The organism is Pontibacter chinhatensis, from assembly GCF_900113285.1.
Classification (GTDB): Bacteria; Bacteroidota; Bacteroidia; order Cytophagales; family Hymenobacteraceae; genus Pontibacter; species Pontibacter chinhatensis.
Genome location: NZ_FOOT01000006.1, coordinates 173,015 through 230,285, shown reverse-complemented (window position 1 = coordinate 230,285; position 57,271 = coordinate 173,015). Strand labels below are relative to the sequence as shown.

At 53.3% G+C, this 57,271-nt stretch carries 51 protein-coding genes (2 of these 51 cut by a window edge); 18 read left to right on the top strand and 33 right to left on the bottom strand.

Annotation, left to right across the window (positions count from 1 at the left end):
• On the top strand, positions 1–1,163 hold the 3' portion of the coding sequence (locus tag BM040_RS17425; RefSeq protein WP_092104205.1) for an MFS transporter. Its footprint begins 169 nt before the window's first position; 1,163 of the gene's 1,332 nt are visible here — the last part of the coding sequence; the start codon falls outside the window, past its left edge; it ends in the stop codon at positions 1,161–1,163.
• Between the two features lie 419 nt (positions 1,164–1,582).
• Here BM040_RS17425 and BM040_RS17420 read toward each other — a convergent pair whose 3' ends face one another.
• Positions 1,583–3,244: an amidohydrolase gene (locus tag BM040_RS17420; protein WP_092104203.1), complete on the bottom strand. Its 1,662-nt coding sequence runs from the start codon at positions 3,242–3,244 to the stop codon at positions 1,583–1,585.
• A 9-nt stretch (positions 3,245–3,253) separates the two neighbouring features.
• Complete coding sequence (locus tag BM040_RS17415) at positions 3,254–4,027, bottom strand: AMP nucleosidase (RefSeq protein WP_092104201.1); 774 nt, start codon at positions 4,025–4,027, stop codon at positions 3,254–3,256.
• 90 nt (positions 4,028–4,117) lie between these two features.
• On the opposite strand from BM040_RS17415, the gene BM040_RS17410 reads away from it, so the two are divergent.
• Positions 4,118–4,567: a type I restriction enzyme HsdR N-terminal domain-containing protein gene (locus BM040_RS17410; RefSeq protein WP_092104199.1), complete on the top strand. Its 450-nt coding sequence runs from the start codon at positions 4,118–4,120 to the stop codon at positions 4,565–4,567.
• Between the two features lie 358 nt (positions 4,568–4,925).
• On the opposite strand, the gene BM040_RS17405 is transcribed toward BM040_RS17410, so the two are convergent.
• The 3 genes from BM040_RS17405 to BM040_RS17395 all read right to left on the bottom strand — a co-directional run bounded on the left by BM040_RS17405 (position 4,926) and on the right by BM040_RS17395 (position 9,092).
• Positions 4,926–6,800 (bottom strand): LTA synthase family protein, encoded by a 1,875-nt coding sequence (locus BM040_RS17405; RefSeq protein ID WP_092104197.1) that lies wholly within the window; start codon positions 6,798–6,800, stop codon positions 4,926–4,928.
• 147 nt (positions 6,801–6,947) lie between these two features.
• Complete coding sequence (ald, locus tag BM040_RS17400) at positions 6,948–8,060, bottom strand: alanine dehydrogenase (RefSeq protein WP_092104195.1); 1,113 nt, start codon at positions 8,058–8,060, stop codon at positions 6,948–6,950.
• Positions 8,061–8,315: 255 nt separating this feature from the next.
• Positions 8,316–9,092 (bottom strand): DUF1573 domain-containing protein, encoded by a 777-nt coding sequence (locus tag BM040_RS17395; protein WP_092104193.1) that lies wholly within the window; start codon positions 9,090–9,092, stop codon positions 8,316–8,318.
• A 191-nt stretch (positions 9,093–9,283) separates the two neighbouring features.
• Here BM040_RS17395 and BM040_RS17390 point away from each other — a divergent pair, with 191 nt between their 5' ends.
• Complete coding sequence (locus BM040_RS17390) at positions 9,284–11,692, top strand: thiamine pyrophosphate-dependent enzyme (protein ID WP_092104191.1); 2,409 nt, start codon at positions 9,284–9,286, stop codon at positions 11,690–11,692.
• Positions 11,693–11,785: 93 nt separating this feature from the next.
• On the opposite strand, the gene BM040_RS17385 is transcribed toward BM040_RS17390, so the two are convergent.
• Positions 11,786–12,541, bottom strand: a complete 756-nt coding sequence (locus tag BM040_RS17385; protein WP_262502469.1) for an SDR family NAD(P)-dependent oxidoreductase — start codon at positions 12,539–12,541, stop codon at positions 11,786–11,788.
• Positions 12,542–12,829: 288 nt separating this feature from the next.
• Here BM040_RS17385 and mug point away from each other — a divergent pair, with 288 nt between their 5' ends.
• Together mug and BM040_RS17375 are read left to right on the top strand one after the other, a co-directional pair.
• Positions 12,830–13,393 (top strand): G/U mismatch-specific DNA glycosylase, encoded by a 564-nt coding sequence (gene mug, locus BM040_RS17380; protein ID WP_175491105.1) that lies wholly within the window; start codon positions 12,830–12,832, stop codon positions 13,391–13,393.
• 126 nt (positions 13,394–13,519) lie between these two features.
• Entirely contained in the window at positions 13,520–14,458 is a 939-nt protein-coding gene (locus tag BM040_RS17375) for an NADP-dependent oxidoreductase (RefSeq protein WP_245756280.1), read from the top strand.
• A gap of 71 nt (positions 14,459–14,529) precedes the next feature.
• Here the strand turns inward: BM040_RS17375 and BM040_RS17370 are convergent, their stop codons facing one another.
• From BM040_RS17370 to BM040_RS17360, 3 genes are all read right to left on the bottom strand, one after another.
• Complete coding sequence (locus BM040_RS17370; RefSeq protein WP_092104186.1) at positions 14,530–15,156, bottom strand: HAD family hydrolase; 627 nt, start codon at positions 15,154–15,156, stop codon at positions 14,530–14,532.
• A 101-nt stretch (positions 15,157–15,257) separates the two neighbouring features.
• Entirely contained in the window at positions 15,258–15,614 is a 357-nt protein-coding gene (locus BM040_RS17365; RefSeq protein ID WP_092104184.1) for a hypothetical protein, read from the bottom strand.
• Between the two features lie 91 nt (positions 15,615–15,705).
• Positions 15,706–17,274: an N-acyl-D-amino-acid deacylase family protein gene (locus tag BM040_RS17360; protein ID WP_092104182.1), complete on the bottom strand. Its 1,569-nt coding sequence runs from the start codon at positions 17,272–17,274 to the stop codon at positions 15,706–15,708.
• A gap of 316 nt (positions 17,275–17,590) precedes the next feature.
• On the opposite strand from BM040_RS17360, the gene BM040_RS17355 reads away from it, so the two are divergent.
• Positions 17,591–18,703, top strand: a complete 1,113-nt coding sequence (locus BM040_RS17355) for an acyltransferase family protein (protein WP_092104180.1) — start codon at positions 17,591–17,593, stop codon at positions 18,701–18,703.
• Positions 18,704–18,724: 21 nt separating this feature from the next.
• Here the strand turns inward: BM040_RS17355 and cysQ are convergent, their stop codons facing one another.
• On the bottom strand, positions 18,725–19,513 hold the full coding sequence (gene cysQ / locus BM040_RS17350; protein WP_217646792.1) for a 3'(2'),5'-bisphosphate nucleotidase CysQ: 789 nt from the start codon (positions 19,511–19,513) through the stop codon (positions 18,725–18,727).
• Positions 19,514–19,623: 110 nt separating this feature from the next.
• Positions 19,624–20,238: an adenylyl-sulfate kinase gene (gene cysC, locus BM040_RS17345; protein WP_092104178.1), complete on the bottom strand. Its 615-nt coding sequence runs from the start codon at positions 20,236–20,238 to the stop codon at positions 19,624–19,626.
• Between the two features lie 121 nt (positions 20,239–20,359).
• Between cysC and BM040_RS17340 the strand changes: the two genes are divergently transcribed.
• Positions 20,360–21,250 carry a sulfotransferase domain-containing protein gene (locus BM040_RS17340; RefSeq protein ID WP_092104177.1) on the top strand — a complete coding sequence of 297 codons (891 nt, stop codon included), beginning with the start codon at positions 20,360–20,362 and terminating at the stop codon, positions 21,248–21,250.
• 6 nt (positions 21,251–21,256) lie between these two features.
• Here the strand turns inward: BM040_RS17340 and BM040_RS17335 are convergent, their stop codons facing one another.
• The 3 genes from BM040_RS17335 to BM040_RS17325 form a co-directional block, all read right to left on the bottom strand.
• Positions 21,257–21,751 carry a hypothetical protein gene (locus BM040_RS17335; RefSeq protein WP_092104175.1) on the bottom strand — a complete coding sequence of 165 codons (495 nt, stop codon included), beginning with the start codon at positions 21,749–21,751 and terminating at the stop codon, positions 21,257–21,259.
• A 575-nt stretch (positions 21,752–22,326) separates the two neighbouring features.
• Positions 22,327–23,946: a M1 family metallopeptidase gene (locus BM040_RS17330; protein ID WP_092104173.1), complete on the bottom strand. Its 1,620-nt coding sequence runs from the start codon at positions 23,944–23,946 to the stop codon at positions 22,327–22,329.
• A 44-nt stretch (positions 23,947–23,990) separates the two neighbouring features.
• Positions 23,991–25,244 (bottom strand): exo-beta-N-acetylmuramidase NamZ family protein, encoded by a 1,254-nt coding sequence (locus BM040_RS17325; protein WP_092104171.1) that lies wholly within the window; start codon positions 25,242–25,244, stop codon positions 23,991–23,993.
• A 214-nt stretch (positions 25,245–25,458) separates the two neighbouring features.
• Here BM040_RS17325 and BM040_RS17320 point away from each other — a divergent pair, with 214 nt between their 5' ends.
• Positions 25,459–26,433, top strand: coding sequence for a zinc-dependent alcohol dehydrogenase family protein (locus BM040_RS17320; protein WP_217646791.1), 975 nt, complete (start codon positions 25,459–25,461; stop codon positions 26,431–26,433).
• 30 nt (positions 26,434–26,463) lie between these two features.
• Here the strand turns inward: BM040_RS17320 and BM040_RS17315 are convergent, their stop codons facing one another.
• The 4 genes from BM040_RS17315 to BM040_RS17300 all read right to left on the bottom strand — a co-directional run bounded on the left by BM040_RS17315 (position 26,464) and on the right by BM040_RS17300 (position 30,354).
• The gene (locus BM040_RS17315; RefSeq protein ID WP_092104167.1) at positions 26,464–26,922 is read right to left on the bottom strand and encodes a YbhB/YbcL family Raf kinase inhibitor-like protein; all 459 of its coding nucleotides are present in this window, start codon (positions 26,920–26,922) and stop codon (positions 26,464–26,466) included.
• A 129-nt stretch (positions 26,923–27,051) separates the two neighbouring features.
• Entirely contained in the window at positions 27,052–28,065 is a 1,014-nt protein-coding gene (locus BM040_RS17310) for an LLM class flavin-dependent oxidoreductase (RefSeq protein ID WP_092104164.1), read from the bottom strand.
• A gap of 144 nt (positions 28,066–28,209) precedes the next feature.
• Entirely contained in the window at positions 28,210–28,764 is a 555-nt protein-coding gene (locus BM040_RS17305; protein WP_092104162.1) for an SAM-dependent methyltransferase, read from the bottom strand.
• A 174-nt stretch (positions 28,765–28,938) separates the two neighbouring features.
• Positions 28,939–30,354, bottom strand: coding sequence for an APC family permease (locus tag BM040_RS17300; RefSeq protein WP_092104160.1), 1,416 nt, complete (start codon positions 30,352–30,354; stop codon positions 28,939–28,941).
• 320 nt (positions 30,355–30,674) lie between these two features.
• On the opposite strand from BM040_RS17300, the gene BM040_RS17295 reads away from it, so the two are divergent.
• The 4 genes from BM040_RS17295 to BM040_RS17280 all read left to right on the top strand — a co-directional run bounded on the left by BM040_RS17295 (position 30,675) and on the right by BM040_RS17280 (position 35,099).
• Positions 30,675–32,156 (top strand): trypsin-like peptidase domain-containing protein, encoded by a 1,482-nt coding sequence (locus BM040_RS17295; protein WP_092104158.1) that lies wholly within the window; start codon positions 30,675–30,677, stop codon positions 32,154–32,156.
• 130 nt (positions 32,157–32,286) lie between these two features.
• A complete protein-coding gene (locus BM040_RS17290) occupies positions 32,287–33,399 on the top strand; it encodes a CapA family protein (protein ID WP_092104156.1) in 1,113 nt (370 codons plus the stop codon).
• 27 nt (positions 33,400–33,426) lie between these two features.
• On the top strand, positions 33,427–33,843 hold the full coding sequence (locus BM040_RS17285; RefSeq protein ID WP_092104154.1) for an archease: 417 nt from the start codon (positions 33,427–33,429) through the stop codon (positions 33,841–33,843).
• Positions 33,844–34,106: 263 nt separating this feature from the next.
• Positions 34,107–35,099 (top strand): 2-hydroxyacid dehydrogenase, encoded by a 993-nt coding sequence (locus tag BM040_RS17280; protein WP_092104152.1) that lies wholly within the window; start codon positions 34,107–34,109, stop codon positions 35,097–35,099.
• A gap of 5 nt (positions 35,100–35,104) precedes the next feature.
• Here the strand turns inward: BM040_RS17280 and BM040_RS17275 are convergent, their stop codons facing one another.
• Positions 35,105–36,262 carry a putative sensor domain DACNV-containing protein gene (locus BM040_RS17275; protein ID WP_092104150.1) on the bottom strand — a complete coding sequence of 386 codons (1,158 nt, stop codon included), beginning with the start codon at positions 36,260–36,262 and terminating at the stop codon, positions 35,105–35,107.
• Positions 36,263–36,433: 171 nt separating this feature from the next.
• Between BM040_RS17275 and BM040_RS17270 the strand changes: the two genes are divergently transcribed.
• On the top strand, positions 36,434–37,456 hold the full coding sequence (locus BM040_RS17270) for an alcohol dehydrogenase catalytic domain-containing protein (RefSeq protein ID WP_092104148.1): 1,023 nt from the start codon (positions 36,434–36,436) through the stop codon (positions 37,454–37,456).
• A gap of 677 nt (positions 37,457–38,133) precedes the next feature.
• Here the strand turns inward: BM040_RS17270 and BM040_RS17265 are convergent.
• Positions 38,134–38,829, bottom strand: a complete 696-nt coding sequence (locus tag BM040_RS17265; protein ID WP_092104145.1) for a protein-L-isoaspartate(D-aspartate) O-methyltransferase — start codon at positions 38,827–38,829, stop codon at positions 38,134–38,136.
• A gap of 362 nt (positions 38,830–39,191) precedes the next feature.
• Between BM040_RS17265 and BM040_RS17260 the strand changes: the two genes are divergently transcribed.
• On the top strand, positions 39,192–40,715 hold the full coding sequence (locus BM040_RS17260; protein ID WP_092104142.1) for a S41 family peptidase: 1,524 nt from the start codon (positions 39,192–39,194) through the stop codon (positions 40,713–40,715).
• A 50-nt stretch (positions 40,716–40,765) separates the two neighbouring features.
• Here the strand turns inward: BM040_RS17260 and BM040_RS17255 are convergent, their stop codons facing one another.
• Positions 40,766–41,836, bottom strand: coding sequence for a porin (locus BM040_RS17255; protein WP_175491104.1), 1,071 nt, complete (start codon positions 41,834–41,836; stop codon positions 40,766–40,768).
• A gap of 240 nt (positions 41,837–42,076) precedes the next feature.
• Here BM040_RS17255 and BM040_RS17250 point away from each other — a divergent pair, with 240 nt between their 5' ends.
• Both BM040_RS17250 and ypfJ read left to right on the top strand, forming a co-directional pair.
• A complete protein-coding gene (locus tag BM040_RS17250) occupies positions 42,077–42,262 on the top strand; it encodes a hypothetical protein (protein ID WP_092104138.1) in 186 nt (61 codons plus the stop codon).
• Between the two features lie 250 nt (positions 42,263–42,512).
• Positions 42,513–43,415 (top strand): KPN_02809 family neutral zinc metallopeptidase, encoded by a 903-nt coding sequence (gene ypfJ, locus BM040_RS17245; RefSeq protein WP_092104136.1) that lies wholly within the window; start codon positions 42,513–42,515, stop codon positions 43,413–43,415.
• Between the two features lie 100 nt (positions 43,416–43,515).
• Here ypfJ and BM040_RS17240 read toward each other — a convergent pair whose 3' ends face one another.
• On the bottom strand, positions 43,516–43,986 hold the full coding sequence (locus tag BM040_RS17240) for a hypothetical protein (protein ID WP_092104134.1): 471 nt from the start codon (positions 43,984–43,986) through the stop codon (positions 43,516–43,518).
• Positions 43,987–44,191: 205 nt separating this feature from the next.
• Here BM040_RS17240 and BM040_RS17235 point away from each other — a divergent pair, with 205 nt between their 5' ends.
• Positions 44,192–45,004, top strand: coding sequence for an endonuclease/exonuclease/phosphatase family protein (locus BM040_RS17235; RefSeq protein WP_175491103.1), 813 nt, complete (start codon positions 44,192–44,194; stop codon positions 45,002–45,004).
• 71 nt (positions 45,005–45,075) lie between these two features.
• Here the strand turns inward: BM040_RS17235 and BM040_RS17230 are convergent, their stop codons facing one another.
• From BM040_RS17230 to BM040_RS17190, 9 genes are all read right to left on the bottom strand, one after another.
• Positions 45,076–45,330, bottom strand: a complete 255-nt coding sequence (locus tag BM040_RS17230) for a hypothetical protein (RefSeq protein WP_092104132.1) — start codon at positions 45,328–45,330, stop codon at positions 45,076–45,078.
• Positions 45,331–46,340: 1,010 nt separating this feature from the next.
• A complete protein-coding gene (locus tag BM040_RS17225; RefSeq protein ID WP_092104130.1) occupies positions 46,341–46,778 on the bottom strand; it encodes a hypothetical protein in 438 nt (145 codons plus the stop codon).
• A 78-nt stretch (positions 46,779–46,856) separates the two neighbouring features.
• A complete protein-coding gene (locus BM040_RS17220) occupies positions 46,857–47,771 on the bottom strand; it encodes a sterol desaturase family protein (RefSeq protein ID WP_092104128.1) in 915 nt (304 codons plus the stop codon).
• Positions 47,772–47,795: 24 nt separating this feature from the next.
• On the bottom strand, positions 47,796–48,245 hold the full coding sequence (locus BM040_RS17215) for a rhodanese-like domain-containing protein (RefSeq protein ID WP_092104126.1): 450 nt from the start codon (positions 48,243–48,245) through the stop codon (positions 47,796–47,798).
• 60 nt (positions 48,246–48,305) lie between these two features.
• Entirely contained in the window at positions 48,306–48,941 is a 636-nt protein-coding gene (locus tag BM040_RS17210; RefSeq protein WP_175491102.1) for a TlpA family protein disulfide reductase, read from the bottom strand.
• Between the two features lie 267 nt (positions 48,942–49,208).
• Positions 49,209–49,568 carry a hypothetical protein gene (locus BM040_RS17205; RefSeq protein WP_092104124.1) on the bottom strand — a complete coding sequence of 120 codons (360 nt, stop codon included), beginning with the start codon at positions 49,566–49,568 and terminating at the stop codon, positions 49,209–49,211.
• A 185-nt stretch (positions 49,569–49,753) separates the two neighbouring features.
• Positions 49,754–50,596 (bottom strand): sulfite exporter TauE/SafE family protein, encoded by an 843-nt coding sequence (locus BM040_RS17200; RefSeq protein ID WP_092104122.1) that lies wholly within the window; start codon positions 50,594–50,596, stop codon positions 49,754–49,756.
• 317 nt (positions 50,597–50,913) lie between these two features.
• Entirely contained in the window at positions 50,914–51,570 is a 657-nt protein-coding gene (locus tag BM040_RS17195) for a Crp/Fnr family transcriptional regulator (RefSeq protein WP_092104120.1), read from the bottom strand.
• A 103-nt stretch (positions 51,571–51,673) separates the two neighbouring features.
• Entirely contained in the window at positions 51,674–53,020 is a 1,347-nt protein-coding gene (locus BM040_RS17190) for an MBL fold metallo-hydrolase (protein ID WP_092104118.1), read from the bottom strand.
• A 372-nt stretch (positions 53,021–53,392) separates the two neighbouring features.
• On the opposite strand from BM040_RS17190, the gene ppsA reads away from it, so the two are divergent.
• On the top strand, positions 53,393–55,828 hold the full coding sequence (gene ppsA / locus BM040_RS17185; protein WP_092104116.1) for a phosphoenolpyruvate synthase: 2,436 nt from the start codon (positions 53,393–53,395) through the stop codon (positions 55,826–55,828).
• Between the two features lie 592 nt (positions 55,829–56,420).
• On the opposite strand, the gene BM040_RS17180 is transcribed toward ppsA, so the two are convergent.
• Complete coding sequence (locus tag BM040_RS17180; protein ID WP_092104114.1) at positions 56,421–57,158, bottom strand: PRC-barrel domain-containing protein; 738 nt, start codon at positions 57,156–57,158, stop codon at positions 56,421–56,423.
• Between the two features lie 4 nt (positions 57,159–57,162).
• Positions 57,163–57,271, bottom strand: the 3' portion of a protein-coding gene (locus tag BM040_RS17175; protein WP_092104112.1) for a hypothetical protein. Its footprint extends 95 nt past the window's final position; the window shows 109 of its 204 coding nt (coding positions 96–204); the start codon falls outside the window, past its right edge — the gene reads right to left on this strand; the stop codon is at positions 57,163–57,165.

Here is a 57,271-nt window from a genome sequence, read left to right as displayed (position 1 = left end):
GCTCGGTGCTGTTCACGTACGCCATTTCGGCCGCTTTTCTGATCATCGCGTTCATGAGCCCGTTTCTGACGGCCATCGCCGACTACAGCGGGCGTAAAAAGCTGTTCCTGCAGCTGTTTTGTTACCTGGGGGCGCTTTCCTGCGCGGGCTTATACTTTTTCACGGCCGAAACGTTTAACCTGTCGGTTATACTTTTTGTGCTGGCCACTATTGGCTTTAGCGGCAGTATCGTGTTCTACAACGCGTATTTGCCAGAGATTGCCACCGAAGACCAGTACGACCGCCTGAGCGCAAGGGGCTTTTCGATGGGCTACATTGGCAGCGTGATCCTGCTGATTTTTAACCTGGCGATGATCATGCAGCCCGGTTGGTTTGGCATCGCCGCTGATAACACCTCGCTGCCGCCCCGCATTGCCTTTCTGAGCACGGGCATCTGGTGGCTAGGCTTTGCCCAGTATACGTTTTACCATTTGCCCGGCAACGTATACAACCGCAAACCGAAGGGCAGCTGGATACTCAATGGCTTTAAGGAACTCAAAAAGGTACTGGACCAGGTAAAAAATCTGCCGTTGCTCAAGCGTTTCCTACTGGCCTACTTCTTCTACAACATGGGCGTGCAAACGGTAATGTACCTGGCCGCCATCTTCGGAGAAGTGGAGCTGCGCCTGCCAAGCGATGTGCTTATCATCACCATACTTATCATACAACTGGTGGCCATAGCCGGTGCCTATGCCTTTGCCCGTCTCTCCGAAAAGTATGGAAACGTGCGGGCGCTGATTGTGGCGGTGCTGGTTTGGATAGGCATCTGCATCGGCGCATACTTTACACACGGGCAGCTGCAGTTTTATGCCCTGGCGGCGGTGGTAGGTTCTGTGATGGGCGGTATACAGTCGCTGTCGCGCTCTACGTACTCCAAGCTGATTCCGGCGACTACGAAAGACCACGCCTCCTACTTTAGCTTTTATGATGTAACCGAGAAAATATCCATCGTGCTGGGCACCTTCGCCTACGGTATGATTGCCCAGGTAACAGGCTCTATGCGTAACAGCATCATGGCCCTGATTACCTTCTTTGCCCTGGGGCTGCTGTTCCTGCTGATGATGCGAAACAAGCGGGTGCTGGAGGCGCAGCCGGAGAGCGCTCATGCCCTGGGCGGTAAGTAGCTATACTTTTTGTGATGGGACAAAAGACTATTAGACAAAGGACAAAAGACTTTTGAAGTATAAAAGGCCTTGCATTAATGTGTTGACTTGGGCTTACTGTCTATACTCTATACTTTATAACCTGACTTACGATGAACCCACCCCTAACCCCTCCGAGGAGGGGAATTCCTGCTTGTGTAATATAATTCCCCTCCTGTGGACTACCGAGAACGAGAGTTCGAAGGTAGCGAGCGTAGCTCTAAGGGGGTGGGTTTACACCTTCTCCAAAGTATAAGTCGCAACGTGCGTTTTATACTTTCATCCAATAGACCCTCCATACTTCCCCAAAAAGAAAGTCCGCTGAAGTATAAACCTCAGCGGACTTTATAATTTAACGAGAGAGTATCTTCTAACTCCCAAACTCATCAACTCCTAAACTTTTACTTCTTGTACACCAGCTTGCCATCCAGGTAGGTGCGCAGCACTTGGGCCTCGCGCATCTGCTCTGGCGCAACGGTCATCAGGTCGCGGTCCAGAAGTATAAAGTCGGCGAACTTGCCCGGCTCTATACTTCCCTTCTCGTTCTCCTCGAAGTTAGACTTAGCAGCCCAGATGGTCATGCCGCGCAGGGCATCTTCCCGGCTCATAGCATTTTCCATCTGGAAACCTCCTTCGGGCCAGTTCTTCGCATCCTGCCGCGCCACAGCCGAGTGGAAAGTATAAAACGGATTTATGCTTTCTACCGGGAAGTCAGTGCCCAGCGGGATGTAGCCGTTCTGCTCCATCAGCTCTTTAAACGGATAGGCATGCTTCACGCGCTCTTTGCCCAGGCGGTCGCCGGCCCAGTACATGTCTGAAGTAGCGTGCGTAGGCTGCACCGACGGAATGATGTTATACTTGCCAAACTTGGCCATATCGGCAGGGTTGATGATTTGGGCGTGCTCGATGCGCCAGCGCTTGTCGTTTTCGCCTCCCAAAATCTCCCCGTAAATATCCAGCAGCAGGCGGTTGGCCGAGTCGCCGATGGCGTGCGTGTTCATCTGGAAGCCGTGCTCGTTCAGCTTGGCAGCGATATCGCGGAACTCCTGCTCCGAGGCCAGCAAGAAGCCATACTGGCCATGCTTATCGTGGTAAGGCTCCAGCAGGCAAGCACCTCTCGACCCCAGTGCGCCATCAGAGTATATCTTGAAAGAGCGCACATTCAGCCGGTCGGTTTTGTAGGGACCGTTTTTAAAGTAGTAGTCCTGGTTGCCCAGGGTAGGGTTCAGCATGGCGTATACGCGCATCTGCAGCTCGCCCTTCCGGTGCATGTCGTCAATCAAATCCACTGTGGCTTTGTCGATTCCCGCGTCATCCACCGTCGTTAGGCCAAAGGCAAAGGTGTTCGCTTCTGCTATTTTCAGTGCCTCGCGGCTTTCCTCCTCCGTCGGGGCCGGGATTTTGGAGGACACCAAATCAATGGCATTATCGACCAGTATACCCGTCATCTTGCCGTTCTCCACTTCCACCAGGCCGCCCACCAGCTTTGTTTGCGGCGTTACGCCTGCCAGGTCCAGGGCTTTCTGGTTAGCCAGTGCCGCGTGCCCGTCGATGCGCGTCAGCAGCACCGGAGTGTCGGGGAAGAGCAGGTCCAGCGTGTCCTTGGTCGGGAACTCCTTCACGGGCCAGTCGTTCTGGTCCCAGCCGCGGCCGGTAATCCAGTCAGCCTCCGGGTACTTCTGGCGGTGATCCACTACCTTCTGCACCACCTCCTTAAACGACTCGGTATCCACCAGGTCAGCCGACTGCAGCGACAAGCCGTAGCGGTAGAAGTGGGCGTGGGCGTCTATAAAACCGGGGTAGATGGTTTTGCCCTCGGCATCCAGTTCTTCGGCGGCTTTATACTTGCCGCGGATTTCCTCCGAAGTGCCAACAGCCACAATTTTTCCGTCTTTCACGGCGAAGGCCTCCGCCTTATCGAAGTTCTCGTTAACCGTGTACACGTTTCCGTTGTAGACGATCAGGTCGGCTGGCTCGGAGCCTGTGCTAGAGCTGGTGCAGCTGCCTAACAAGGTGCCACCCAACAGGAGGGCGGCGGCAAGGGTGCGTAAGGTTCTGGTCATAGTGTTGGTTTACTCGAAGCGCATATGTTTTACGGATTCTCCGGAGTTGATTAGCTCCAGCAGTGAGTCGATGCCGATGCTCAGGTGTTTCTCCACGTAGTTGGTTGTCACGAGCTTGTCGCTTTCCGAGGTCTTCACGCCCTCCGGGATCATCGGGTTGTCAGACACCAAGAGCAGGGCCCCGTGCGGGATCTCGTTGATAAAGCCTACGGTAAAGATGGTGGCCGTTTCCATGTCGATGCCCATGGCGCGGATCTGGCGCAGGTAATCTTTAAAGTCGTCGTCGTGCTCCCACACGCGGCGGTTGGTGGTATATACCGTGCCGGTCCAGTAATCGAGCTCGTGCTTTTTGATCATGGAAGAAACCGCACGCTGCAGGCGGAACGAAGGCAGGGCCGGGATTTCCGGTGGCAGGTAGTCGTCGGAGGTACCCTCGCCGCGGATGGCTGCAATCGGAAGTATAAGGTCGCCTATCTGCGTTTTCTTTTTTAGGCCGCCGCACTTGCCCAGGAACAGGGCCGCCTTAGGCTTGATGGCCGAGAGCAGGTCCATCACCGTGGCCGCCATGGCACTGCCCATGCCAAAGTTAATGATGGTGATGTTGTTGGCAGTGGCTGTTTGCATAGGCTTATCCAGGCCTTTTATCTCCACGCCGAAACGGTCGGCAAACATGCGCACATAGTTAATAAAGTTGGTGAGCAGAATATACTCCCCAAACTCGTCGAGGGGCACGCCGGTGTAGCGTGGCAGCCAGTCGCTTACTATTTCCTCTTTACTTTTCATGGGTTTTACTGATTAGTTAGGTACAAAAAAACCGCCTTGGCAGCAGCGGCTACTGGGGCGGAGGTAGCAGGAAAAAGGTTAAATTGCAGTATGGATGCCCTCAATTTACCTCCCTTTGACTACAAAGTTACGAAATCAGGTTCTAATTATCTGATTTTTGATATACTTCGCCGCAAAAACGTCGTGCTGACCCCGGAGGAATGGGTGCGCCAGCATTTTGTGCATTATCTCATCCACACGCTCGGCTATCCCAAAAGCCTCATTAGCATAGAGCGCGGCACCCGCTACAACAAGTTGCAGAAGCGTACCGACCTTTGCGTTTACAACCAGGAGGGCCAACCGCACCTGCTGCTCGAGTGCAAAGCCGTTCATGTACCTATTACGCAGGATGTTATAAAGCAGGTGTCTACCTACAACCAAACCTTGCGCGCCCGGTACGTGGTTATCTCCAACGGCCTGCAGCACTACTGCTGGCAAGTAAACTTCGAAACCCGCACGTATGAGCCGCTGCCGGAGGTGCCGGGGTATAATTTTGAATGAGTGATGGAATGGATGAGTGAATGGTTTGGGCTTTTAATGAGGAGATGGCTTGAGCTTACTATCACCATAGCCAGTGGAACAAAGTCCTTGGAACTTGCCCTCGCTCGCGTCCCGCGAGTGTGAGTTATCCCGTGGCCTCTGGCCATTTTATTCTACTATCAGACAAGTAGTAGGTATCTAAAATTGTTTTGCCTCTGATTTTTATGGCGAGAGCTTCCTCGCTCGTAACTAGCTATGTGGAGTCTCTGGCCCCTTTCGTATAACAAGCGACCATAGGCCGCCCTTTGTCTCACACTCGCGGGACGCGAGCGAGAGCAGCCTCTTCAACATACCTATTCGCTCAATCACTCATTCAGAATTAGAATTCCTTCCAGAAGTATAGCCGGTTGTTTACCAGGCCGTTCCGGAAATACTGCACCTGCGCCTTCAGCAGCTGCTCGGCCTGTGGGGCAGGGGAGGCGGGGGCCAGGTCGGGGAAAGTATAAAACTGCAGCGCATCGTCCTGATTAAGCATCGTTACAACCTCCGGTTGCACAAGCAGGTAAGAAGAGCCATTATAAAGTATAGCATTGCCTGTAGTTACTGTATCGAACAGCGATTTGCTGAAGGGCAGCAGCTTGTCGGTTTTAACCTGCAGGAAATCCACCACGGTGGCCGGTATATCGGCGTGCTGCGCCACTCTGCCAGCATCTATACTTTCCAGATTCTTACCTGGGTGGAACAGCAACAGCGGTACCCGGAAGTTGCCCAGCTCGTTCTGATAGGCCGGGTTTATACTTTTCTGGGTATGATCGGCGGTAAGTATAAACAGGGTGTTTTCGTACCAAGGCTGGCGGGCGGCGGACTTGAAGAACTGCCTTAGCGCATGGTCGGCGTAGCCGATGGACTCGTGTATCTCCAGCTCACCTTTCGGGAAGCGACCTTTATACTTGTCCGGGATGGTATAAGGCTGATGCGAACTTAGTGTAAACAGCGTTGCCATGAACGGCTGTTGGAAACCTGTGAGTTCCTTAGACACATATTGCAGGTAGGGCTCATCAAAGATGCCCCATTGCCCGTCGAAATCCTGCTTGCGCAGGCTGGAGGGATATTCATCTAGTCCGTAGTACTCCTGCATCCCCGCCCGGATAGCGAAGTTGTTGAACCCCATCGAGCCGTTGGCCGCCCCATGGAACATGGCCGTGTGGTAGCCCTCCTGTTGCAGGATAGTGCCTAGTCCGTAGATCTCGTTGGCCTGGTAAGGGGAAGTAATGAAAGGCTCCGGCATGAGGGAGGGCATCCCGGCAAGTATAGAGGGCAGCGACTCGATAGACTTCCGGCCGTTGGCAAAGGCATCCCGAAACAGCACCCCCTGCGTAGCCAGCGAGTCCAGGAAGGGCGTATAGCCCTGGCCGTTGTTCAGCGCGCCCACATACTCGGCGGCAAAGCTCTCCAGGATGATGATCACCACATTCTGCTTTTCTGCAGTACCCTGGGCCTGGTTATACTTTTGCGGGTCAAATTGAAGCGCTTGGAGTAGCTCCTGCTCCGTTCCGAAGTAGTTTTTCTGCTCCAGGGTAGTTTGCCCGATACCTTTGATGAAGGTGAAGGGGCTGTTGAGCGTCAGGTGGCCCAGGGCAGCCGGCTCCACTACAAAAGCATGGCTGGGGCGGAGCGGCTTCAATTGCAGCCCTCCCCGGATGCCGAGCACCACAAAACCTGCTACCAGCACCAGCCTCAGCCCACGCAACCATACTTTAGGGGCAGGCGAGGGCAGGGCAGGAGCCTTCGGGAAGGCCCTGGCCAAGCCAAGTACCAGCAGCACAAAGCCCAACGTAAGGTACCAGTAGTAACCCAGCAACTGAATTAACTGACTGGTAATGTCGCCGGTAATGGAGAAAAGCTCGTTGCTGGTACGGCGGCCAATGAATTTGAAGAACTCCACATCCACAATGGCAAGGGCTATAAAAGGGGCGTTGCAAAGTATAAATACCCATTTCAGCACCCGCTGGTAAGTAGGGTGCAGCGTATTGCCTACCGGGGAAAGCGACAGAAGTATAAAAACCGAGTTAATGATAAGTATAGCCGCCACATCGAAGCGCAGGCCATGGGCAAAGGCAAACAGCAGCTTAACTGCATCGGCACCGGCAAACTCAGCCGGATTGAAAATATAAAAGAGCAGACGCAGCAGCGTGTAGAGCACCAGCAAAAGGCCCAGGCGGCGCAGCATCAGTTTAAAAGCCGTGTCGAACATCGCGGTTCTTTCGTGTTAAAGTATAGCCTGTCGCCAGGGGCAGGCTTATGGCCGGGGTGCGCAATTTACCGCTCCCCGGTGGCACAAAAATAAGGGCGCCTTCCTGACAAAGTCAAAAAGGCGCCCATTTATACTTGTTTTATCTGGTTACAGCACTTCTTCTACTGGCGTGTATGGCAGGTTAAACGCCTCGGCTACGCCAGCATAAACTACTTTGCCGTTTACCACGTTCAGGCCTTTCTTCAGCTCGGCGTTATCGGCGCAAGCCTGCTTCCAGCCTTTGTTGGCTACCATCAGCACGTATGGCATGGTGGCGTTGGTCAGGGCCTGGGTAGAAGTATAAGGTACGGCGCCCGGCATGTTTGCCACGCAGTAATGCACCACGTCGTCGATGATGAAGGTTGGGTTCTCGTGCGTCGTCGGCTTGCAGGTTTCGATACAGCCACCCTGGTCTACAGCTACGTCAACCAGCACTGTGCCCGGACGCATATCCTTCAGCATGTCTCTGGTGATAAGGCGAGGAGCCTTAGCGCCTGGGATAAGCACCGCACCGATAATCAGGTCGTGTGTAGGCAGCAACTGGCGAACGTTGTACTCATTAGACATGAGCGTGTTCACGTTAGCTGGCATGATATCGTCCAGGTAACGTAGACGGGCCAGGTTAGTGTCCATGATGGTTACATCGGCACCCATACCGGCAGCAATCTTAGCTGCGTTGGTACCCACTACACCACCACCCAGGATCAGCACTTTGGCAGGGCGAACGCCCGGTACGCCACCCAGCAGAATGCCACGGCCTTTCAGCGGCTTCTCCAGGTATTTAGCACCTTGCTGCACCGCCATACGGCCGGCTACCTCCGACATCGGCACCAGCAGCGGCAGGCTGCGGTCTGCGCGCTCTACGGTTTCGTAGGCAAGGCACACCGCATTGCGCTCAATCATGGCTGCGGTTAGCGGCTCATGGGAGGCAAAGTGGAAGTAGGTGAACAGCAGTTGGTTATCTTTAACCAGATTGTACTCTGACTCAATAGGCTCTTTTACTTTCACGATCATGTCGGCGATACCGTACACTTCCTCAATGCTGGGAAGGATGGTGGCACCGGCTGCTTCGTACTCAGCATCCACAAAACCGCTGCCTTCGCCGGCAGTAGCCTGTACATATACGGTGTGGCCATTGCGCACCAGTTCAGTTACGCCGGCAGGTGTTACGCCCACGCGGTTCTCATTATTCTTGATTTCCTTCGGAACGCCGATTATCATATCGCAATCAGTTTAATTTGACAGGTTTTTTGAATTTAGATGCGCAAAGATACCATTAGTTTGCTGAAATAAAATAGTTCTTGCTGAATGTAGTATAACCGCTTGATAAAGAGTAGGTAAATGTGCTTAAAGTATGCAATTTAAGCAGCTTTACAGTGCGGTTTAGGGAGGGCTATAAATGAAAAAAGGCAGCGATAAAATCACTGCCATTAGTACAAAATAAAACTATGAAAAAAACTATCTGAAAGGTGTCGGCTATTTGCCCTCCCTTATCATATCTTTAGATGCCTTTGCCTCTTTCGCTTCCACTACGTTTGCCTTCAGCGTCAGCCTGAGGTTAGGCATAATCAAATCATTTGAAAGAACGGTTACTACCTCGTTTTGCTCCCCTAACATCGCGGGAGCGTACCTTAGTTCCAAAGTTGCCACCTCGCCGGGTTTAATTTCTGCCTTGGAGCTGCGGTACTGCACACAGTTGCAGGCGCTCTTCACACCCTGTATGATAAGGGGCTTGCGGCCTGTGTTCCGAATCAGGAATTTAGCTACAGGTTTTTGTCCTTTTTCAAGGTTTCCGAAGCTGTAACTGGTGCTTCCGACTGCCAAACGCGACGAAAGTGCCTTTTGTTCCGGGGTGATAGCCGAAATTAAATCTTTCGGGCCAACCTCACCTTTTATGTACAAAACATGCTGCGGCTTCTCAGAATTGTTCGATAAAACCGTTATGCTTTTGTAAAACGGGCCCGGCCGGCCTGTTGAATTATACACAGCTGTAATCGTGCCAATTTCTCCTGGCAATATAGGCGCTTTGGTCCAGGAGGGGGTAGTACAGCCGCAAGCTGCCTGCACACTAGGTATAACCACCGGCTCAGTTCCCTCGTTTTTCACCTTGAATACATAGGTGGCCTGCGTGCCCTCAGCTATGGTGCCGAAGTCATGGGTTTCCTTTTCAAAAACCAGTTTCCCCTGTGCCTTAGCTGTATAGCCTGCAAATATAAAACACAACAGCGTTAATAGAAATAGCTTACTTGTCATATGTAAATAAGGGAACGGCATTACTGCACCTAAATTCGGAGATTTTTAGTGCAAAACAAATATACGAGAATCTTTTTTCAAACACAGCGGCGGTACTTTCTGAGGGCTGCCCAGAGCATCGCCAAATTTGAATTTAGGGGAATCTTATGTACTTTTGAATGGAAAAAGACCATTGGTTTAAACGATATCACATGCAAACCGCTGAAGTATCTATCATACAGAGACTAACTTCCGAAGAAATATTAAATGATTACCGCATTGCCTGGGAAAGCCGCCAGGCCAGCCTTACCGGCCGCAAGGAGGTATTTATGGGCAAGGCCAAATTCGGCATTTTCGGGGATGGCAAAGAGCTGGCCCAACTGGCCATGGCCAAGTTCTTCCGCAACGGCGACTTCCGCTCCGGCTACTACCGCGACCAGACTTTTATGTTCGCGGTTGGCGAGCTGACGCTGCAGCAGTACTTTGCCCAGCTGTACGCCCACACCGATGTGGAGGCAGAGCCTTCTACCGCCGGGCGCGCCATGAACGGCCACTTCGGCACCCGATCGCTCGACGATGAGGGCAACTGGAAAAACCTGATGGAGCAGAAGAACTCCAGCGCCGATATTTCGCCTACGGCTGCCCAGATGCCCCGCCTGCTGGGTCTGGCCTATGCCTCTAAGCTCTACCGCCAGAACCCGGCCCTGCAGGGCATGACGAACTTTTCAGTTAACGGCAACGAGGTAGCCTTTGGCACCATCGGCAACGCCTCCACCTCCGAGGGAATGTTTTTTGAGGCCGTAAACGCGGCGGGTGTGCTGCAAGTGCCGATGCTGGTGTCTGTTTGGGACGATGGCTACGGTATTTCGGTGCCTGCCGAGTACCAGACCACCAAAGGAAGTATATCCGAGATTCTGGCCGGTTTCCAGCGCAACGCCGAAGGGGAGCAGGGCTACGAGATTTTTAAGGTGAAGGGATGGGACTACCTCGCCCTTTGCGAGACTTACGAGGCAGCTGTGCGCGTATGCCGCGAGCAGCATGTGCCGGTGCTGGTGCACGTAGAGGAAATGACGCAGCCGCAGGGCCACTCTACCTCTGGCTCTCACGAGCGCTATAAGTCGAAGGAGCGCCTGGACTGGGAAGCTGAGTATGACTGCATCAAAAAGATGCGCGAGTGGATCCTGGAGAGTGAAATTGCCTCCGAAGAGCAACTAGCCCAGATAGAGGCAGAAGCGAAGGAAGCCGTGAAAGTAGCCCGCAGCGATGCATGGAACGACTTTGCCAACGACATTCAGAAAGACCACGACGAGGCACTGCGCCTGCTGGATGGACTGGCTAATGCCAGTGAGCACATCACGCAGATTGCCACCATTACCGAGGAGCTTCGCAAAACGCTGAACCCGATCCGCAGTGACGCAGTTAGAGCGGTGCGCAAGGCTCTGCGCTATGTGCGCGACGAGCGAAACCAAGCCAAGCGTGAGCTGGTGGAGTGGCTGGAGCAGGTGCAGGGCGAGAACGCTGAGCGCTACAACTCCTACCTGTACAGCCAATCTGAGGAGTCGGCACTGCTGGTAGAAGAAGTAAAGCCGGAGTTTGACGAGAATTCGCCGGTGGTGGACGGCCGCGAGGTGCTGCAGGCCTGCTTCGACGCTATCCTTTCCCGCGACCCACGCGTGTTCGCCATTGGCGAGGACGTAGGCTTTATCGGCGACGTGAACCAGGCCTTTGCCGGCCTGCAGGAGAAGCATGGCGAGTTGCGCGTAACCGATACTGGTATCCGGGAGTGCACGATTGTGGGACAGGGGATAGGTGCCGCCCTGCGCGGCTTGCGGCCGATCACCGAGATCCAATACCTGGATTACCTGCTTTATGCCATCCAGATTCTGTCCGACGATGTGGCCTGCTTGCAGTACCGCACCAAAGGTGGCCAAAAGGCTCCGCTGATTGTGCGCACCCGTGGCCACCGCCTGGAGGGTATCTGGCATTCGGGCTCTCCGATTGGCATGATCCTGCACAGCATCCGGGGCATGCACGTGCTGGTGCCGCGTAACATGACACAGGCAGCAGGCTTTTATAACACCCTGCTCAAGTCCGACGAGCCGGCGCTGGTGATCGAGTGCCTAAACGGCTACCGCCTGAAAGAGCGCATCCCAAATAACATTGGCGAGTTCACCGTGCCGCTTGGCAAACCGGAGATCCTCAGAGAAGGAACCGACATCACGATCGTTACCTATGGCTCGATGTGCCGCATTGTGATGGAAGCCGCCCGCCAGCTGGAGGAGTTTGGCATCTCGGCCGAAGTAATCGATGTGCAGACGCTACTGCCTTTCGACGTGGACCACATGATCACGGACTCGATCCGTAAGACTAACCGCGTGCTGTTTGCCGACGAGGACGTGCCGGGCGGCGCAACGGCCTTTATGATGCAGCAGGTAGTGGATGAGCAGGGCGCCTGGAGATGGCTGGATTCCAAGCCGCAATGCCTGTCGGCGCATGCACACCGTCCGCCTTACGGCTCTGACGGCGACTATTTCTCCAAGCCAAACACGGAGGATGTGTTTGAGGCGGTATATGAAATTCTGCACGAAGCAGACTCAAAAACCTATCCGGCTATCTATTAAGTAAGTATAGAAGTATAGCCAAGTATAAAGTATACTTTCAATTTATAAATCCCCGGCCGCTTCGGTTGCCGGGGATTTTTTATACTTGCCGGATTACCTGAACCTGGTGCTCATGCCTCCGTCTATCACAAACGATTGGCCTATTATATAATCAGCCTCCCCGGAAGCGAGCCAAAGCATCAGGGACGCTACCTCGGCGGGGTCGCCGATACGATTTTCAGGTATAAACTGCTCATACTTGGCACGAACCTCCTGCAGCCTGCTCTCATCCCCACCGCATTGGCCCAGCATTGCCTTCTTAAGCAGCGGCGTATCGAAAGCACCCGGTACAACAGCATTTACGCGGATGTGAGAGGTAGCCAGTTCCAAGGCGGCAGACTTGGTCAGGGCCAGCACGCCTGCTTTGGAGGCAGCATACAAAGCCCCGTACTCCACACCGCCAAGCCCATTTACAGAGGAAACATTGAGGATACTGCACCTGGAAGAGGTGTTCGGTAGCATCAGCCGTATCTGGTGCTTCATGCACAACCACAGCCCCTTAAGGTTTACGCCGAACGTGTAATCATACTCTTCCTCTGTGAATTCCTGCACAGGTTTACCAACTCCCGTGTCTGCCGCGGCACTGTTTATGGCAACATCAATCGTTTTGAAGCTTTCTGCCACTTGTTCGAAGGCGCGGCTGATGGAGGCGGGGTCGTTCAGATCGACAGCAAGAAAGGTTATGCCTTCGGTGCCAGGGAAGGCTGCTGTTGCCTTTTCCGGTGTCCTTGCCAGAATGATTACCTGTGCACCAGCCGTGTGAAAGGCCTTTGCTGCTGCCAACCCAATGCCGGAGCTGCCGCCCGTTATAAGAACTGTTTTGCCTGTGTAGTTGTACGTGACTATCTTTTTCAGAAGTTTAGAGGTGTTTGATGCCAGGAGATTAATCTCCCATACTTACCAGGCCTGTTAAAAGTTGGAAAAGCAGCAGATGCTGCTTATTTCTGTTGTGTTTTATACTTTGGCTGAAGGCAGTTAGCGGCTCATCCTTAGCAGCGGCCATTACTCTGTAGTAAAGTTTGGGTATAATAGCTGAACATCAGGCAAATAGTGGTGAAAAGCATAACCGTTGCCTGAAGGCCGGAGTAAAAGGGAAGTATGTTGTCAACCAAAAGTCCCACCAAAGAAGAATTGGCCGCCGCCTCCGGAAAAACCGTTCCTGATATTCTCGTTCCAGGTCTTAAAGTCATATTCTGCGGCATCAACCCGGGTTTATATACGGCTCTAAAGGGCCATCACTTTGCGCGACCGGGAAACCGCTTCTGGCCCACGCTTTATGCAGCCGGCTTCACGCCCGAAAAGTACCAGCCCCACCAGGAGGAGGAGTTGCTCCAGCTCGGCTATGGCATCACCAACATTGTAGGCAGGGCTACGGCTAATGCAGCCGAACTGAACAAAACAGAGTTAATTGAAGGAGGGATAGAACTGGTGGAGAAAATGATTTTGTACCAGCCGCAGGTGCTGGCGCTGCTGGGCCTCTCCGCCTACCGGGTAGCCTTTGGCAAGGCGACAGCCGAGATTGGGCTGCAGGAACAGACGATTGGGCAAACCAAACTCTGGGTGCTGCCAAACCCGAGCGGCCTGAACGCGCACTTCCCGCCCAAAAAGCTTGCCCAGGTTTATGGGGAGCTGCGCCGTTACGTGGAGCAACTGGAAGCCTGAGTCTGCTTTTAAAACCTCTTTACCCTTTTGCCTGTACTTTTTGAAAATACCAGAAGAGCATTGGGGGGGAATGCGCTCATCCTATGCTTACTATACATACCAAAGAAATAAGCTATGGCAAAACAAATGAGAGCTGCAACCTACACAGAGTTCGGTGGGCCGGAAAAAGTAAGTATAACTACGGTGGATATACCAGCGGTAGGCGAAGGAGAGGTGCTGGTGCGCATCAAGGCTGCCGGGGTGAACCCGGTGGATTATGCGGTGCGCGAAGGATACCTGAAGGAGAATCTGCCTAGCAGTTTTCCGGTTATACCCGGCTGGGACATGGCAGGAGAGGTAGTAGAAAGAGGCTTCAGCGCCAGGAGGTTCGACGTAGGAGCAGAAGTATACGCCTATGCCCGCAGGCCTGTGGTGCAGCACGGCACTTTTGCCGAGTACGTCGTGATACCGGAAAGCTACCTGGCGCTAAGGCCACAGAATATTTCGTGGGAGGCGGCGGCAGGCATACCCCTGGTGGGATTGACAGCTTACCAATCGTTGTTTGATGCCGGGAAGCTGCAGCAGGGGCAGACGGTGCTGATATTGGGTGCTTCAGGCGGCGTAGGCAGCCTGGGTATACAACTGGCTAAGGCCAAAGGCGCTACTGTGATAGGTGTGGCCAGCCAGAAAAACCAGCAGTACATGCGCGAGCTTGGTGCTGATTATACAGTAGATTATAAAAGCGCCCATGTAGGGGAGGCCGTACAGCAGCTGGTGCCGGAAGGCGTAGACCTTATCTTCGACTGCGCCAGCGGCGAAACCTTGCAGCAAAGCCTGCAGGCGCTCAAGCCGTCCGGAAAGCTGGTCTCTATCCTGAACCACGGTACAGACCTGGATCCCGCCATCGATTTTACCTATGTGTTTGTGGAGCCTAATTCTCGCCAGCTAGGCCACCTGCGGGAACTGGCAGAAGCTGGTAAGCTGCGCGTGCCCGTAAGCCAGACCTATACTTTGGATGAAACTGTAGAAGCGATGAAACAAATACAGACGTCGCATACGACAGGTAAGATAGTGATTGTGCCATAGGCACCTTCAGTTGATAATTACAAAGTATAAAGGGTAGCAATGCGTTGCTACCCTTTATACTTTGTAACCCCTTATTTTTGATAAGGGTGAATCTTCCCGTCATCATCCACCAGAAAGGCTTTGTCCGCTTCGTCGAGTATGGCTTCTTTGCTATCGGAGTAGGCTTCCACGATCTGAGGCTTCTTCTCCTTGAAATGCTTTATAATGCGGCGCAGTTTTTCTTCCTCTTTGCAGGCCTCGCCGATTACCTTGTAGGTGCCGTCTTCATACTTTACCTGCGTGCCCGCAAAACCATCTACCGGAAAAAGGTCGAACAGCGGCTTTACGTATAGCTCCAACCCGCCAGTGGCACAGAAAAGCTGCACGCCTTCCTTCCTCATTTTCTCGAAGTAGCCCTTCAGTTCCTGGTTAAAGTTCTCCGGATATTCCTTTGCCCAGAACTCTTTGGCCAGCTTTTCTACCTGCTCGGGCGGCAGTTCGTCGAGGTAGTTGAAGAAGTTCTCCTTAAATTCGGTTTGGCGTATCTGGTGCAGCTTTTTCAGCAGTTTGTAGTAGGCCATCTCAAAAGCAAACAGGATGCGCTTCGGCTGCTTGCTAACCACAAACTTGTAGAACTCATCCTTGGAGCTCTTGTTGTAAAACGTGCCGTTCAGGTCGAATACGATAAGCCTGACTTCTTTTTCCTCGCTTTTTGCCACTGTGCTTTTTGCTGGTGATGCTGTAGGTATACGCGCAAAAGCAGTAACTTGCCTGTACAATCCGGGGATTTAAGAGGAGCAGGCGGGGTTTAAGTAACATTTTATTTTAATCGTACTTCGATAGTTCTTTTATCTGTATCAATGTCAATCCAGTTCATAGATTCTTCACTTGGAATGGTTTCGGCCAAATCATATCCTTTTTGCAAACTATTCAATGCTTTTTCCCCGAACCTAATTGTCATTGTATACTCACCTTGTCCGTCTCTACCTATCCAAGCTTTTGTTTCGACTTTATGCGTCTTCCTTAATTCTGCTTCATTTATTGGTTCGCATAACACTCCATCACACAAGAAACCTTTCAAATCTGTTCTGTCGCTGTTTTTAAAAGTCCGCCCCAAATGAAATTCCAATTCTGTACAGAAGTCTTCATTGAAAGGAGTGTTCGCCATATTTTCCATGTTTGATTGAGCTTGCACCTAACAGAAGTATAAGGAATAACTAAAAATATAAGTCCCGCCTGTCAGTAGCAAGCGGGACTTATATTTTTAGTTATTCCCTGTTTTTCCGGAGCACTTTTCCCAGGCGCTCTGTGGCGTAGGTCTCTTCTTCTTTGGCCGGTTTGCCACCAATCAGCACATACCGGAAGCCACTGGCCAGCTGGTCTGGCTTCTCGTAGGTGGCGTTTTCCCTCACTTCGGATGGGTTAAAGATGAGGATATCAGCTTTGTAGCCGGGCTTGAGCAGGCCACGCTGCTGCAGACCGATGGTTTCGGCAGGCAGGCCAGTCATTTTGCGTACTGCCTCCTGCAGCGTCAGCACCTTTTTCCCGTTCACGTAGGTCTCAATGATTTTGGCGAAGGAGCCATAGCCTCTGGGGTGGTGCATACTTGGGCTGCCGTCTGAGCCTATCATCACGTAGGGATCCAGCAGCAGCCCCTCCTGCAACTCCTCGTTCATGATGAAGTAGGCCCCGCTGGCCCCGTATGGCCCGATGTTGTCCACCAGTACATCCTCGAAGGGCTTGTTGAGCTCCTTGGCAATCTGCTCCAGGTTTTTGCCGGTATAGCGTCCCGAGCCAATCAGCGTGGCCTCCGGTCCGTTGCGTTGCATCACCCTGTTGCGGAGGTAGGTTCTCAGTTCCTCCTTGCGGGTTCTCAGCACCTCCTTGTAATCGTGCGGCGACTTGGCCCAGTCCGGGAAAAGAATGGCGATGCCGGTGAAGCTGGCCGTGTAAGGGTAGAAGTCGGCCGTGACTTTGGTGCCGCTTTGGCGGGCGCTGTCGAGTACCTGCAGCACCTGCTTTGCCCTTTCCCGGCCTTTGCCATACACCACCTTAATGTGCGACACATGCACCGGACAGTATTGTCCCTGCGCCAGCAGCTCCCGTATCGACGCCTCTACCAAGGAGTCGTCTTCGTTGCGCATGTGGCTCATCACCAGGCCATTTTTGGACCCCACCACTTTAGCCAGCCTGTTCAGCTCCTCGCTGGTGGCGTAGTAGCCGGGGTTATACTCCAGGCCGGTGGTCAGGCCATAGCAGCCGGCGTCCATGGCGTCGGTCACCAGGTCTTCCATCGCCTTCATATACTCCTCGGCAGGCTGTTTCTCGTACATGGCCCCCGAAAGTACGCGCAGTGAGTTATGGCCGGCAAACATGGCGATGTTTACGCCGGGTCGGGCGGCATCCACCGAGTCCATCCAGGCGCTCATGTCTTTGTTGTTGTGGCTGAAGCCGTCCTGGCCCAAACTGATGGTGGTGACGCCCATGGCCAAGAAGTTTTTGAATTCCGGCTCTTTCAGCGGATCGCCGTGGGCGTGTGTATCGATAAAGCCGGGAGTGACCACCATGCCGGTGGCATCAATCGTTTTCAGGGCTTTGTACACAAAGGCCTTGTCTTTGTCAATCAGGGCGATGGTGTCGGCACCTACCAGGATGTTAGCGGTGTAGGGCTCAGAGCCGGTGCCATCCACCACGGAGGCGTTCTGGATCAGCAGGTCGTAGGTTAGCTGCCGCGCCTTGTTCTCCTGTTCCTGTTGACCGGTGCCCTGGCAGGAAGTGAAAATGGCCGCTGCCACGAGCGGATAAAAGAGCTTTGTGAAGGGTTTATACTTTGCCATAGAGGGTGTTTATACTTCGTTGCAGCCGGGAATGGCTATACGTTTACCAGCCATACGCGCTCCGTGCTCAAACGGAAGTTTAAGTTACGCAGAAGTATGGCAGGAAAACAATATTTATACCTGGCACACGCTAAAAGGCGATCAAATCTGAGATGTGTAAGAAAAGTTCAAGTGAATTGACAGCATCTGGTGCAGGTACAGCTGAAGTATAGCATCACTAAATCAGCCAATGTTTCCTAATCAGCGTATGAAAATAAATTGTGTTATATTATTAAATATTTTAACATATTTTATTTTAAGGTATAGGTGACGGCTTATGGACCACATAAAGCAACTTGACAGCATCCGGGCGATGGCCGTGCTGCTGGTCATTATTACACATTGGTTCCCGGAAGGCCACTGGCTTAATAGCTACACAAGCGTATTTAATGGCGTGGATATTTTCTTTGTGCTGAGTGGCTTTTTGATAACAACCATCCTGCTGGTGAACAGGAACGAAGCCGAACGCATCGGTACGAGCAAGCTGACAGTTTTCAGGAACTTCTTTACCCGAAGAGCCCTCCGTATCTTCCCGATATACTACCTCACCCTTGTGGTTTTATACTTGCTTGGCCCGCTAACAGAATCGAATATCCGGGAGAATTACCTTTATTTCTTTACCTATACTTCCAACTTATACTTTTTCGAGCAGCAGCAATGGGACGGCATGCTGTCGCATCTTTGGTCGTTGGCTGTGGAGGAACAGTTCTACCTGGTGTGGCCATGGGCGATGCTGTATCTGAACAAACCATACTTGCTGCCGTTTATCTTCATTTCCATACTTATAGGCATTACCAGCCAGCTTTTCCTGCTAAACCAGGACTTCGGCGATATCCTCACGTTTGCCTGCTTTGATGCCTTCGGCTTAGGTGCATTGCTAGCCTGGGTAAGGGTTTACCAGCCATCATTCCTGCCAAAACTTTTCAAGTACTCCCTGGCGCTGGCGCTGATTTGCTTTGGTTTGCAGATTTTAAGGGTCATGGGCCAGAGCAGCTACCTGGTTCTGCCTTCCCGAACACTTACCGCTGTCTGTACGCTAAGCGTGATTGCGGGCATTATTTTATACAAAGAGAGGCAACTGCCAGTCCTCAGCAAGGTCTTTGGAAATTCCTCCTTGCTGTTTATCGGCAAAATCAGCTACGGAATTTATTTGTACCACCTGATGATACCCTACTTCTCTTATGGACTCCTGGGCAGCGTTAATGCTTACTTCTGGCCATTGGGTAGCGAGCTATTTATCTTTTACCTCGTGCGACTAGAGAATTTCTGCCTGCTCATTTTGCTGTCCGCTTTGTCCTGGAGGCTGCTTGAGTACCCTATCCTGCGGTTTAAAACCTACTTTGAGTATCAGAATGACAAATTATATCAACCCAGGAAAATACTGCTCTGATACCTAAAACTACATCTTGGCTTAGAAGGCAATAAAATCCGGGTTGTGTAAATCCTCCTTGTTATAGGTTAGCTCCTGCTGCAAATCCTCCTGGTAGATGCCCCGCTTCAGGGCGTTCAGCAGGGCGTGGGCGGCGGCGGTGTCCCATTCCATGGTAGGGGCGAAGCGGGGATAGAGGTCGGCCTTGCCTTCGGCCAATAGCATAAACTTTAGCGAGCTGCCCATGCTGCTGGTGCTGGCGCCGGGGAAGCGACGAATAAACTCCTCTGTTTTGGAATTTAGATGGGTGCGCGAGGCGACAATCGTCAGGCCCGGCTTCTGGTGCAGGTCTTCCAACGTATAGCTTCCGGGCAAAGGCAGTAACTGTGTTTTCACTCCCTTTTCTTCCCTGTAAACGCCCGTTGCCGCCGAACCAAAGTATAAACTGCCCAGCACGGGGGCATAAATAACGCCAGCCACGGGTTTGTGGTGGTGCATCAAGGCGATGTTGACGGTAAACTCCCCGTTGCGCTTCAGAAACTCCTTCGTGCCATCCAGCGGGTCCACGAGCCAGTACCATTCCCATTGCTGCCGCAGCTCATAGGGATGCTGCTGTCCTTCTTCTGAAAGTATGGGCAGGCCCGAGATAGCCAGATCCCTGCTGATGACCTCGTGCGCGGCGCGGTCGGCTTTGGTGAGGGGAGAATCATCCGACTTCATACTTACATCGAACTCCCCGGAAGTATAAACTTGCATGATGGCGGCTCCGGCCTCCAGTGCGGCTGCGCGGGCTATCTGCAGCAGATCGGTTATACTTAGTGTAACGTTCACAAGAATATGATTTAAGGGATGTGAGAAAGTATACGTTATAAGCTTGGCAATGACCTGTTCTTACTGCTGATACAGCCCCTCCTCCTGGAAGAATCAGGCAGACGCTGGTACTACATGGCCGCTTTCATGCGCTGCTGCAGCCGCAGGTGCGGTTCTACAAAAGTAATCAGTTTATCCAGTGAGTTCTCTATACTTTCTTTATCGGTTCTGATGGTCATGTCGGGCTGGGGCGGTTCTTCGTAGGGGGCACTGATGCCGGTGAAGTTTGCAATAAGGCCTGCCCGCGCTTTGGCGTAGAGGCCTTTGGTATCGCGCTGCTCGCATACCTGCAGAGGGCAACTGATGTATACTTCCGTAAACCGGTCCGGCCCTACAATCTGCCTGGCCAGCTCCCTTTCCTCGGCATAAGGCGAGATGAAGGCGCAAATCACCACCATCCCCGCGTCCAGCAGGAGCCTGCTCACCTCGGCCACCCGGCGAATGTTCTCCTTCCTATCCTGTTCGCTAAAGCCCAGATCGCGGCACAGGCCGTTACGGATGTTGTCGCCATCGAGCAGGTATACTTTGTAGCCCCGGTGAAAAAGGTGATGCTCCAGGCGCAGCGCCAGCGTGCTCTTGCCCGAGCCGGAGAGGCCGGTGAGCCACACCAGCTGCGGCTCCTGCTGCATTAATTGCCTGCGTTGTTCGGGGCATACTTTGGATTTAAAGGGATAGATGTTTTTCATGCCTTTCGTCGGGTTAGGGTAGCACAAAGTATAAATAACGCTACTTCTGCCACCTTGTACGGCAATAAGCTGCCTGAAGCCGTATAGCAGCCTGATCCTATACTTTAAAATCTTTTACGCTATGAAAATACTGCAGGGCGGAGCCCCTAAGTGCGGCAACCTTTGGCTTTACCAGATCATCCAGCAGGTGCTGGAACGAAGCAGCCAGCCTGCTTCCAGCTTTATCCAGCGGCAGCCTATCTACGAACTTGCCAAAACCTGGGAACTCAACTACCCCACCCAGGCCAGCATCGACGTGCTGGATATTACCGACCTGCAGTACAGCTACCGCATCAGCAGCATCTTCCGAATGCCCGTGGAAAGTATAAAAGACTACGTGGCGCTGACCGACCACGTCTGGACCCACTCACCGGTCTGTAAGCGTAGCGGCGAATTGTTCAGCCTGTTTGATAAGAAAGTATACATCGTGCGCGACCCCCGCGACCGGGCCATCTCGGCTTCGAAATATTATACTTCAGACTACATGCTCAAGTATTACCCGCAGGAGGAAACCGACCCCAAGCGCTACCTGGAGAAGCACTTCGATACGTTGCTGCTGGAATGGGTTTGGCACGTATACGACCACCTGCGCTACAGCCGGGAGCACCACATTCACATTGCTTTTTACGAGGGCTTTTTGCTGGACTTTCAGCAGGAGCTGGGCCGTTTGCTCGATTACCTGGAGGTGCGCCTGAGCGAGCAGGAGCGGGAGGAGCTGCAGCAGGCCATGAGTTTTGCCACCATGAAAAGCAAAAACCCAAAGCACCTGAAACAGGGGCAGTCAGGCTACTGGATGGATCAGTTTACGGAAAAGCAGGCGGAGCAGGCCGACATCATCGCCGGCCCGCTGCTTCGTTTTCTGGGTTACCCGGCTGGCGAAGGGCAGCCCATAAGCTACCGCACCGAGCCGCCCCACCAGGATTTTGAAGCCCTGAAGCAGGAACTCATCGCCTCGCAGCAGCCACTGTACTAGGAGTAGTTACCATACGCCGAGCTGCCGCCCAATAGTTTTCAGCTGGCCAATATGGTAGCCAGTGTGGTGCAGCGTGGTCAGGGCGGCCCAGGAGATGGTTTTGCCATTTGGTTGCACTGCAAATAGATCTGTAGTCGGGTCCTGCACCAAATTGATCATTTCATCCAGCTCCTGCGCGTAGGCATCGATGGCTAGGTACCATTCCTGCTCGCTCTCCGGCACGTGGTTTTCGGGCCAGTGGGCATCCGGCCATACATTCACATCCTGTTCCGGGTGCTTCATAAAGTTCAGGAGCGTCTGCTGCCGTGCCCGAATGTGGCCCAGCAGAATCCAGGCTGAGAAGTGCAGCCCGTCAAGTATCACTCCGGCTTTTTTATAATCGAACTCCCGCAGCAGGATGACATTCGGCGCAAACCCGCCTTGCAGCAATTCCACCAGCTGCGCTCTTACCAGGCTGTCTACTGGCTGCGCTGTTTGTATACTTTTCAAGTCTGTTTTCATTGATGGTTTATACTTTCAGATCATCCGAAACGGGAGCAGGAGGGGTTGGGTTTATACTTGCCGGTTTATACTTTCCTAGCCGCTTCTTCCTTCCACTTGACACAAGCTATTCTTGCTAGCTACTGTTCCTCCTCCAGCCCTACATAAGCTATTGTTTCACCTCTAGCATTGGAGCTCTCAAGCCCGAGAGGGCTCGCCTTCGGGCATCGCGCGGTGTACATTTCCTTTGCTACCCTTCGGTCGCAATGCCTCTACAGCGGCACCAGAAATCTACAAGGCGCTCATCCCAAAGGCTGGGAAGCATTCAATAGCCGCTGCCCTTACTGTCATCTCGACCTTTAGGAGAGATCTCTTTAGGATTCCAGATAGATCTCTCGCGCTGCTAGAGATGACAAAAAAGTGTGGGTACAAACTCCCTCCCCTGTTTTTAGGGGAGGGCTGGGGAGGGGTGAAGAGTTCCCCGCCTTAGACAAGGAGGGGCTAGGGGTGGTTGGACCCAGTACTAATATAAAACTCCCACCTCTAAGAACTGAGAAGGGAGTCTATACTTAAGAAAATGAGAATGATACCTGCCTCTACAACGTACTTTCTCCCGCCACCACATTCTTCAGGTACCAGCCCTTTTCATCCACTACAGGGGCAGTTTTAGAAGTAACCTCCACGGGCTTATTACTTAGATCCAGGCGTTGGGTGCCGGAGTCGATTCTAACCTCCATGGGCAGGGTAAAATTGATGTTGGGGATTCGGATAGTATAGCTGTTCCCGGACTTTTGCTCTATGACTACTTCCGGCACTTCGGTGGTGCGTAAGTATAAATTGAAGAAGGGCTTGATGTCGCGGCCGGTTTCTTTGGTGAAAAACTCCTGCAGGTCGGCGGTTTTAACTTGATTCTTATAGGTATAGGCCGGATCCAGAATAAACTTTTTAAGGGTGCGGAAGAAAACCTCATCGCCGAGCATGTAGCGGAGCGAGTGCATGATATAGGCGCCCTTGGAATAAATCTCGCCATGGTAGGCCTCATCTGAGTCCACATCGTTCTCGCGCATGATGATGGGGTTGCGGTTTGGGATGTTTTTGGCGATCAGCTTGACGTGCCTCAGGTATGCTTCGTGTCCGGCATGCTCCTCCACGAAAAGCCAGTCGCCATAGGTGGTCAGGCCTTCCTGAATCCAGAAATCAGCCCAATCCTTCACGCTCACTTTGTTTCCCCACCACTCGTGGCCTAGCTCGTGGTGCAGCAGGTGGTCGTAGGGTGCGTCGCCAACGGTTGTAAAGCGGAATTTATTTCCATAGGCGTTGATGGTCTGGTGCTCCATGCCCAGGTAGGGTGTCTCCACAATGCCTACTTTCTCCTTCTGGAACGGGTACTCGCCAAAGTATTTCTCCTGTGTTTTCAGGCTGATTTCGAGTATATTCATCAACTCTGGTGCCTTGGCTGCATTTTGTTTGAGCAGGTAAATGACCATGGGCACCGTGTTGCCTTCCACAGTCGTGTAATCGCGGCGGGTAATTTCAAAGTCGCCTACCGTAAAGTTGATGCCGTAGTTATTGATGGTGTAATTTGTCTTCCAGTGGTAGGTGATCAGGTTCCCTTTCTTCTTCTCCGACACCAGCAGACCGTTTGCCGCTACCTGGTAGGGGGCAGGTACCGAGATAAACTGCTCCACGCCCTCATCCGGCTCATCAGAAGGATGGTCCTTGCAAGGCATAAAAATCTTAGCTCCCTCGTTCTGTGACGACAGGCCAATCCAGTGCTTGCCGTTTCCATCTTTGGTAAACGTGAAGCCACCCTGCCACGGCGGGTTCACGGCTTCGGGAGGGGTGCCGGCATAGTCCACCGTCACCGTCAGGCGCTGGCCGGGTTGGTACGTTTTCTTCAGCTGCACATCCAGCAGATCGGTGGCCCGGGTATAGGTCGCTTTCCTGCCATCCACCTTTACGCCGCTCACCTTGTAGGCGTCAATCAGGTTCAGCCTTATTTTATCGGTTGGCGCCACCAGTTCCACCACGGCATCCGCCGAACCACCGATTTTCTGTTCTTCAGGCGATACAGTTAGCCGAAGGGTATAGTGCTTCACATCGAACGCTGCCTGAACGGGGTCCAATGGGCCGCCCCAGGTCCAGTTTTGCTCCTGTGCCTGTGCAGTGGTAAGGCAAAGTGCTGTAAAAAGCGATAGGAAAAAGTGTTTCTTCATCAGGTAGCTTCCTGTTTATACTTAAAGTAGGGACGAATTTCAGATTAATAAAGTAGGTACTGCTGGCGTACCTTTCGGAAGTTAGCCAGGTCCTTGTCCCACTGTTTTACGATTTCCTGCGGCGAAAGTCCGGCCTGCAATTGCTCACGTATTTTTGGGGTGCCCCACAGCTTGTCCATGCGGCCCTCGCGCCACTCCAACTGCTCGGGGTACAAGGTCTTCAGGGCGTGCAGGATGTAAACCCCGGCCTTGGCTGACTCAAAGGCATCCCGGTCCGTTACCACCATTTCAGCGCCAGAGCATTGCTCCCCCATAAACTTGGGAGGCCAGATTTTGATGCCATCCACGATGCTATCCGGTACAAACGAAACCGGGCGGAACTTCACGCCTTTTAGGCCATAGCTGTTGAGTTGGTTGGTTAGTTTTTGTCCGTCTATCCAGGTGGCGCCAATACGCTCGAAGGGGTGCAGGGTGCCGCGGGCCTCGGAAACATTGGTCCCTTCCAGCAGGCAGGTGGCTGGGTAAACGGCTGCCGTTGTCAGGGTCAGCATGTTGGGCGATGGCTTTACCCAAGGCAATTGCGTGTCGTCGTACCACTGCTGGCGGCTATAGTGCTGCATCGGGATAACCGTGAGTTTTGCCTGTGGCAGCTTGCGTTTGGCGCGTTCGCCGTTAAACATGGTGGCCAGTTCGCCCACCGTCATGCCATGCACCACAGGCAGTTGTCCCACGCCGCTTACGGGCTCCCCCGGCTCGCCGCCAATCGGGCCATCCACATACACCGCGCTAATGGCGTTGGGCCTGTCCAGGATGATATAGGGTTTCCCCTGCTCAGCGGCAGCCTCCAGCACATGGTTCATAGTGGCGATATACGTATAGAAACGGGCTCCGATATCCTGAATGTCGAAGATGAGCACATCCACCTTTTGCAGCATCTCGGCGGTTGGCTTGCGTGTTTTGCCATATAAGGAGATAACGGGCAGTCCGGTTTTGGCATCGGTGCCGCTGGCTACATGCGTATCCTGGTCCCCGCGGATGCCGTGCTCTGGCCCGAACAGGGTGGTCAACTTCACGTCTTTGCGGGCGTGCAGCACGTCAACCAGGTGACGGCCATCGGGCAGCAGTCCGGTATGGTTGGTTACCAGTCCGATGCGTTTGCCTTTAATCAAAGGTAAAAACTCTTTCGTGAGCAGGCGCTCGGCACCGATTACAACACGTGGGGCTGCTGCAGGGGCTGCAAAGGCAGTGCTGAGGCCAAGTATCAGCCAAAGCAACAGGAGAGGACGTAGGTATTTCATCGGGTTAATATAGTGTTTTAGGTATTAGTCTCAAAACCGCTCTGTCGCAAGGTTACGGGCTCTAAAAGTAAACCTAACCTCGTATAACCTATGAGGTAACGTGGCTCGGTAAACCGACTGCAATAATCGACCCTCCTCCGAAACGGAAGTATAAAGTATGGCAGTACAACCAGAACCAGAAGCGTAGCAGACTCTCCCGGCCAGCATGCAGGCCATGGTGCTGGAACGGCCCGGCGGTCCGCTGAAGTATAAAACGGTTCCGGTGCCGCAGCCTGCGCCCGGGCAGGTGCTCATCCAGGTAAAAGCCTGCGGCGTGTGCCGTACCGACCTGCACATCCTCGACGGCGAACTGGACAAACCTAAACTTCCCCTCATCATGGGCCACGAAATAGTGGGTATTGTGGTGGGCACGGGTCCTCGCGTGGCTACAGTGAAGTTAGGCGATGCGGTTGGCGTGCCGTGGCTCGGTTATACTTGTGGCAGGTGCAGGTACTGCCTTAAAGGAAAAGAAAACCTCTGCGAAAATGCCGCTTTTACCGGGTACACCCTGGATGGGGGCTATGCCGAGTATACGGTTGCCGATGAACGCTACTGCTTTAAACTTTCGGGAGAGGCAACTCCGGCAACAGCCCCGCTACTCTGTGCCGGACTCATCGGCTACCGCTCTTACAGCATGATGGGGGAAGGGGTGGAAAAACTGGGCATTTACGGGTTCGGGGCCGCGGCGCACATCCTTATTCAGGTGGCCCTTTTCGAGGGGAAGAAAGTATACGCCTTTACGCGTGCGGGTGATGTGGAAGCACAGGAATTTGCCCGCAGCCTTGGCGCCGTTTGGGCGGGGGATTCCACGCAGCCTGCTCCGCAGCCGCTGGATGCCGCTATCATTTTTGCCCCAGTAGGGGCGGTGGTACCCAAGGCTTTGCAGGATGTGGACAAGGGCGGCGTGGTGGTGTGCGGGGGTATTCATATGAGTGATATCCCGGCCTTCCCGTACCGTATTCTTTGGGAAGAGCGGGTGCTGCTCTCGGTGGCCAACCTTACCCGCAGTGACGGCGCTCGATTCCTGCCTTTAGCGGCTCAGGTGCCGGTGCAGACAGAAGTACAGCTATATCCGCTACTGCAGGCCAACGTGGCGCTGGAGGATTTAAGGCAGGGCAAGGTGAGGGGAGCCGCTGTACTGGTGCCTTAAAAGTATAAATCAGTTGAAGGTATGCCGGGCTCAGGTATGGTGGCTGAAAAGCCCCATCAGTTCTCCGGTTCCGATAATATGGTTTTCCATCTGCGCCAGCACATCGTCGCGGGTGCTGGCTGGGGGCAGGGACAAGCGGGTGTCCAGAGCGTAGAGCCTGAAAAAATAGCGGTGCGTTCCGATAGGGGGGCAGGGGCCGCCATACTTTGCCTCGCCAAAATCATTCATGCCTACCGTGCCGGGGGTACTATTTTCTTCAATCGTGTGCAAGAGCGGCATGTCGTACACCAGCCAATGTGTCCAGTTTCCGCTGGGGGCGTCAGGGTCATTTACATGCAGTACAAGGCTTTGGGTGCCTTCCGGGAAATCGCCAATCTCCAGCGGCGGGTTTACATCTTCCCCATCACAAGTAAACTTTTCGGGGATGGTGTCGCCGGCGCTGAAGGCGGGGCTGCTTAGCTTCAGGTTCTCGATAACGTTGGTTTCCATAATGATAGGTGTGGTAAAATTGGTACTCCCCTTATACGAGAACGGGTATAAAAAAATCCGATGCCGCACCGCTATACTGTAAAGGCATACAGCATGTGGGTGCAACATCGGATTGACTGGTGGGAAAGCTTATTTTTTGGCTAATTCCGCCAGCAATTCATAAGAGCGGAGCCGCGCCTTGTGCTCGTAAATGTGCGAGGCAAACATCAGCTCATCTACCTGTGTCTCGGCCAGGAAAGCTTCTATTTCTTCTTTTACCGTGGCCGGCGAGCCGGTGAACGTATAGCGCAGCATCTGGTGCACGGCATATTTCTCGTTCTGGCTCCAGAGGCCTTCCATACTATCCACGGGCGGTTGCTGCGGGTTAGCCGTGCCGCGTATCACGTTCAGGAAAGACTGGTAAAGCGTGGTAGCCAGTTTCTCCGCCTCGGAGTCCGTGTCGGCCACCACGCCGTTTACGCAGGCGATGGCGTAGGGCTCCTTCAGGTGCTCGGATGGCTGGAAGGTGTCGCGGTAAATTTTGAGGGCTGCTTGCAGGGCAGCCGGCGCAAAGTGGCTTGCAAAGGCAAAGGGCAGCCCGAGCATGGCGGCCAGCTGCGCGCTATAGGTGCTGGAGCCCAGCAGCCATATCGGCACTTCCAGGCCCTGGCCAGGAATGGCACGCACTTTGGCTTCGGGGTCTACGGGGCCGAGGTAGTACTGCAACTCCTGCACGTTTTTCGGGAAATCATCCACGTCGCCGCGCAGGTCGCGTCGCAGGGCCATGGCCGTCAGGCCGTCAGTGCCGGGAGCGCGGCCCAAGCCCAAATCTATGCGGCCAGGGAAAAGCGACTCCAGCGTACCAAACTGCTCGGCCACCACCAGCGGCGCGTGGTTGGGCAGCATAATCCCCCCGGAGCCTACGCGTATACTTTTGGTGCTGCCGGCAATGTGCCCGATAAGGACCACGGTGGCAGAACTGGCAATGCCCGGCATGTTGTGGTGCTCGGCCAGCCAGTAGCGTTTGTAGCCCAAAGCTTCCACGTGGCGGGCCAGGTCTGCACTGGTTCTGAAGGCATCAGTAGCGGTTTTACCTTCCTGTATCGGCACCAGGTCCAGCACAGATAAGGCAATATCAGACAACGTCTTGTTGTTACTGCTCATATTTCACTTCGGTTATTACGGTACAAGTATAAAAAAGCAGCCCGGACACATATGCCTGGGGCTGCTTGTTTATTAAGACACGTAAGTACCGTGTTTTGTTTTCAGAAATCAGGAGCCAGTACCTAACTACTGGCTTGCTGCTGCTTATTTCTTTTCCGGGATGGTCCAGAAGTAGATCTTGGCGCCGTCTACCTCAATGGTTTTCTCAGGCTCCCAGTCGCCCATGTCGAAGGCGTGGGACACGATGCGGGTACCGGGCTTGAGTTGTTCCATCAAAATAGGGCGGAGCTTCATGTTCACAGCAGGCAGCAAGTACAAGGTTACTACGGTGGCCTCACTGACGTCAGCATCAAACAGGTCGCCTTCTATAAAGCGCACCTTGTCGGTAACACCTGCCTCACGGGCATTCTTGTTGGCTTCTGCAATGCGGTCCGGATTGATGTCGATGCCTGTGCCGGTGGCACCAAAGTTTTTGGCGGCGGTAATCACAATGCGCCCGTCGCCGCAGCCCAGGTCATAGATCACGTCGTTCTTCTTTACATCCGCCATTTTCAGCATGGCATCCACCACGGCCTGGCGGGTAGGAACATACGGCACATCGGGTGTGCGCTTCATGGTGGCGGTTTCCTGGGCATGTACCAGTACAGTGGCGCACAGCAGGGCCAGCATCGTAAACAGAGTGTTAGTAAGAATTCTCATAGGCTTGCTTTTAAAGTATGATTATGGGTTAAGGAAAAAAAGCAACGTATAAAAGGTGCCGTAACTGTGTGCTATGCGCCAGGGTAGTAAGTAGTTGCAGTGGCAGGTGCCGGAAATTTTACGTCATACTTCTACGAATGGTACAAGGCTACAGTTTTGCCCCTACTGTCGGAACTACTTATTACTTACGCGCTTGTTAAGGCCCGGCAGGGCCAACAGCAGGAGCACCCCTATAAAAAGCACCGCCACACCCACCAGCGCACCCAGGCCCGTGTACATCAGGCTGGAATAAAGCAGGTAAGCGCTCGTCAGGCAGAAGATGAAAGGGGTGATGGGGTAGAGCGGCACACTGAAAGGGCGGGGCCGGTCCGGCTCCTTGCGTCGCAGCACAAAAAGTGAGACGCCCACCAACAGCAGGAAAAACCAGAAAACTGGTGCCGTATACTCCACAATCGTTTCAAAGCCGTTCCGGGTCAGGTAGCCCAGGCCCACCAGCGCCAGCGAAATGGCGCCCTGCACCAGAAAGGCGTTTACCGGTGAGGATGTTTTCTCGTTCCACTTGCCCAGAAAGCTGAAAAACGGCACGTCGCGGCCCAGCGCATAGTTGGTGCGGGCACCAGTAAAAATGGTGGCGTTAGCCGAAGTGAGCGCCGCCAGTGCCACTATCAGGCCGATGAGCACCAGCCCACCCTCCCCGAAAACAACCCGCACCAGGTCGCCTGCCACGGCATCCGAGGATGCCATGCCACCCATGCCTAGTACGTTGAGGTAGGCAAGGTTTATGAGCACGTAAATGGCCGTGATAATGACGATGCTCAGGATCATCACGCTGGCCATGCCTTTACGGCCGGAGCGCAATTCTGCAGATATGTAAGCGGCCTCATTCCATCCTCCGAAAGTGAGCAGCACAAACACCATGGCCAGGCCCATGGAGGTAGTACCTGTGTGAGGCGTGGCAGGACTGGCAACTGCGGCATCAGGAACAAAAATCAAGCCCGCTGCAATCACGATCAGAATGCCCAGTATTTCCAGGGCCGTCAGCAGTTTTTGTGTGCCTGCGCCCATACTTACGCCCATGATGTTGATCCCGGTCAGCACTATCACCACCAGCGCCGCATACAGCACCGACGATAACTCCCCGATGCTGAAAATCTGGGCCAAATAATCGCCGATGATAAAGGAGAGCAGGGCAATCGAACCGGTTTGAATAACGCTCATGCGGGCCCAGGCAAAGAGAAAGGCTGGTTTCCTGCCGAAGGCACGGGTCAGGAAGTGATAGTCGCCGCCGGCGTTGGGGAAGGTAGTGGTAAGCTCAGCATAGCACAGTGCCCCTATCAATGATACCAAGCCACCCAGCAGCCAGACTCCTATGAACATCAACCCGCTTTCGGTATTGGCTGCCACCAGGGAAGGGGTCCGGAAAATGCCGGCACCCACCACAATGCCCACAATAACGGCGATGGCGTCTAACCTGCCAAGCGCAGGCCTGGGGGCCGCCTCTGTTTCAGATGTCGTTTCGGGGGCAGCATAGCTCGGTGACACATTGGTAGCATTTCTTGTACCTGCCGGTACATCCCTGTAGTCTTCCATAGGCTTGTGGTTAAAGTCACGCTGAGGCCAACCAGAGGAGATTTCCCTGGTCAGGTGCTTTTGTACGGTAAAGATTTGATAATAGCGTAGTTACGTGCCTTTTTATCCAATCTTTAGCCCATACGCATTTTACCGGGGAAGGTATACATGGCCAACATCGCTCTTTATACTTTAAGGCCGGCTCATTACCGCCCAAAACCATTGCCATGAGCCACTCGTTACCAAATAGGTTCAGTGAGCCAGTTCTGTCCGGCACCGAAGTATAAATCTGTTAGAGGTCTGGTTATCCCGCACAAGTATAAATGTAGCATTATCTGCCCATGAGGAACACCGGTTCAGTTTTTCTGGCTGCCCTGCTGGCCGCAATGCTGGCTGTGGCTGGCTTCTGGTTTGTGAGTACGAGGGTCGGCAACGGGCAGGAGCATCCGCTGGTTTTAAGCAGCAACGGTGCCCGCACGATTTCATCGTCCGGCTACCCCGATTTTGTGGACGCCGCCTCGCTGGTGACGCCTGCCGTTGTACACGTAAAGACGACTTATGCCACTACTGCCTCCGGCCGTTCCTACCTGGATTTGTTTGGCTTGCCGCAATCACCGGAGCCGGCAACCGGTTCCGGTTCGGGCGTGCTCCTCACCCCGGACGGCTACATCGCCACCAACAACCACGTGGTGGATAATGCCTCGGGGATAGAGGTGGTGCTGCCGGACAAGCGCAGCTTCGAGGCAAAGCTCATAGGCGTAGACCCTAGCACCGATCTGGCCCTGCTGAAGGTGGATGGGCAGGAGCTGCCCTACGTCGCGCTGGGCAACTCCGACAGCGTGCAGGTGGGAGAGTGGGTGCTGGCCGTGGGCTACCCGCTGTCGCTTAGCTCCACGGTTACGGCAGGCATTATCAGCGCCAAGGGCCGCAGCATCGGCATCCTCAACCAGCCCAGTCAGGGTGGCTTTGCCGATCCGCAGCAGGCAGGAAACACGGCCATAGAGTCTTTTCTGCAAACCGATGCCGCCATTAACCCCGGAAACAGTGGGGGTGCCCTTATCAATGCCAGCGGACAGCTTATCGGCATCAACACGGCCATTGCCTCGCAAACAGGAAGCTACGCCGGCTACGGGTTTGCCATTCCGGTGAACCTGATGCAGAAAGTGGTGGAGGACCTGCGCAAGCACGGGCAGGTAAAACGCGGCTACCTGGGCGTGAGCTTTCCGGCGCCTGCCGTGGAAGACCAAATCCTGAAGGAGCGCGGCATCGATCCGGCAACGGTGAAGGGAGTCTACATCATGGGTGTGCAGCCAAACAGCGCCGCCTCCGCTGCCGGGTTAGAGGAAGGGGACATCATCCAAAGTATAGATGGCGTTGATGTTGGCTCTTCGGCAGGGCTATCGGAGCGGATTGCGCGTCACTATCCGGGCGATAAATTGGAAGTGACTTACCTGCGCGATGGCCGTTCCCGCTCGACTAGCGTGGTGCTGAATGGGGATGAGGAAGCAGTGGCTGGAACGGAGGGAGAGGGAGCAGGGCTACAGGCCAAACTCGGTGCGACCTTTGAACCGGTGCCCGATCAGGTGAAGCAACGCTACGGCCTGCGCTCGGGTGTGTATGTAGCGGAAGTGCAGCGAGGGGGCTTTTTCGACACGGCCGGTATTCCGCGCGGCACCATCATTACCAGCGTGAACGGCAGGCGCGTAAACAGCGTGGCTGACATGGACCGCGCCATCAACTCCTCCCGCAGCGGTTCGGTGCGCCTGAACGGCATCACGCCGGATGGATCCAGCTTTGTTATCAGTATCCCGCTGAGCGCGTAAAGTATAAAGTGGCGGGATGTTGCTTTGCGCAGGGTGGATTATCCTTCTCTGGAAAGCGGGGAGATCGCACCTGTGTACCACTGCTGGCGGAATTTTATACTTGGCGTGGGGAGCTATAGCCGGAAAGAAGATGGGCGACGATACCTCTTTGCTTACCCTTTTCCTGTGTGGCGACGTGATGACCGGGCGTGGCCTGGACCAGGTGCTGCCTGTATCCGTTGACCCGCAACTTTATGAAGCCTATGTGCAGGATGCCCGTGACTACGTGCGGCTGGCCGAGCGGAAGAACGGGGAAATCAGCAAGCCGGTTGCCTATACTTACCCCTGGGGCGACGCGCTGGAAGTATGGGACCGGGTAAAACCGCAGGCCCGCATCATCAACCTGGAAACAAGCATCACCACGCACCCGCAGCCCTGGCCCGGCAAGCAGGTACAGTACCGCATGCACCCGAATAACGTAAAACTGCTCAATGCCGCAAGTATAAACATTGCCACCCTGGCCAACAACCACACCCTGGACTGGGGCCGCCCCGGGTTAGCGGAAACCCTGCAGGTGTTGCACCAAGCCGGGATAAGCACGGCAGGAGCGGGGCAAAACCTGAAGGAGGCGCAGCAACCGGCCGTGCTGCCCTTGCCGCAGGGGCGGTTGATCGTTCTGGCCTATGGCTCCCCGAGCAGTGGTGTTTACCCGGAATGGGCTGCCGGCCCTAGCCAATCCGGAATAAATTTTTTACCTGACCTCAGCCAAGGCACCCTGCAAAGTATAACTACGTATCTTAAAAATGTAAAAAAGCCAGGCGATGTGGTAATCTTCTCCGTGCACTGGGGCGGTAACTGGGGATATGATATTCCGGCCGCTCACCGGGCGTTTGCCCACCGGCTTATCGAAGAGGCAGGCGTGGATGCGGTGTTCGGGCACTCGTCGCACCACCCCATGGGCCTGGAAGTATACCGGGGCAAGATGATTATGTACGGTGCCGGCGGTTTCATAAACGATTACGAGGGGATTGCAGGGCACGAGCCCTTCAGGAGCGACCTTTCGCTGATGTATTTCCCGGTGCTGGAGCCGGCTACCGGCCGGCTGGTGTCGCTGCGGATGGTGCCGCTGCAGATACGCATGTTCCGGCTGCATTACGCCAGCGAAGAAGACAATGCGTGGCTGGCCCAAGTGCTGCACCGGGAAAGTATGAAGTTTGGTACTGCTGTAAAAAGGCAGGGTAAGTATTTGGTGCTGGAGTTTTAGTCTGGGGAGGATGTTGCCTATGAGAACATGAATAAACTAACTTACCTGCCGCAAGCGGCCAACAAGTGTTTAAAAGTGGAGGCTGATACGCCGGAGGAGTTGTTTCTAGGCACCTTGCAAGGGATGGCAAACCTTTTAAAAGAAGGGAGCTGCGGCGGAGATATCCCCAGCCAGCTCATCCACAAAATAAGCATCTGCTCAGCAGACTTTACGTCCCTGCTCATGGATTTCCTCTGCCAGACCCTGAACCTAAGCCAGAGCTACAGTGCTGTTTTCTGCAAACTAAGTATAGACCAGCTCGAAACTACAAGTATAGACGGGTGCCTGTACGGGCATTACGTGGAGGAATTCATCCACGAGATTAAATCCATTGAAAGCCCGGAAGGAACGGTGCAGCAGCCAGAAACCGGCACCTGGGAAACAGCTCTGGTTTTCGGGATTTAGTGCCTGATTCTATACTTTAGATGAAACCCTTAGGCATCGAAAGTATACTTGGGCAGAAGCAAAACCTAGATATTTTACTTACCTGAGTTGCGATCAACCCACCCCTAACCCCTCCGAGGAGGGGAATCATATGACACTTGCAGAAACTCCCCTCCTCTGGACTAACCAAAACGCAAGTTTTGAGTTAGCGAGCGTAGCTCTAAGGGGTGGGTTTCCATTTTCACACTGATATAAATTTCATATTGAGTTTTATACTTTCAGGTATGGAAGTCACGTTTTTCAGCTCCAAAGTATACGACAGGCAGTTTTTCGAGGCCGAGAACAAGCGCCTTAAGCACAGACTCACGTTTCTGGAGGCGCCGCTGAACGAGCGTACCGCCGTCATGGCCGGAGGAGCGGAGGCAGTGTGCATTTTTGTGAATGACTTGGCCAGTGCACAGGTACTGCAGCAGCTGGCCACGGGAGGCACCAGGTTGGTGGCCCTGCGCTGCGCCGGTTTTAACAACGTAAACCTGAAAGCCGCTTCGGATCTGGGGCTGAAAGTGGTGCGCGTGCCGGCCTACTCACCTTATGCGGTAGCTGAGCACACGGTGGCCCTTATCCTGACCCTGAACCGCAAAACCCACCGCGCCTACAACCGCGTGCGCGAAGACAATTTCGCCCTCACCGGCCTGATGGGCTTCGACCTGCACGGCAGAACGGTGGGGCTGATAGGCCTGGGCAAAATCGGCCTGGTGACCGCCCGCATCCTGAAGGGCTTTGGCTGCCAGGTGCTGGGTTACGATGTACGGGAGAGCGAGGAAGCAAAAGCCATCGGAGTAAACTATACTTCGCTGGACGAACTTTACCAGCAATCCGACATCATCTCGCTTCATTGCCCGCTCACGCCCCAAACTTACCACCTGATAAACGAGGCCTCCATCACCCGGATGAAGGAAGGTGTGATGCTAATCAATACCAGCAGAGGCGCTATCATCAATGCCAAAGCCGTCATAAAAGGGCTTAAAAGTGGAAAAATTAAATACCTGGGCCTGGATGTGTATGAGGAGGAGGCGGATCTGTTTTTCGAGGATCTGTCGGATAAGGTGATTCAGGATGACGTGTTTATGCGCCTGCTCTCGTTCAACAACGTGCTTATCACCGGACACCAGGCATTTTTTACAACGGATGCCATGCAAAGTATAGCGCAGACAACGCTGCAGAACATTACAGACTTTGAGCAGGGTAAGGTACTGGCAAACCAGATTTTGCCTTGATTATACTACAACAACAGCGTGTCGATGCGGTGGGCATGCACCATATGCTTGCTCTGGGACCAGGCAAAAATCGTGAAGCTGCCATCCTGGGAGGCAACCAGGGCTACCGCATCGTGCTGGTCGTGCACAAATTGAGCTGCGGAGAGGTGCCGCATGCCTCCGTGCTGCGAAGGATGTATGGTTTGGGGCTGGCTGCCGACAACAGGCTCTGTAAAGAGTATCTGCTCGATGGGATCGTAATCTATACGCCGCCTTATTTTTACCCCGAAAGCAAGCAGCTCATAGGCATCTGTAAGGAGGGTGGCGCCGTCGATGGCGGTGAGCCCTGCAATGCTGGATACTTCCCGCCGGAGAGCCTCGCGCCAGCGGCTTCGCTTTTTTACCTGCTCGTCCTGCTTCATCAGCTCCGCAAAACCACTGAAGGCAGGCTCCACAGCATACTTGAGCGGATAAACTACAGATTGCTGCCAGGCAGTGGTGCCCGCTGGCACCACCAACAGGGTGCCGCCCCGGTGGTGCATCTGCATCGAAACAGCCAATTGTATAAGTATGTTGGAGTGGCGGTCCGGGGAGTTGAACCCTAACAGCGAGGTAAGTAGCTCCGGGCAGTCGGGAAGGCGGGCGCTGCTTTCATCCACCAGCTTTATCTGGTCGCCTTTCAGCACGGCCACGTTGGCAAATTTCCCCAGGCTGTTGGCCCGCTTATACTTTACCACCAGCAGGCCCGGCTCAGGCACGTCCACGATAAAGCAGTTGCTGGGAATGGCGTGCGTAATGCCCCACACGTATAACTCTCCTTTGTCGTGCCACACGCCCAGGTGTATGCCTGGTCGCTCCACGCCGGGTGCAATCTTAGTCAGTGCCTCCGGTTTCAGGGGCATGCGATGGCCAAATAAAACCGGTTGCTCCACATCCGCAGGAGACAGAAAAGCCAGGGAAATCTTAGGTGCCAGCCCCTCCTCCCGCCGCAAACTGGCCCAGAAGGCGCTGTCGATGATAGCCTCTATTACCTCCCGGGAAGGCGCAGGTATCTTTTGCATTTCTTCCTGCTCACTGGAGGCGATTTTGCGGGCGAAATACGCTTCTACCGCAGGGGCCACCGTGCGCGCAGCCTGGTAAGTAGCCTTGTGCTGTAGGGAGAAAGGGGAAGGAGGGTATTGCATAGCAGCGAAAGTATAGACTAAGGAACGGTACAACTATACGCATTTATACTTTAACGAGCTATCCTTAATTTTTATACTTCAAAGCCTCGCTGCCTCCGGTTTAAAGTATGAAACCCATTGCTTACCTTCACGTTCCGAGCAAACTATCCTATAACCTTAACCGCCCTGCAAATGCTTCAACGCCAGGTATACCGCATGCCCAAAGCCGGCTCCATTAACCACCTCAAACTGCAAACCGAGGAACTTGGGCCACCAATGGCCGACGAAGTATGCGTAGCGGTGCGGGCCATCGGGCTGAACTTTGCCGATGTGTTTGCCATGCAGGGGCTCTATAGCGCTACTCCCGAAGGGCCGTTTATACCTGGTCTCGAGTTCTCGGGGGAGGTGGCGGCGGTGGGCGAGGCCGTGCAGGAGTGGCAGGTGGGTGACCACGTGATGGGAGTAACCAAGTTTGGAGGTTATGTCTCGCATATCAACATTAACCACCGCTATGTGGTGGCGCTGCCGGATAGTTGGAGCTTTGAGGAAGGAGCGGGTTTTCTGGTGCAAGGGCTCACGGCCTATTATGCGCTGACGGAGCTCGGTAACCTGCAGCAGGGGATGACGGTGCTGATTCACAGCGCGGCCGGAGGCGTGGGCATTCTGGCCAACCGCATCAGCAAAAAGTATGGCGCCTATACCATTGGCACGGTAGGGCAGCCGGGCAAAGTGGATTTTCTGCGCCAGCACGAGGGCTACGACGCGGTTATACTTCGGGATAATGATTTTTATGTTAAGCTGAAAGAGGCCCTGGGGGAGCGTGAACTGCGTCTGATCATGGAGTGCATCGGAGGCAAGGTGCTGGCTGAAGGATGGAAGGCCATGGCCCCGATGGGCCGGATGGTGGTGTACGGCAACGCCAGCTTCTCCAGCCACAGCAGCCGCCCCAATTACCCGCGCCTTATCTGGAAGTACCTCTGGCGGCCTAAGATTGACCCGTTGCGCCTGCCCACTGAAAACAAGTCGCTGATGGGCTTTAACCTGATTTACCTCTACGAGCAAACCGACATGATGCACCGCCTGCTGCGGGAGCTACAGGCATTGGATCTGCAGCCCCAGCACGTCGGGCATGTGTACGAATTTAACCAGATGCATGAGGCGATCCGGCTTTTCCAGCGGGGGCAGTCAGTAGGGAAGGTGGTGGTGAAAGTATAGGATTTATACTTACTGGTTTATACTTTATACTTCAGCTGGCGCGAGCTTGTAGCTCGTGCACTCCTTTAAATAATGCTCTGAGCTATACTTTCTTATCTACCGCTTCCTTCTATTTGAGGCAAGCTATCCTCTCTAGCTGCCGTTCATCCTCCAGATTTACATAAGCTACTGTTGCATTTATACTTTGGAGCTCTCAAGCCCGAGAGGGCTCGCCTTCGGGCATCGCGCTGTCTACATTTCCTGCCCTCGTGCCTCGGGCTGCCTGCGGCACCGGAAATCTAGAAGGCGCTCAACCCAAAGGCTGGGATAAGGTCGATAGCCACGGCTGACGGAACTCCAGCCAAAGTCCCCCTTCGAAGGGGGCTGGGGGATGTAATCGCCTGCAGATAATTCCCCTCCTCTGGACTAGCCAAAACGGGAGTTTTGAGCTAGCGAGCGTAGCTCTAAGGGGTGGGGTAATACTTTGTAGGGACAGGTCGCGACCTGTCCGCGCGAGAACCGTGGCTATACAACTTATACTTTAGCCAAAGCAGTTACAGACTCCCTTCCTTGGTCAAGGAGGGGTAGGGGTGGTTGGACCCGGTACTGCAAAAATTGAAGAAAGGTAAGGAAAGGGGAACGACTATTCCAGACATCAACCAAAGCATCCAAAAACCACCATACACAAACTATAACCCCTACTTCTTATCCCCACCCGTGAACGGCACAAACAGCACAGGCAGCAGCTTCTGGGTAGTTACCTTGCCTTTCCTCTTCTCGAGGAGCAGGAGTGTCTGGGTGCCGTTCTGCGGGCCAACCGGAATGACCATACGGCCGCCTTCTTTCAGTTGTGCTACCAGCGGCGGAGGCACTGCTTCAGCGGCGGCTGTTACCACGATGGCCTCAAAAGGGGCATGCTCCTCCCAGCCATGATAGCCGTTGCCAACTTTCACCTCAACGTTCTCATAGCCCAGTTGCTTCAGCCTTCTGGCCGCCGACTCTCCCAGTTCAGGTATGATTTCTATAGTATAAACCTGCTGCACGATTTCGGCCAGCACTGCCGCCTGGTAGCCATTGCCGGTGCCGATCTCCAGCACTTTCATGTGCGGCTTCGGCCGGATAACCTCCGTCATGTAGGCCACCATGTAGGGCTGCGAAATGGTTTGGCCGGAGCCGATGGGCAGGGGATTGTCCTCGTAGGCGTAGGCTACCTGGTCCGGGGGCACGAACAGGTGGCGCTCCACTGTGCGCATAGCCTTCAGCACAGCCTTGTCCGAAATGCCGCGCGCCTCGATGGATTGCTTCACCATGCGCTCTCTTTTTTCCTGAAAGCTATTCTGGGTTTGCAAAAGCAGCAGTAGAAACAGGAGCAGTGCAGAAAGAGGCGATACCATAAGTATAAAAGCTATGATTGGGCAAGTATAAAAAGGCAGCAATCTACGCTGGGTGCGTGCAGAGTATCCCTTATTTATACTTTGTGTGGCAGGATTAGTTCCGCACCTGATGTGGGCAAGCAGGCAGTAAAAAAGCAGCCTCACCTGGCACTGTTTCCTATGTTATACTTTGAAGCATTAGGATGCGGAGGAAAAAGCTACCTCCTAAGTTTACTCACCGCTCAGGCTGGCGTTCTGCAACCTTCGTTTTACTATATATAAAATTTATTTGCATCAAGACGGGCTATTATGCTACTTGCTAATTCGTTGAGCACTAGTTGATACGAGAGATAACCTTACTTGCCCGCAAGAACAATAGAACTATGAGAAAAAGCATTTACCTGGCTTACCTGTGCAGTGCGATAGCGTTGTTTGCCACCTGCAAGACAGTCGAAAAGGGAGAACCGGAACTGCCCGGAGTAGCCCTTTCCGAAGAGGGCATGCTGGCCGATTACCGCCTCTTCCGCGACCTGTATGAAAAAGCCAACCCCGGCCTCTACGACTTTCATCCGAAGGAGACGATTGACAGCCTCTTCCTGGCAAATGAGAAAAAGATAAACGAGCGCACCACTTACCAGGAGTTTTACAACATCATCTGGGGCGTGGTGGACTTTACAGGCAGCATCCACAACAACCTGTTTTACCCCGACACGCTGAAGAAGCAGCTCGAAGCACAGCCGATCTTTTTTCCACTGCCGGTGCTCTGCCTGAACAACGAGCTGCATAGTGCCAGCAGCCTCGGTGGCATCCCTGTGGCAAGTAAAATTGTGTCGGTAAATGGCATGAAGGCTGAGGAACTGCTGGAGAAAGCCTCTTTTTACAGGAGCACCGACGGGTATAACAAAACCGAAAAGTATGCCTCCATGGCCGGGGTTATCTCCTCGTGGTACATGTACCTGGCGCTCGGACCCCAGGAAGAATTTGTGGTAGCGTACGAAGACGACCAGCAGCAAGTGAAGCAGGTAACTTTACCGGCGGTGTCTTACGAAACCTTCAAAGAGACCCATGCCGCGCGCCATGCCAAACACCTGCAGGAGTTTGAGGAGCAGTATACTTTCCAACAGGTAGATAGCCTGAACACAGGTATCCTGACGGTGAATACCTTTGCCCTGGGAGGTCCGGGGGAAGCAAGCCACGTTCAGTATGCCGCCTTCCTGGATTCTGTTTTTACGTTCCTGAATCAGCGCGGTGTGCAGTATCTGGTGGTGGATGTACGCAAGAACGGTGGCGGAAACAACCCCAACCAAACCCTGCTGTTCTCCTACCTGACGGACCGCCAGTTCCGGATGACCACAACCGGCTATACCATCTTTAACCAGGTACACCACAAGCCGCACTACGTGGCAACCATGCCGGACGAGATTAAACTAGGGGAGGCGATGCTGCAGGAACAATACAGCGTACAACGCGACGGGAAGTTTTACCTGGCCGACAAGTATAACCCGGTTTTTTCGCCGCAGCAGAACCGCTTCCGCGACAACCAGTACCTGTTGGTGAGTCCCGATGTGGCCTCTGCCGGCTCCTTGTTTGCCAGTATGGTTAAAAGCGACCAAAAGGCGCAGGTGATTGGCGAGGAAACCGGAGGCGGCTACCTGTGGCACACCGGTAATTTCGGCATGGTGTACCGGCTGCCACACTCCGGGCTGCTCCTAAAGTTCTCGATTGTGAGCCTGGCACAGGACGTAAAGCCCCTCAACCACCAGAGGATAGGGCAGGGGATTATGCCCCATGTGGAGGTAAAGCTGACGCGGGAGGATTACCTGCAAGGCAGGGATACGCAACTGGAGTGGGTGCTGAACACGATTTATCAGCAGGTAACAGGCGCGCTATCACCTGTTGGAGAGTAAGTTCTCTGCTTACACCGCACGACCCCAAGCCCTACCTGCCAAGTATAAACTCAGAAGATATTTACAAAGTATAGCACGCCCACTGCGAACAGGTGTAGCTTCTGATTCGGGTTTGTTTCGGCTACCAGATCGTTGTAGCGGGTGGTATTGAAGTAGTAATAGGTAAACAGCCGCATGTCCTGGTTAGCAACGGGCTTGTACTCTATACCTGCCCAATAGCCATAGTGCTTTCTGAAATTGTCGCCGATGTCGTTGTTTTCGCGGTGGCTGGCCGTTTGGTAAAAGCCTTTGGCTGTGATGAACCACTTGGGTATAAACTCATAATCTACCCGAAGTATGGCAGACTTGTAGTTGATGTCCTGCTGAAAGGTTGGCGCGAATGCCGGTGAGGCTGCCAGGTAGTTATTGATGGCGGGCGAGCCGATATTAGGATAGTCTACAGACAGGGTGGCGCTATGCAGATCGAGGTAGGCGTTAAACCTGTCGAGCACCACCTTGTTGGCGATGGACACTGCGTGGTCTGTTTTATCCTCGGCAAACTGCGAAATATTGTAGCTGTAAAATGTCTGCCATCTGTTATCAAACATGTTTCCCAGCCAGGTAACGTATAAACCGAAAGGCGTTTTTGCCGGCTCCAACCCGTTTGCAGCGTAGCCCGCCGAAGTATAAGTTGTATTAAAGTCCTGGTTATAGGTGTTGTGCAACTGCAATTGGATGGAGTGATTGTCGGTGACCTCGTACCCCAGTTCCAATGCCAGCAGAAACAGGTTCAACTGCCTGCCCACAAATTCGGTGTACTGGTATTCAAAGGTGGGGTTTGTGTCCGCCTCCCAACTGCCTACGTTCGCGGCCTGCTTACCGGCTGTCAGGTGCCACTTCTTCTCCTTGCCGAACTGATACGTTACGTTGGCGTGGTCGAGTGCGCTCGGGGCATTGTCGAAGCTATTTCCGGCAAAACCTCTGTACAAGCGGTACCTCACCCGAAAACTTAAATCAGGGGTAATGTCGCCCCTCAACTCAAGCCGCGCCTCGTTCATTTTAACCGATGCCTGGTTGGAAGATCCACTCGGAAACTCTGCCGAACTTCGGAAATAGAAATTTAAGTCTATTCTGTCACTCAAGCTCAGCAATCTCTTTAAGGAAGGTTGCTGGATGATGGGATTGTTACCGGAGTTGGTGCTATCCATCAAGCTCTTCCTGATTTCAGTAACCTGAGCAAATAAAGACGGAACAATAAGTAGTTGAAAAATAAAAAAGAGGCAACATTTAATCATAAGCTGATAGTATAGACACTCCTGCAAAGCCTGTAAACCGCCGCATGTTTCCTTAGGGAACAAATTGCCGGTAAAACAGCAGTGAAAATGGCCGTTGACGCCCGCTGCTATATTCCTATTGCCCTAATCCTGATGTTCTGTCTGCCCATCCGGCGCCGTTTCCCTGGTGCCGATGCCATTGCTCCTGACACACGGTTCTATCTGCCTGATAACCTCGTGTTTGAAATAATCTTTGTTTACGTAATCCGGGATTTATTGAACACTGAGGAGTAGATCTGCTACTGGCTTGGTGATGTTTTTTGTGTTGGCTAACGTTCAGGTCACAAGGAATACGCTCTTGCTGCTGATACCTGCAACCACGGCGGGAAAAGGTGTAAATTCTCTCTCCTGCACGCCACTAAGGCCATTCGTTTAAACTGCGGGCATCCAAGTATAGCTGCCTGCGTTATACTGCAATATAGTGATAGGTTACCCCGGTTTACCTGTACATCGACAAACATTTAATCAATTGAAATAAATAACTATGAAATGGCGAGGCAGAAGAAAAAGCACCAACATAGAAGACCGTAGAGGGCAATCGGCAGGCGGCTTCGGAGGTGGGGGCAGAGGCATGAGTCCCATGCTGCTTATTCCTTTGTTCCGGCTCCTTTTCTCGAAAGTGGGGCTGATTATTGTAGGGGTGCTGTTGCTGCTGATGTTTTTGACAGGCACCAACCCGCTAGCGCTGCTGCAACAGTTTGTGGGCGGGGAACCGCAGTATGCCCAAACAACCGACTACCAGGCAAGCCCGGAAGAGCAGGCGCTGGCCGACCAGACGGCCGTGGTGCTGGCTGATACCGAGGATTTCTGGAGCAGTATGATACAAGGGTACAGAGAGCCCACGCTGGTACTGTTTTCGGGACAGGTGAACTCAGCCTGCGGCTTTGCTTCTGCTGCCTCAGGACCTTTTTACTGTCCGGGAGATGAGAAACTGTACCTCGATCTGAGCTTTTTTAAAGAAATGGAAGACCGGTTTGGGGCTGCAGGAGACTTTGCGCAGGCATATGTGGTGGGCCACGAGGTGGGGCACCATATTCAGAAAATCACGGGTACCATGGACCAGGTAAACGCCATGCGGGGCAGACTGTCGGAAACGGAGTTCAATAAACTGATGGTGAGGGTAGAGTTACAGGCCGATTTCTATGCCGGTGTGTGGGCGCACCATACCCAAAAATCAACCGGATTTATGGAGCCCGGCGACCTGGAAGAAGCCCTGAATGCGGCCAGCGCCATCGGCGACGACCGCCTTCAAAAGCAAGCCACCGGAAGAGTAGTACCCGACTCCTTCACCCACGGCACCTCAGCCCAAAGAGTACGCTGGTTTAGAAAAGGCTTCGAAACCGGCGATGTGTCGCAGGGCGATACCTTTAATGCTACGGAGTTATAGGGCTGAGATGTACCCATAACAAACGAGAAAGCCTCTCTAGGATTGGAGGGGCTTTTTATGTTCTTTGGCAGTATAAAGTGTTACAGATAAAACAGTAATGCTAACGACTATATCTTTCAATTATACTCTTTAGGTTATGTGGAAAGTATGGAGAGATCTCATTAGCCTCAGAAATGTAACCATCAGCAATTTCCTCACTCCAGTACTGCCTAGCCTCTTCATAGTATGGTAATGTTAGCCTTCTTAAAAACTCAACAGTTTCACCTATGTCCTCAACTTTCACTCCTTTACTTTGCTGTGGGTTTACATTTGGTTCAGGATCAAGCATGCCATAGAGCTGGATGACCATTGAATTATCCTTTAGCATGTTATTCAGGTGGTTGTCAGAAACATGATGATGATCGGCTAATATCATGCATCTTGTTTCATGGTGGCAAATGCGGAAGTTCTTATTAATCAGTTTGCCTTTTTGTTCATCATAATAGCATAACCATTCTACCCATCCAACTTCTGGCTTTTCAATGATTCCTGCGCATGTGTCGCAGATAAATTGTTTAAATGGTTCAAGCATTATTTTAGGTGCTAAAGCTGAACGATTGGATTATCTATACACTTGTATTTATCCCTTTTACAGAATCTAATGTACACAAAAATATAGTGTTATAATTAAAAAATATATAATTGTGTGTATGAATAGAATAGGAGAAGCCAATTATATAGCAAAACCCTGATATATTTTCTAGCTTATGGGCAGGAACACCAACTGTACTTATACCATGAAGCGACTCGCTATACTTTATACTTTTATACTCGGGGCATGCGTGGCCCTGTCGGGATGTGCCAGCAGCAGTACGGCCGTCACACAGGAGCCGGTAACGGAACTGCGGGTGATGAGCTATAACATCCACCACGCCAACCCGCCCATCCGGCCCGGCGTGATAGACCTGGATGCCATTGCCCGTGTTATCCGGGAGCAGAACCCGGACCTGGTGGCGCTGCAGGAGGTGGACGTGAACACCAGCCGCTCGGGCAATATTAACCAGGCAGTAGTTCTTGCCGAAAAGCTGGGCATGAACTTCTTCTTCGCCCGCGCCATCGACTTCGGAGGAGGTGAGTATGGCGTGGCTATACTTTCCAGGTACCCGCTCAGCGAGACCAGCCTGGTGCAGCTGCCCGAGGATGCCGCGCCGGAGGCAGAAGACCGCGTGCTGGCCACGGCCAACGTAACGCTGCCCGGTGGCAAAACCATCCGCTTCGGCAGCACCCACCTGGACGTGCAGAACGCCGCCAACCGCCTGCAGCAGGTGCAAACCATCAACCGCATTGCCGCCCAGGAGCATCTGCCGTTTATACTTGCCGGCGACTTTAACGACCTGCCCGAGAGTGCGGCCATCGCCGAACTCGACAAAGCGTTTACCCGCACCTGCCAATCCGACTGCGCGCCAACCATCCCCGTAGACGTGCCCACCCGCGCCATCGATTTCATCGCCTTCAGCAAAGCATCCGGCTTCAAGGTCGTGTCGCAGCAGGTTATCCCCGAGCGCTATGCCTCCGACCATTTGCCCGTGGTGGCTACGCTCCGGTTTTAGGGCATTTGCAGCTTCGCGCGAAAGTATAGCTTAACTCTTTGCGCATCGCCCGATAGCTTTTGTTAAAGGATTTAGGCCTGTTTGGTATACCGGCGGCGCAGCAGCGAGGCATTTCTTTTGCGGCGGTAGTAGCGCTTTATTTTACCAAGGCTGTGGCGCATTTTCTTTGGCCTCCGGTGGGGGTGGGGCAGGTGGCAGACCTGGCATTCAGGCTCCTCCATTTGCCTGAGCAGTTCAGGCATTTTGTCTTCTACCTGCCGCAGGTAAGCTAGTATGGTCAGTGTTCCGAAAATTCCAATCAGGGAAAGTATAAATGTTATAATCATGGTACGCTACTCAAATTTAAAAATGTGCTGCCTCCCCAAGTAGATCCCCGGGTTGATGTGGCAGCATGACGTGGTTATTTCCTAAAACCTATATACCAGTTTTATTATTGCATCCCGAAAACCTTTTTTAGTAAAGGGACGTAGGGAAGCGGCCTTGTTGGATTCGCCGGAGTGGGTAATGGAAGTATAGGTTAACCAGTTTTAGAGCATGAGTGGTTGATTTATACTTGTACTTTCACTGGCGTAAGCGTCAGCTTGTGCCTTTTGATAGTTTATACTTGAGTATACTTTATAGCCCTGCTTCCTATATCCTCTCGCTGGCGCGGGTTTGCAACCTGTGCCTACTTATGATCTTGGGTTTGTAACCCAACTGGCTTGAAAAGCCATATTTTATACTTTGGCTATACTTGCTGCTATTGATTCCTAGCCACCGCTTCCCGCAACTGGAGCTAAGCTATTCTTACTAGCTCCCGTTCATCCTCCAGGCTTACATACCTACAGTTTCATATCAGGCTTTGGCTCCCTCAAGGCCGGGAGGCCTCGTTTTCCCGCTCGGCGCTGGGAGCTTTTCCTGCCCTCGTGCCTCGGGCTGCCTGCGGCACCGGAAAAACTCGCATAGGCGCCTCCCAGAAAAACTGGGAAGCAGCTCGATAGCCACAGATAATACTGTCATCTCGAATGAAATGAGAGATCTGGAAAGAATTCCCGATAGTTCTCTCGCGCAGTTCGAGATGACAGGAGAAGGTGGCAAGTATAATTCCCCTCCTCGGAGGGGCTGGGGTGGGTTCATACTGTGTAGGGACAGGTCGCGACCTGTCCGCGCGAGAACTGTAATAATGAAACTTATACTTCAACCAAAGTAATGACAGACTCCCCTCCTTAGCCAAGGAGGGGCAGGGGTGGTTGGACCCGGTGCTACACAAGCTACTTTGCTTTGAGGAGAGGTAGCAAAAAAACAGCCGCTTCACCCTGGGGCGAAGCGGCTGCTATACTTTTATACTTTAATGGGCTTAGTTACCTGGCCAGGCGTTCCACGGAATGCGGCTCAGGATCAGGATAAGGCCGATGCCGTAGAAAATGGCAATGCTCTTGAAGCCTTTGTTTCCAGCTCCAATCTGGCGCTTTGCGCGGGCGTAGCCCACTGTAATCAGGACAACGGCGATAATCATGGTAAGCGGGTGCTCGAGAATGTAAAGCCTGGAAACAGAGTCTCCCATCGCCTCACCAGAGAAATTACTCATACCCAGTGGCGACACAAAGTATAAAATCACGCCGATAACCCACTGCAGGTGCGTCGGGATGAGGCCCAGCAGGCCGAGCTTTCTGTCTTTATCGCCAAAGTTCTTGTTGCCGAACCATCCGGCCAGGGCGGCCACAAAGCTGATGAGCAAACCTAACAGTACGAGGTAGCTCAAGAATGAATGAAGGTGCTGTATTCCTGTATACATGCTGTTGTTTTTTGGTGTTTGGTGTAAATATAGTGAATAAAAGATTAACAAAGGCCTGCCCGGTGACTTTCATCCGGCTCACACACGCTCTATTGTACGTGCATTTTCTTCCTGCGCCTGCGCCGCCTGCTTCTCTTTAAACGGGTGCCACTGCTGCTCCATAAACGAAGCCGGGTACTGCTCCACGTCCTCGAAGCCCAGTTCTATGTCGCGGCCGTCGGCGGGCAGGTAGGCGGTGCCGAAAAGGTAGTCCCACAGGCTCAGGCTGATGCCGTAGTTGGCCCCGTAGCGGCGCGGCATGTGCTTGGCATGGTGCCAGATGTGCATCTGCGGGTTGTTAAAAATATAACGCAGCGGACCCAGCGGCAGCTTCAGATTAGAATGGTTAAAGTGCCCGATGGCCGTGGCGAAAATGTGCACCAGGAAAAAATCCTGAATCCCGAAGCCAATCATGGCCAACGGAATATACTCCAGCGTGCGGTACACCACCGTTTCGCCCCAATGGAAGCGCAGGTGCGCGGCAAAGCCCATCTGCTGTACCGAGTGGTGCAGCTTGTGGAAACGCCACAGAAACTCGGAGCGGTGCAGCAGGCGGTGCACGTTCCACTGTATAAAATCGCGCACCACAAACAGCGTGAGCAGCTGCGCCCACACCGGCCAGCTTTGTACTTCAAAAGCCACCAGGTTCTCTACACCAAATAGCCCCAGCAGGTCATTAAAAGCCTCCACGCCAATGTTGGAGATGGCATTGAAGCCCACCAGCGAGAAGAGGAAAAAGTTGAAGAACATGTAAAAGCCATCGAGCCAGAAGTCCTGCCGGATGGGAGCCTGTTGGCGGCGCCAGGGCAGGAGCACCTCCAGCAGCCAGAAAAACAGCGAAAGGCCCACCAGCCAGTAAAAGTAGTTGCCCCAGCCAGGGTACAGGATTTCCCGCCACAGGTAGCCTGCGTAATCAGTGAAAGAAGAAATGAGGATATGCCAGTACTTTTCCATAAAGCATTAGATAAAAAAGTGATGCTAATCAACTGGAACGCCCGCGCGTTGTAGGGCCTGGAAGCCCTCTACAGCATCGTATACCTGCTCAAAACCCAGCTCCTGCATCAGGCGCGCCGCATCCCTGCTTCTGCCACCTACCGTGCAATAAACCAGGTAAGGCTTAGATGGGTCCAACTCCTTTAGCCGCTGCTCGAAGTCGGGGGAATAGTAGTCCAGCAGAATCGCGCCTGCCACATGCCCGGCCTGATGCTCGCCGTGAGTGCGCACATCCAGCACCACCAGCTCCTTGTGTTGCTCCAGCAAGGCTTTTGCCTCCTGGCTATTGATGGTAACGGCTTTGCCGGCCTCACCGGTTTCGGACCGAACTATGGCTCCGTTTGCATCGATTAACTCCGAGGCAGAGGGGTCTGCGCTGCATGCGCTGAGCAGTGCGGCTGTGGCAAGGGCAAAGGGTAGCTTCTTTAGCATCATCGGTCGGATAGATAAAAGTATAAACCGGCACGCAGCCTTAGTGCAGCGTGCCGGCCTGTTTTATTTCTTTGCCAGCCCCACCAGGAACTCGCGCACTTCTTTGGTATCGTAATCGGCCATGCCTTCCTGTTTCGCCACTATCTTGCCCTCCGGCGAGATAATGAAAGTAGTAGGAATGGCGTTGGAGTAAAACTCCTGCGGGAACGAACTGGCCGGCATGTACACCGGGAAAGTATACCCTTTCTTATCAATATACTTCTTCACCTTTTCCATGCCGCCCTCGTCCACCGAAAGCATTACAAAGGCAACATTTTCACCGGCTATTTTATCGTGGAGGCGCTGGATGTTGGGCATTTCGGCCACGCAGGGCGGGCACCAGGTGGCCCAGATGTTGAGGAACACCACCTTGCCCTTCAGGCTCTCGAAGTTGGTCACCTTGCCGTTCAGGTCCACCATTTTAAAACCGGCGCCGGCCATGTTGGGGTTGGCGGCCACGGCAGCTTCCACTACCGCGTTGGCATCAGGATTTTGCAGGGTCTCCGGCACCTCGGCATTGCGGATGCCGGTGGCCAGCAGCAGGCGCTGCACCTGGCCAATGGCCTCGGTGTGTAGCCCGGTAAAGTATAGAATCCCAAAAACGCCCAGCATCCAGGCCCAGCTAGGGATTTGTTTTATCGAAAATTTAGATTTGCTCATTATTTCTCTTTGATGAATTATACTTTCAGCTCAACTCCTCCTGTAGCGCTGCTACTGCAGGCTGTGCGTAGCATTGGCTCCAAAAAACTAGTATGTTAAACTGTAGAAAAGATATACCACTATGCTTATGTTTTTCCAGCCGCAAAGTGCGAATCTGTGTGGCTGTATGAATAATCCCCGGGTGATGCAGGAAGGATTTCCCAGCAAGTATAGCCCGCGAAACGGCAACCTTTATACCAGGGAGTCTTTCCTGTTTCCGGGGGAAACTCAAGCGATTTGTGGCGGATCTGGCTCTATCTTGAGGTAGGGCGAAAGCGGCTTTCTGATAGAACTTAGCGTGCTAACAAATGCACTTGACAAGGGAAGCAGCAGCGGCTGTTGGCCTACGTTCAGTACAGCAATATAGGTTTGGCTGCAGTCGGTAAGCACGGTGCCCGTCTCCCGTTTTTCAGAGTGTGTTTGGTGCCTGAGGCACTTCCGGGTACATGGCCGCTTCAAAACGCCTGCCGCGCACTTCTTCTTAACGGTGCCCTGCTCTGTGGAGATGGTACCGTTAAGCATGCTGCCCTTCGGTAAGGAGAAAAGCAGGAGCGTGGTACTCAGAAACAGAAGCAGGTAGCCCTTCATCAGGTGTACAGTGCGCTAAGTTTAAAGTATAAATCGATTACAAATTACGGATACTGCACAATTGGCACAAGTATGCCGGTATATACAGCACCGCTGGCCATGCATAAAGCACGTTACAGTTCCTGAACCGTTCTATATATCCCTTCCGTGAACTTAGAACATGTATAAAATCCCCGGAGCCATCCTTAAAAGAGAAGCTCTTTCCCGATGATGTATAGGCCCATGATAAGCACAAACCAGCCAAAGGCCGTCTTCAGTTTTTCAGCATGAATTCTTTCAGCCAGAAAGGTGCCCACAAAGATGCCCGATATCGAGATAAGGGAGAAAATACCCAGGAAGAGCCAGTCTATCTCGTAGTTGAAGATGTCGCCCACGAAGCCCAGGAGCGATTTAGCTGCTATAATAAGCAAGGAGGTGCCCACCGCCATTTTCATGTCGAGTTTGCTGAAGAGCACCAGCGCCGGGATAATCAAAAAGCCGCCGCCTGCGCCCACCAGTCCCGTGAGCGTACCCACTATCAGGCCCTCGGCCAGAATGCCAGTGTAGTTAAACCTGGGTGCGGGGTGATAGCCGTTCGGTCTGTTTACTTCAGGCGCTGTGTCTATGTTCTCATCCACGGGTGCCTCCGGCGATTTCTTTTTCCTGATCATGCTGATAGAGGCAAACACCATCAGCCCGGCGAATAGCAGCATCAGCAGCAGGTCTTTTGTCACCATCAGGTCGCCAACCGTGAAAATGTTTTGTGGGATGGCCGGCACAATGTAGCGCCTGGTCAGGTACACGGCCACGATGGAGGGCAGGCCAAAAACTACGGCTGTCTTCAGACTCACCAGGCCGTTTTTGTAGAATTTATAGCTGCCTACCAGGCTGGTTAAGCCCACGATAAACAACGAGTATGCCGTGGAGATAACCGGGCTCAGGCCGATAAGGTACACCAGCACCGGTACTGTCAGGATGGAGCCGCCTCCGCCGATCAGCCCGAGTGAGAGCCCGATCAGAAGTGCCGCCACGTATCCAAGTATTTCCATTCGTTTTAGTTCAGTTAGTTACTGCTACAAAGGTAGCCCACCTTTAGCCCCGCCTCAGTGACTGATGTCACAAAGAGTTAGAGAGTTTGGGAGTTAGAGAGTTAGAAAGTTTAGGAGTTAATTTCTTTGGTAGATGTACTTGATGCTTTGCATAGGCTTGCGTTACCAGATTAAGGGTAAGAATAATCAGTCTGTGAAGATAAGCCGAAAGTATAAACTATACTTTTATCAGAATATACACTAACCAAACTTTCTAACTTTTTAACCTTCTAACCTTCTAACTCTACAACTCCCCAACTCCTCAACTCCTCAACTCTCTAACTCCCAAACTCTCTCTCCAGGTCGTGGATTTCGAGGTAGTTGCGGTGCAGGGTAAGGGCGCCGGTTTGCTCCAGTTTTTTGAGCAGGCGGGAGATGACTTCGCGGGAGCTGTTAAGTTCGTCGGCTATCTGCTGATGGGAGAGGCGCACCTCGTTTCCGCTTACTTTTACGTGGCGGCGCAGGTAAAACAGCAGGCGCTCATCCAGGGCCTTAAAGGCGATGCTGTCCAGGGTTTGGAGCAGCTCCTCGAAGCGCTGGCGGTACGAGGCAATCACAAAGCTGTGCCATGTTTTATACTTGCCCAGCCATAGCTCCGACAAGTGCGAAGGAACAAGAATAACCTCTGCATCGGTGACAGCTTTGGCTTTTATCTGGCTTTGCTCGTTGCGGGCCGAGCACATCATGGACATGGCGCAGGCGTTGCCAGGCTCCAGGTAGTAGATCAGAAACTCATTGCCCTCGTCGTCTTCGCGGTATACTTTCAGCAGGCCGCTGAGCAGCAGGATAGTATATTTGATGTACTGTCCGGTGCGCATTACCTCATCGCCGGCTTCCACCTTTTTCAGGTTGCTTTGCTGCAGCAGTTCGTCCAGCAGGGCCTGCTCCAGGTGCGGAAATTGCCGCAGCACCACGTCTTTATCCGTTTTTTCCATAGTAGGGTAAGTATGGGCTCGTAACTGTAAACGAAGGTACGCATAAAAACAACAGAGCGGGCACTACCCGTACCCGCTCTGCCTTTTAAAACCATACTTATACTTACTTTTTTTCATTGAAATCATTCACCGCTTCGCTCAGGTCCAGCACTTCGGTATCGGGCAGAGCGGCCTTCAGGATACTAAAGCCTGCCGCTGAGCGGTAGCCACCGGCGCAGTGCACCACCACCGTCTTGTCGGCGGGTACTTCCTCCACACGCTCGCGCAGCTGCGGCAACGGAATGTTGATGGCGTCTTCGAAAATCTTTCCGTCCTTTACCTCCGACTCGTTACGGATGTCCAGGATGGTATACTTCTTCATGTTCTTCCTGAACTCTTGCACCTTCAGCAGCGGCGACTTCTCTTCCTGCACGCTGTCTGCTACAAAAGCTCCCTTAATCAGCAGCTCATAGCCTATTTTCGCGGCCTTGGCGATCACTTCGTTCAGCTGTTCCTCGCTGTCAGCCATCAGGTAGAATTTCTCCTCAGGCCCTACAATGCTGCCGAGCCAGGTTTCAAACTTGCCTCCATTCTGGATGTTGATGGCGCCTTTGTAGTGGCCCTGCTTAAACACTTTTTCGCTGCGCGTATCTACTACCAGGGCTCCTTTCTCCGGCTTGTGATTTTTCTCCAGTTTATTGACGCCTGCTATACTTTCCCTGTAGGCTGGTGCGCCCTGCTTGTTCATATCCACATCGTAGCCAAAATATTTCGGAATGAACGGCTGGTCTTCTGTCAGCACCTTTACGAACTCGTCTTCGCTCATCTGCCGGAGGGCGTAGTTGCTCATTTTTTCTGCCCCGATGGTGCTGCTCTTGGCCTCACCCAGTCCTTTTCCGCACAAAGAGCCGGCGCCGTGGGCAGGGTACACAACCACCTCATCGGCCAGCTTCATCAGCTTTTCGCGGGTGCTGTGGTACATCTGGCGGGCCAGTTCCTCGCGCTTCGCTGTTACGTTTCCGGCATTCTCGCGCAGGTCAGGGCGACCTACATCACCGATAAACAGCGTATCTCCGGTGAACACGGCCACGTCTTTTCCCTCATGCTCCACTACGATGCTGATGCCATCCGGCGAGTGGCCGGGAGTATGCAGCGATTTATACTTTACTTCGCCCACCTGCAGCTCGGCGCCTTCATCAAAAGCCTGGTGCGGATAATCGGCGCCTACCAGGCTGTGGGTGTAAATGGTAGCGCCGGTTTGCTGGTGTATCTCCAGGTGCGAGCTTACAAAATCGGCGTGCGGGTGCGTTTCTATTACGCCCACAATTTTTGCCTCATGCGCTGCGGCATAGTCATAGTATGGCTGCGGATCGCGGGCCGGGTCTACCAGCACTATCTCCCGGGTCTGCTCGCTTAAAATGGCATAAGAGAAATGCGCCAGGCCTTTGTCTTCAAACTGCTTTATCTTCATGGTATGGTTGGTTAAGTTCTATACTTCGTTCTGTCTTATACTTTCCGTGTTGGTTTTAGTACAAAGGTACCGCCTTAAAATACCTGCTTCAGTGATGTTTGTCACACAGGAACGCACGGCATTTTTATACTTTATACTTTCAGTTAGAGTCGCAACTGCAGTCATACTTCCCGTGCAAAATATAGCTCTGCACATCCACCCCATGAACTAAGGTCAAAGCGCACCAATACAAGGATGGCAGGCAGTCAGATGATCTTCATCAGCTTTCCATGATTCGCGCATGCACTATTAAACTCGATAAAAGTATAAACGTTGAAGAATAAGTGTAAGAACTTCAGTGTGTTATGCTGCAATTGCGCAAAAACTAAGCCCATGGAGCCATTAATCAAGCTGTTCAACGAAATCAGTTATCAGGACCTGGAAAGGGTGGGGGGAAAGAATGCCTCGCTCGGCGAAATGTATAACCAGCTGAATCCGGAAGGAATACGGGTACCCGACGGCTATGCCACCACAGCGGAGGCCTACTGGTACTTCCTCGACCACAACAACCTGCGCGAGCAACTGGAGGAAGTGCTGGGAAAACTGGACACGGAAAAATTCTCGAACCTGGCTGAAATTGGCAGAAAGTGCCGGGAGCTTATACTTGGTTCAGGATTCCCAGAGGAGATACGGCAGGAAGTGGAGCGCGGGTATGCGTACCTGACTTCATCCTATGGAGACGCCATTTCGCTTGCCGTGCGCAGCAGCGCCACCGCCGAAGACCTGCCCACCGCCAGTTTTGCAGGCCAGCTGGAGACTTACCTCAACGTCAGCGGCCTGAATAACCTTCTGAAGGCCTGCCACTACAGCTACGCCTCATTGTTCACCGACCGCGCCATTAAGTATAGGGTAGACAATGGGTTTGAGCACATGCAAGTGGCTCTGTCGGTGGGGGTGCAGGTGATGGTGCGCGCCGATTTGGCCTGCTCAGGAGTTATGTTCACGCTGGATCCGGACACTGGTTTCGAGAACGCTATCGTTATTTCCGGCTCCTGGGGCCTGGGCGAAAACGTGGTGCAGGGCGCCGTGAACACCGATGAGTTTGTGGTTTTCAAGCCGATGCTGGAAAAGGTTAAGCAACCGATCATCTCGCGCAAGCTGGGCAGTAAGGCCAGGACCATGGTGTATGCCGAACAGCAGGAGGGGGAGCTGCAAAACCCCACCGACGCCATCCTCAACCTGGACACGCCCCCTGAAAAACAGGAGCAGTATGTGCTGCAGGATGCGGAGGTGGTGCAGCTGGCCAGATGGGGCAAGCGCATCGAGGAGCATTACAAGCAGCCCATGGACATCGAGTGGGCCAAAGACGGCGAGTCAGACGACTTGTTCATCGTGCAGGCCAGGCCCGAAACGGTGCAGAGTCAGCGCAAAAAGGAAGCCGTGTTCACCGAGTATACTTTAAAGGAGAAGGGCAAGATGCTTTGCTCGGGTATCGGGCTCAGCAACCGGATTGTGTCGGGTATTGCCCGTATTCTGCATTCTCCAGATGAGATAAATAAACTGCAGGAAGGCGAGGTGCTGGTCACCCGCAAAACTGACCCCGACTGGGACCCAATCCTGAAGAAAGCCAGCGCCATCGTGACTGAGCAGGGCGGGCGCACCAGCCATGCTGCCATTGTGGCCCGGGAGGTGGGCGCCGTGGCTGTGCTCGGCACCAACAACGCCACCCAAACCATACAGGACGGGCAGGAGGTGACTGTATCCACGGCGGGTGGCGAAACGGGCTATGTGTATGAAGGCAGGCTGGCGTGGGAGGAGAAGCAGACCGACATGAGCAAGCTTGGCAGGCCGCGCACCAAAGCCATGCTTATACTTGGCGATCCGGAGCAGGCCTTTAAGTACTCGTTCCTGCCAAACGATGGCGTGGGCCTGATGCGCATGGAGTTCATTATCAACAACTCCATCCAGATACATCCCATGGCGCTGAAGCACTTTGATAAGGTGGAGGACCAGCAGGTGCGCGAAAAGATTGAACAGCTCACGCATCATTACCCGAACAAGGAAGATTACTTTGTAGACAAACTGGCCGAGGCGACCGCCGTGATTGCAGGCGCTTTCTACCCGAAGGATGTGATTGTGCGGATGAGCGATTTTAAATCGAATGAATATGCCAACCTGCTGGGAGGCAAACAGTTTGAGCCCGATGAATCTAACCCGATGATTGGCCTCAGGGGCGCCTCGCGCTATTACCATCCGCTGTACCAGGAGGGTTTCGAACTGGAATGCCGGGCCATGCGGAAGGTTCGCCACGACATGGGGCTGACGAATGTGAAGCTCATGATTCCGTTCTGCAGAACCGTGGAGGAGGGCCGGCAGGTGATAGCGCTAATGGAAAAGTATGGCCTGAAGCGTGGCAGTGATGGACTGGAGATTTATGTGATGGTGGAGATACCGAGCAACGCGTTACTGGCAGAAGAATTTGCCGAGATTTTCGACGGCTTCTCCATCGGCTCCAACGATCTCACGCAGCTCACCCTCGGTGCAGACCGTGATTCCGGTCTGCTGAGCGACATCTTTTCTCCGTTTGATGCGGCTGTGCAGCAACTGATTGTAATAACGCTGCAGAAAGCGAAGCAAACCGGCACCAAGGTCGGCCTCTGCGGCCAGGCCCCCAGCGATTACCCGCAATACGCCGCATTTCTGGTAGAGCACGGCATCGACAGTATCTCCTTTAATCCCGATGCTTTCTTTAAGGGGCTGGAGAATATGTTGCAGGCAGAGCAGAAGCTACAGCCGGGCGACGATCAGGCCGGGTATTTTTATGCGTAAGGCGGGTGAAGAATAGCGGGTGAAGTATAGATTAAGTTATGAAGGGCCTGTGCTTTCTCACGTCCTCTGGTTGCCTTGGTTTATACTTTACTTTGCAGTACCGGGTCCAACCACCCCTGGCCCCTCCTTATCCAAGGAGGGGAGCTTGTAATTACTTGGGCTGAAGTATAAGCTTCATAGTCATAGTATAAACACCCCTATTGAGCAATGCTCGCAAGCATCGAACTCCCGTTCTCGCTTGTCCTCAAGGGGACAGTCTATACTTGTTGCATAGTAAAAGCTGATGCTATCGAATTGATTCCCAGTTTTTCTGTGAGGCGCCTATGCGAGTTTTTCCGGTGACGAGCGATAGCGAGGCAGCCCGAGGTACGAGGGCAGGAAAAGCTCCTAGCGCCGAGCGGGAAAACGAGGCCTCCCGGCCTAGGAGGGTACCAAAGACAGAAATGAAACATTAGGTATGTTAGTCTGGAGGAGGAACGGCAGCTAGTAAGGATAGCTTAGTTCGAGTTGAAGGAAGCAGCAGCAATGGAAGTATAAAAAAGAAGCCACAAAGCTTTAGGCAATGTGGCTTCTCCAATGATTTTGCGTATAGCTACAGGTTCAGGGCGCGCTTTTTCAGAAGTATAAACTCCTCTTCGGTAATAGAGCCGCGCTCGCGTAGGTGCTCCAGGCGCTCAATGGTCGCAATGGAATCCTCTACTGATGTTGGCCTTCTCTCATCGGTGTGGATGTCTTCCGTTACTGTGCGGTCCTCTTTATCGTAATCGCGGGTAGAGTAGATTTTCTCGCGGTATACTTCCTGGTCTGAGGCATAGAAGCGGTTCTCGTCGAAAGAAGCGTCGTTGTAGAAGTCGTCCGAAATAGTAGACGGCTGTGTTCGCTGCTCGCGTAGTGCCTCATCAAACTCAGCACGATGCTCCTGCTGGGTGCCAATCGTGTCGCGCTGTGCTCTGGCCAAGGTGTCGCGCACGCGGTACTCGTAGTCTTCCGAGATGGGTCCGCCGGTATAAACCGGGTAGCTGCCCACCGTGTTGGAATCTACAGCCGATACAAAGACACGCTTTCCTTTTTTGTCGAGAGCGGCCACCCCGATGGGCACCAGCAGGTGCTGGTCGTCGCCGGTGTTAAAGAATCGGCGGTCGGCCACCACAGAGAGGTAACGGGCCTTCATGGCATGGGGGTCAACAATCAAATCCCGCACCATGCCCAGGCTTTCGCCGTCGGCCCCAATCACGCGCCATCCCAGCACATCAGGGTTATCCTTGGCAATTTTATAATCTTTCATGGCGCTCAGCGGCACCAGACGTTCGTTCTTAAATTCGTCGTTCATAGTTTTATACGTTGTAAGTTGTAGTTGTCATTAGCGGGGCAGTATGCGGAGAAACCATGCCGGTGGCAGGTACCTCCTCATACTCCGTCTCATCGGGTTCATTGGTCATTTCA

Excerpts from the sequence above, each read along its gene's own strand:
- BM040_RS17235 (WP_175491103.1), top strand. The coding sequence starts at position 44,192 with ATGAAGCGACTCGCTATACTTTATACTTTTATACTCGGGGCATGCGTG.
- BM040_RS17310 (WP_092104164.1), bottom strand. The coding sequence starts at position 28,065 with ATGAGCAGTAACAACAAGACGTTGTCTGATATTGCCTTATCTGTGCTG.
- mug (WP_175491105.1), top strand. The coding sequence starts at position 12,830 with ATGTTGTCAACCAAAAGTCCCACCAAAGAAGAATTGGCCGCCGCCTCC.
- BM040_RS17315 (WP_092104167.1), bottom strand. The coding sequence starts at position 26,922 with ATGGAAACCAACGTTATCGAGAACCTGAAGCTAAGCAGCCCCGCCTTC.
- BM040_RS17330 (WP_092104173.1), bottom strand. The coding sequence starts at position 23,946 with ATGAAGAAACACTTTTTCCTATCGCTTTTTACAGCACTTTGCCTTACC.
- BM040_RS17410 (WP_092104199.1), top strand. The coding sequence starts at position 4,118 with ATGGATGCCCTCAATTTACCTCCCTTTGACTACAAAGTTACGAAATCA.
- BM040_RS17320 (WP_217646791.1), top strand. The coding sequence starts at position 25,459 with ATGGTGCTGGAACGGCCCGGCGGTCCGCTGAAGTATAAAACGGTTCCG.
- BM040_RS17295 (WP_092104158.1), top strand. The coding sequence starts at position 30,675 with ATGAGGAACACCGGTTCAGTTTTTCTGGCTGCCCTGCTGGCCGCAATG.
- BM040_RS17240 (WP_092104134.1), bottom strand. The coding sequence starts at position 43,986 with ATGCTTGAACCATTTAAACAATTTATCTGCGACACATGCGCAGGAATC.
- BM040_RS17265 (WP_092104145.1), bottom strand. The coding sequence starts at position 38,829 with ATGGTATCGCCTCTTTCTGCACTGCTCCTGTTTCTACTGCTGCTTTTG.
- BM040_RS17250 (WP_092104138.1), top strand. The coding sequence starts at position 42,077 with ATGGCCGTTGACGCCCGCTGCTATATTCCTATTGCCCTAATCCTGATG.
- BM040_RS17215 (WP_092104126.1), bottom strand. The coding sequence starts at position 48,245 with ATGATGCTAAAGAAGCTACCCTTTGCCCTTGCCACAGCCGCACTGCTC.
- ppsA (WP_092104116.1), top strand. The coding sequence starts at position 53,393 with ATGGAGCCATTAATCAAGCTGTTCAACGAAATCAGTTATCAGGACCTG.
- BM040_RS17210 (WP_175491102.1), bottom strand. The coding sequence starts at position 48,941 with ATGAGCAAATCTAAATTTTCGATAAAACAAATCCCTAGCTGGGCCTGG.
- BM040_RS17395 (WP_092104193.1), bottom strand. The coding sequence starts at position 9,092 with ATGACAAGTAAGCTATTTCTATTAACGCTGTTGTGTTTTATATTTGCA.
- BM040_RS17205 (WP_092104124.1), bottom strand. The coding sequence starts at position 49,568 with ATGAAGGGCTACCTGCTTCTGTTTCTGAGTACCACGCTCCTGCTTTTC.
- ypfJ (WP_092104136.1), top strand. The coding sequence starts at position 42,513 with ATGAAATGGCGAGGCAGAAGAAAAAGCACCAACATAGAAGACCGTAGA.
- BM040_RS17270 (WP_092104148.1), top strand. The coding sequence starts at position 36,434 with ATGCTTCAACGCCAGGTATACCGCATGCCCAAAGCCGGCTCCATTAAC.
- BM040_RS17180 (WP_092104114.1), bottom strand. The coding sequence starts at position 57,158 with ATGAACGACGAATTTAAGAACGAACGTCTGGTGCCGCTGAGCGCCATG.
- BM040_RS17405 (WP_092104197.1), bottom strand. The coding sequence starts at position 6,800 with ATGTTCGACACGGCTTTTAAACTGATGCTGCGCCGCCTGGGCCTTTTG.
- BM040_RS17355 (WP_092104180.1), top strand. The coding sequence starts at position 17,591 with ATGGACCACATAAAGCAACTTGACAGCATCCGGGCGATGGCCGTGCTG.
- BM040_RS17195 (WP_092104120.1), bottom strand. The coding sequence starts at position 51,570 with ATGGAAAAAACGGATAAAGACGTGGTGCTGCGGCAATTTCCGCACCTG.
- BM040_RS17300 (WP_092104160.1), bottom strand. The coding sequence starts at position 30,354 with ATGGAAGACTACAGGGATGTACCGGCAGGTACAAGAAATGCTACCAAT.
- BM040_RS17340 (WP_092104177.1), top strand. The coding sequence starts at position 20,360 with ATGAAAATACTGCAGGGCGGAGCCCCTAAGTGCGGCAACCTTTGGCTT.
- BM040_RS17335 (WP_092104175.1), bottom strand. The coding sequence starts at position 21,751 with ATGAAAACAGACTTGAAAAGTATACAAACAGCGCAGCCAGTAGACAGC.
- BM040_RS17325 (WP_092104171.1), bottom strand. The coding sequence starts at position 25,244 with ATGAAATACCTACGTCCTCTCCTGTTGCTTTGGCTGATACTTGGCCTC.
- BM040_RS17415 (WP_092104201.1), bottom strand. The coding sequence starts at position 4,027 with ATGAAAAGTAAAGAGGAAATAGTAAGCGACTGGCTGCCACGCTACACC.
- BM040_RS17285 (WP_092104154.1), top strand. The coding sequence starts at position 33,427 with ATGAATAAACTAACTTACCTGCCGCAAGCGGCCAACAAGTGTTTAAAA.
- cysC (WP_092104178.1), bottom strand. The coding sequence starts at position 20,238 with ATGAAAAACATCTATCCCTTTAAATCCAAAGTATGCCCCGAACAACGC.
- BM040_RS17420 (WP_092104203.1), bottom strand. The coding sequence starts at position 3,244 with ATGACCAGAACCTTACGCACCCTTGCCGCCGCCCTCCTGTTGGGTGGC.
- BM040_RS17280 (WP_092104152.1), top strand. The coding sequence starts at position 34,107 with ATGGAAGTCACGTTTTTCAGCTCCAAAGTATACGACAGGCAGTTTTTC.
- BM040_RS17190 (WP_092104118.1), bottom strand. The coding sequence starts at position 53,020 with ATGAAGATAAAGCAGTTTGAAGACAAAGGCCTGGCGCATTTCTCTTAT.
- BM040_RS17225 (WP_092104130.1), bottom strand. The coding sequence starts at position 46,778 with ATGTATACAGGAATACAGCACCTTCATTCATTCTTGAGCTACCTCGTA.
- BM040_RS17290 (WP_092104156.1), top strand. The coding sequence starts at position 32,287 with ATGGGCGACGATACCTCTTTGCTTACCCTTTTCCTGTGTGGCGACGTG.
- ald (WP_092104195.1), bottom strand. The coding sequence starts at position 8,060 with ATGATAATCGGCGTTCCGAAGGAAATCAAGAATAATGAGAACCGCGTG.
- BM040_RS17230 (WP_092104132.1), bottom strand. The coding sequence starts at position 45,330 with ATGATTATAACATTTATACTTTCCCTGATTGGAATTTTCGGAACACTG.
- BM040_RS17200 (WP_092104122.1), bottom strand. The coding sequence starts at position 50,596 with ATGGAAATACTTGGATACGTGGCGGCACTTCTGATCGGGCTCTCACTC.
- BM040_RS17260 (WP_092104142.1), top strand. The coding sequence starts at position 39,192 with ATGAGAAAAAGCATTTACCTGGCTTACCTGTGCAGTGCGATAGCGTTG.
- BM040_RS17360 (WP_092104182.1), bottom strand. The coding sequence starts at position 17,274 with ATGGCAAAGTATAAACCCTTCACAAAGCTCTTTTATCCGCTCGTGGCA.
- BM040_RS17220 (WP_092104128.1), bottom strand. The coding sequence starts at position 47,771 with ATGGAAAAGTACTGGCATATCCTCATTTCTTCTTTCACTGATTACGCA.
- BM040_RS17365 (WP_092104184.1), bottom strand. The coding sequence starts at position 15,614 with ATGGAAAATATGGCGAACACTCCTTTCAATGAAGACTTCTGTACAGAA.
- BM040_RS17390 (WP_092104191.1), top strand. The coding sequence starts at position 9,284 with ATGCAAACCGCTGAAGTATCTATCATACAGAGACTAACTTCCGAAGAA.
- BM040_RS17305 (WP_092104162.1), bottom strand. The coding sequence starts at position 28,764 with ATGAGAATTCTTACTAACACTCTGTTTACGATGCTGGCCCTGCTGTGC.
- BM040_RS17275 (WP_092104150.1), bottom strand. The coding sequence starts at position 36,262 with ATGCAATACCCTCCTTCCCCTTTCTCCCTACAGCACAAGGCTACTTAC.
- BM040_RS17375 (WP_245756280.1), top strand. The coding sequence starts at position 13,520 with ATGAGAGCTGCAACCTACACAGAGTTCGGTGGGCCGGAAAAAGTAAGT.